The 57,671-nt window shown below is 62.8% G+C and carries 46 protein-coding genes and 1 other RNA gene (2 of these 47 cut by a window edge); 27 read left to right on the forward strand and 20 right to left on the reverse strand.

All coding sequences use genetic code 11. The features are described from left to right. The 4 genes from JV18_RS0100480 to JV18_RS0100495 all read right to left on the reverse strand — a co-directional run. Positions 1 to 361, reverse strand: partial view of an FAD-dependent oxidoreductase gene (locus tag JV18_RS0100480; protein ID WP_052071643.1) — the beginning only. 923 nt of this gene lie to the left of the window's left edge; the window shows 361 of its 1,284 coding nt (coding positions 1–361); it begins with the start codon at positions 359 to 361; its stop codon lies beyond the left edge, outside the window. A 40-nt stretch (positions 362 to 401) separates the two neighbouring features. Then, complete coding sequence (locus JV18_RS0100485; RefSeq protein ID WP_235302692.1) at positions 402 to 2,045, reverse strand: N-acyl-D-amino-acid deacylase family protein; 1,644 nt, start codon at positions 2,043 to 2,045, stop codon at positions 402 to 404. After that, positions 2,045 to 3,478, reverse strand: coding sequence for a serine hydrolase domain-containing protein (locus JV18_RS0100490; protein ID WP_033072938.1), 1,434 nt, complete (start codon positions 3,476 to 3,478; stop codon positions 2,045 to 2,047). The genes JV18_RS0100485 and JV18_RS0100490 overlap by 1 nt, the downstream gene beginning before the upstream one ends. A 306-nt stretch (positions 3,479 to 3,784) precedes the next feature. After that, positions 3,785 to 4,684, reverse strand: coding sequence for a LysR family transcriptional regulator (locus JV18_RS0100495; protein WP_033072939.1), 900 nt, complete (start codon positions 4,682 to 4,684; stop codon positions 3,785 to 3,787). A gap of 163 nt (positions 4,685 to 4,847) precedes the next feature. Between JV18_RS0100495 and JV18_RS0100500 the strand changes: the two genes are divergently transcribed. Then, complete coding sequence (locus JV18_RS0100500; protein ID WP_052071644.1) at positions 4,848 to 7,841, forward strand: TonB-dependent receptor domain-containing protein; 2,994 nt, start codon at positions 4,848 to 4,850, stop codon at positions 7,839 to 7,841. 162 nt (positions 7,842 to 8,003) lie between these two features. On the opposite strand, the gene map is transcribed toward JV18_RS0100500, so the two are convergent. The 3 genes from map to JV18_RS0100515 all read right to left on the reverse strand — a co-directional run bounded on the left by map (position 8,004) and on the right by JV18_RS0100515 (position 10,776). Beyond that, a complete protein-coding gene (map, locus tag JV18_RS0100505; RefSeq protein ID WP_033072940.1) occupies positions 8,004 to 8,771 on the reverse strand; it encodes a type I methionyl aminopeptidase in 768 nt (255 codons plus the stop codon). After that, positions 8,768 to 8,995: a TA system antitoxin ParD family protein gene (locus JV18_RS0100510; RefSeq protein WP_443027754.1), complete on the reverse strand. Its 228-nt coding sequence runs from the start codon at positions 8,993 to 8,995 to the stop codon at positions 8,768 to 8,770. The genes map and JV18_RS0100510 overlap by 4 nt, the downstream gene beginning before the upstream one ends. Positions 8,996 to 9,084: 89 nt before the next feature. After that, positions 9,085 to 10,776, reverse strand: a complete 1,692-nt coding sequence (locus JV18_RS0100515; protein WP_235302693.1) for a DUF885 family protein — start codon at positions 10,774 to 10,776, stop codon at positions 9,085 to 9,087. A gap of 557 nt (positions 10,777 to 11,333) precedes the next feature. Between JV18_RS0100515 and JV18_RS0100520 the strand changes: the two genes are divergently transcribed. The 6 genes from JV18_RS0100520 to JV18_RS0100545 all read left to right on the forward strand — a co-directional run bounded on the left by JV18_RS0100520 (position 11,334) and on the right by JV18_RS0100545 (position 20,927). Beyond that, positions 11,334 to 14,102, forward strand: a complete 2,769-nt coding sequence (locus JV18_RS0100520) for a TonB-dependent receptor plug domain-containing protein (protein WP_160174150.1) — start codon at positions 11,334 to 11,336, stop codon at positions 14,100 to 14,102. A gap of 80 nt (positions 14,103 to 14,182) precedes the next feature. Further along, positions 14,183 to 16,414 (forward strand): S9 family peptidase, encoded by a 2,232-nt coding sequence (locus tag JV18_RS0100525; RefSeq protein WP_033072944.1) that lies wholly within the window; start codon positions 14,183 to 14,185, stop codon positions 16,412 to 16,414. 1 nt (position 16,415) lies between these two features. Beyond that, positions 16,416 to 18,089, forward strand: coding sequence for a DUF885 family protein (locus JV18_RS0100530; RefSeq protein WP_052071645.1), 1,674 nt, complete (start codon positions 16,416 to 16,418; stop codon positions 18,087 to 18,089). A 15-nt stretch (positions 18,090 to 18,104) separates the two neighbouring features. Next, positions 18,105 to 18,584 (forward strand): DUF3830 family protein, encoded by a 480-nt coding sequence (locus JV18_RS0100535; protein WP_033072945.1) that lies wholly within the window; start codon positions 18,105 to 18,107, stop codon positions 18,582 to 18,584. Between the two features lie 11 nt (positions 18,585 to 18,595). After that, positions 18,596 to 19,495 carry a bile acid:sodium symporter family protein gene (locus JV18_RS0100540; protein ID WP_033072946.1) on the forward strand — a complete coding sequence of 300 codons (900 nt, stop codon included), beginning with the start codon at positions 18,596 to 18,598 and terminating at the stop codon, positions 19,493 to 19,495. A gap of 130 nt (positions 19,496 to 19,625) precedes the next feature. Beyond that, complete coding sequence (locus JV18_RS0100545) at positions 19,626 to 20,927, forward strand: NAD(P)/FAD-dependent oxidoreductase (RefSeq protein WP_144243827.1); 1,302 nt, start codon at positions 19,626 to 19,628, stop codon at positions 20,925 to 20,927. Positions 20,928 to 20,934: 7 nt separating this feature from the next. Here JV18_RS0100545 and JV18_RS0100550 read toward each other — a convergent pair whose 3' ends face one another. Continuing rightward, positions 20,935 to 21,405, reverse strand: a complete 471-nt coding sequence (locus tag JV18_RS0100550; RefSeq protein ID WP_033072947.1) for a MarR family winged helix-turn-helix transcriptional regulator — start codon at positions 21,403 to 21,405, stop codon at positions 20,935 to 20,937. A 77-nt stretch (positions 21,406 to 21,482) separates the two neighbouring features. On the opposite strand from JV18_RS0100550, the gene JV18_RS0100555 reads away from it, so the two are divergent. Then, positions 21,483 to 23,270, forward strand: coding sequence for a DUF885 domain-containing protein (locus tag JV18_RS0100555; protein WP_160174151.1), 1,788 nt, complete (start codon positions 21,483 to 21,485; stop codon positions 23,268 to 23,270). A 44-nt stretch (positions 23,271 to 23,314) separates the two neighbouring features. Here the strand turns inward: JV18_RS0100555 and JV18_RS0100560 are convergent, their stop codons facing one another. From JV18_RS0100560 to JV18_RS0100575, 4 genes are all read right to left on the reverse strand, one after another. Further along, positions 23,315 to 24,754, reverse strand: coding sequence for an indolepyruvate oxidoreductase subunit beta family protein (locus JV18_RS0100560; RefSeq protein WP_033072948.1), 1,440 nt, complete (start codon positions 24,752 to 24,754; stop codon positions 23,315 to 23,317). Then, positions 24,754 to 26,877, reverse strand: coding sequence for an indolepyruvate ferredoxin oxidoreductase subunit alpha (locus JV18_RS0100565; protein WP_033072949.1), 2,124 nt, complete (start codon positions 26,875 to 26,877; stop codon positions 24,754 to 24,756). Before JV18_RS0100565 ends, JV18_RS0100560 begins: the two co-directional genes overlap by 1 nt. Positions 26,878 to 26,896: 19 nt before the next feature. Beyond that, complete coding sequence (locus JV18_RS0100570) at positions 26,897 to 27,679, reverse strand: cyclase family protein (RefSeq protein ID WP_200879055.1); 783 nt, start codon at positions 27,677 to 27,679, stop codon at positions 26,897 to 26,899. A gap of 207 nt (positions 27,680 to 27,886) precedes the next feature. Beyond that, positions 27,887 to 28,393 (reverse strand): MarR family winged helix-turn-helix transcriptional regulator, encoded by a 507-nt coding sequence (locus JV18_RS0100575; protein WP_033072950.1) that lies wholly within the window; start codon positions 28,391 to 28,393, stop codon positions 27,887 to 27,889. 515 nt (positions 28,394 to 28,908) lie between these two features. On the opposite strand from JV18_RS0100575, the gene JV18_RS0100580 reads away from it, so the two are divergent. Next, on the forward strand, positions 28,909 to 30,291 hold the full coding sequence (locus JV18_RS0100580; protein WP_235302697.1) for a M24 family metallopeptidase: 1,383 nt from the start codon (positions 28,909 to 28,911) through the stop codon (positions 30,289 to 30,291). A 23-nt stretch (positions 30,292 to 30,314) separates the two neighbouring features. On the opposite strand, the gene mtgA is transcribed toward JV18_RS0100580, so the two are convergent. The 4 genes from mtgA to JV18_RS0100600 form a co-directional block, all read right to left on the reverse strand. Further along, positions 30,315 to 31,022 carry a monofunctional biosynthetic peptidoglycan transglycosylase gene (gene mtgA / locus JV18_RS0100585; RefSeq protein ID WP_033072951.1) on the reverse strand — a complete coding sequence of 236 codons (708 nt, stop codon included), beginning with the start codon at positions 31,020 to 31,022 and terminating at the stop codon, positions 30,315 to 30,317. Positions 31,023 to 31,120: 98 nt separating this feature from the next. Beyond that, complete coding sequence (locus JV18_RS14515) at positions 31,121 to 32,251, reverse strand: hypothetical protein (protein WP_144243828.1); 1,131 nt, start codon at positions 32,249 to 32,251, stop codon at positions 31,121 to 31,123. Between the two features lie 122 nt (positions 32,252 to 32,373). Beyond that, the gene (rpoH, locus tag JV18_RS0100595; RefSeq protein WP_033072952.1) at positions 32,374 to 33,276 is read right to left on the reverse strand and encodes an RNA polymerase sigma factor RpoH; all 903 of its coding nucleotides are present in this window, start codon (positions 33,274 to 33,276) and stop codon (positions 32,374 to 32,376) included. A gap of 80 nt (positions 33,277 to 33,356) precedes the next feature. Beyond that, positions 33,357 to 34,313 carry an RluA family pseudouridine synthase gene (locus tag JV18_RS0100600; protein WP_033072953.1) on the reverse strand — a complete coding sequence of 319 codons (957 nt, stop codon included), beginning with the start codon at positions 34,311 to 34,313 and terminating at the stop codon, positions 33,357 to 33,359. Positions 34,314 to 34,439: 126 nt separating this feature from the next. On the opposite strand from JV18_RS0100600, the gene JV18_RS0100605 reads away from it, so the two are divergent. The 9 genes from JV18_RS0100605 to JV18_RS15350 all read left to right on the forward strand — a co-directional run bounded on the left by JV18_RS0100605 (position 34,440) and on the right by JV18_RS15350 (position 42,356). After that, positions 34,440 to 35,081 (forward strand): histidine phosphotransferase family protein, encoded by a 642-nt coding sequence (locus JV18_RS0100605; protein ID WP_033072954.1) that lies wholly within the window; start codon positions 34,440 to 34,442, stop codon positions 35,079 to 35,081. Between the two features lie 358 nt (positions 35,082 to 35,439). Further along, positions 35,440 to 37,962, forward strand: a complete 2,523-nt coding sequence (locus JV18_RS0100610) for a chemotaxis protein CheA (protein WP_033072955.1) — start codon at positions 35,440 to 35,442, stop codon at positions 37,960 to 37,962. Further along, positions 37,955 to 38,392: a chemotaxis protein CheW gene (locus JV18_RS0100615; RefSeq protein ID WP_033073021.1), complete on the forward strand. Its 438-nt coding sequence runs from the start codon at positions 37,955 to 37,957 to the stop codon at positions 38,390 to 38,392. The genes JV18_RS0100610 and JV18_RS0100615 overlap by 8 nt, the downstream gene beginning before the upstream one ends. Before the next feature lie 66 nt (positions 38,393 to 38,458). Next, positions 38,459 to 38,833 carry a response regulator gene (locus JV18_RS0100620; protein WP_033072956.1) on the forward strand — a complete coding sequence of 125 codons (375 nt, stop codon included), beginning with the start codon at positions 38,459 to 38,461 and terminating at the stop codon, positions 38,831 to 38,833. Positions 38,834 to 38,916: 83 nt separating this feature from the next. Further along, complete coding sequence (cheB, locus tag JV18_RS0100625; RefSeq protein ID WP_235302698.1) at positions 38,917 to 39,960, forward strand: chemotaxis-specific protein-glutamate methyltransferase CheB; 1,044 nt, start codon at positions 38,917 to 38,919, stop codon at positions 39,958 to 39,960. Beyond that, positions 39,960 to 40,814, forward strand: a complete 855-nt coding sequence (locus tag JV18_RS0100630; RefSeq protein ID WP_033072958.1) for a CheR family methyltransferase — start codon at positions 39,960 to 39,962, stop codon at positions 40,812 to 40,814. Before cheB ends, JV18_RS0100630 begins: the two co-directional genes overlap by 1 nt. Positions 40,815 to 40,883: 69 nt before the next feature. After that, the gene (locus JV18_RS0100635) at positions 40,884 to 41,573 is read left to right on the forward strand and encodes an N-acetylmuramoyl-L-alanine amidase (RefSeq protein ID WP_033072959.1); all 690 of its coding nucleotides are present in this window, start codon (positions 40,884 to 40,886) and stop codon (positions 41,571 to 41,573) included. Between the two features lie 161 nt (positions 41,574 to 41,734). After that, positions 41,735 to 42,121, forward strand: an RNA gene (rnpB, locus tag JV18_RS14520) — RNase P RNA component class A. Positions 42,122 to 42,200: 79 nt separating this feature from the next. After that, a complete protein-coding gene (locus JV18_RS15350; RefSeq protein WP_160174152.1) occupies positions 42,201 to 42,356 on the forward strand; it encodes a hypothetical protein in 156 nt (51 codons plus the stop codon). Positions 42,357 to 42,386: 30 nt separating this feature from the next. On the opposite strand, the gene JV18_RS0100640 is transcribed toward JV18_RS15350, so the two are convergent. Both JV18_RS0100640 and JV18_RS0100645 read right to left on the reverse strand, forming a co-directional pair. Beyond that, positions 42,387 to 42,884: a GreA/GreB family elongation factor gene (locus tag JV18_RS0100640; RefSeq protein ID WP_033072960.1), complete on the reverse strand. Its 498-nt coding sequence runs from the start codon at positions 42,882 to 42,884 to the stop codon at positions 42,387 to 42,389. 4 nt (positions 42,885 to 42,888) lie between these two features. Continuing rightward, a complete protein-coding gene (locus JV18_RS0100645; protein ID WP_033072961.1) occupies positions 42,889 to 44,922 on the reverse strand; it encodes a lytic transglycosylase domain-containing protein in 2,034 nt (677 codons plus the stop codon). A gap of 100 nt (positions 44,923 to 45,022) precedes the next feature. On the opposite strand from JV18_RS0100645, the gene dapA reads away from it, so the two are divergent. The 9 genes from dapA to JV18_RS0100690 all read left to right on the forward strand — a co-directional run bounded on the left by dapA (position 45,023) and on the right by JV18_RS0100690 (position 56,666). After that, positions 45,023 to 45,913 carry a 4-hydroxy-tetrahydrodipicolinate synthase gene (gene dapA, locus JV18_RS0100650; protein ID WP_033072962.1) on the forward strand — a complete coding sequence of 297 codons (891 nt, stop codon included), beginning with the start codon at positions 45,023 to 45,025 and terminating at the stop codon, positions 45,911 to 45,913. Positions 45,914 to 45,994: 81 nt separating this feature from the next. Further along, on the forward strand, positions 45,995 to 46,480 hold the full coding sequence (gene smpB, locus JV18_RS0100655) for an SsrA-binding protein SmpB (protein WP_033072963.1): 486 nt from the start codon (positions 45,995 to 45,997) through the stop codon (positions 46,478 to 46,480). Further along, positions 46,477 to 47,106 (forward strand): DUF2062 domain-containing protein, encoded by a 630-nt coding sequence (locus tag JV18_RS0100660; RefSeq protein ID WP_081944630.1) that lies wholly within the window; start codon positions 46,477 to 46,479, stop codon positions 47,104 to 47,106. The genes smpB and JV18_RS0100660 overlap by 4 nt, the downstream gene beginning before the upstream one ends. A gap of 126 nt (positions 47,107 to 47,232) precedes the next feature. Next, entirely contained in the window at positions 47,233 to 49,263 is a 2,031-nt protein-coding gene (locus JV18_RS0100665; protein WP_033072964.1) for a M13 family metallopeptidase, read from the forward strand. A 117-nt stretch (positions 49,264 to 49,380) separates the two neighbouring features. Further along, positions 49,381 to 51,720 (forward strand): hybrid sensor histidine kinase/response regulator, encoded by a 2,340-nt coding sequence (locus JV18_RS0100670; protein ID WP_033073023.1) that lies wholly within the window; start codon positions 49,381 to 49,383, stop codon positions 51,718 to 51,720. Beyond that, positions 51,717 to 52,073, forward strand: a complete 357-nt coding sequence (locus JV18_RS0100675; RefSeq protein ID WP_033072965.1) for a response regulator — start codon at positions 51,717 to 51,719, stop codon at positions 52,071 to 52,073. The genes JV18_RS0100670 and JV18_RS0100675 overlap by 4 nt, the downstream gene beginning before the upstream one ends. A 111-nt stretch (positions 52,074 to 52,184) precedes the next feature. After that, a complete protein-coding gene (recA, locus tag JV18_RS0100680; protein WP_033072966.1) occupies positions 52,185 to 53,261 on the forward strand; it encodes a recombinase RecA in 1,077 nt (358 codons plus the stop codon). A 307-nt stretch (positions 53,262 to 53,568) separates the two neighbouring features. Next, positions 53,569 to 56,223 (forward strand): alanine--tRNA ligase, encoded by a 2,655-nt coding sequence (gene alaS, locus JV18_RS0100685; RefSeq protein ID WP_033072967.1) that lies wholly within the window; start codon positions 53,569 to 53,571, stop codon positions 56,221 to 56,223. Next, complete coding sequence (locus tag JV18_RS0100690; protein ID WP_144243829.1) at positions 56,220 to 56,666, forward strand: hypothetical protein; 447 nt, start codon at positions 56,220 to 56,222, stop codon at positions 56,664 to 56,666. The genes alaS and JV18_RS0100690 overlap by 4 nt, the downstream gene beginning before the upstream one ends. Before the next feature lie 246 nt (positions 56,667 to 56,912). On the opposite strand, the gene JV18_RS0100695 is transcribed toward JV18_RS0100690, so the two are convergent. Further along, positions 56,913 to 57,326 (reverse strand): holin family protein, encoded by a 414-nt coding sequence (locus JV18_RS0100695; RefSeq protein WP_033072969.1) that lies wholly within the window; start codon positions 57,324 to 57,326, stop codon positions 56,913 to 56,915. A 61-nt stretch (positions 57,327 to 57,387) separates the two neighbouring features. After that, positions 57,388 to 57,671: the end of a glycoside hydrolase family 108 protein gene (locus JV18_RS0100700; RefSeq protein ID WP_052071648.1), read on the reverse strand. It continues 286 nt past the right edge of the window; the window shows 284 of its 570 coding nt (coding positions 287–570); its start codon lies beyond the right edge, outside the window; its stop codon occupies positions 57,388 to 57,390.

Below are 57,671 nucleotides of genomic sequence, written 5' to 3' on the forward strand. Positions count from 1 at the left end.
CATTGGTGCAGTTTCGCAGAAAGGCGAGCCCCCAGCGCAGAAAATCGGGGTCGAGCGAGGGACGGATGCGAAAGGCGGGGTCCAGCCCCAATATCATGCCCGGCATCTTGGCGATCAGCCCTGGCTGCGCCAGCGCGTCGGTATAGGCATAGCTTAGCTGCCCGCCATTGGCGAAGGAGGTGCCGCGCCCCGCTTCTTCTGCGCGGTCGACCAGCGCGACCGACAGGCCGCGCCGAGCCAGCGCATAGGCTGTGGTGACGCCGATCACCCCGGCGCCCAGCACCAATATATCGGCGCGCTCGTCCTTGCGGCGCCCTTCCGGCGCGCGCGATGGCCGGTTCGCCGTCAGCGAATGCGTCATAATCTGTCCTGTTCCTGTCCGCCGATACCGCCGCCAGCCGTCAAGGGGCGGGGCAGGCGGCGGGGGGCGGCATCTTGCGAATGGCGGCGCCCGCCGCAATGCCGGTGGGCTTGCCTTCTGCGATCACCTGCTGCCCGTTGACGAACAGCGCGCGCACCCCGGCGGTCAATTCGCGCGGCGCGATATAGTCGGCCTTGGGCCGATACAGCGCCGGATCGAACATCAGCACATCGGCCTTATATCCGGCCTTCAGCCGTCCGCGATCGTTCAGGCCGAAAATATCGGCGGTCGCGCCGGTGCTGCGGTTGATGAACTGGGCGAGGCTGAGCGGCTTTTGTGCGCCAACATATTTCACATATTTCTGCGGAAAAGTCGCGAACATGCGCGGGTGGCCCGGCGACCCGTCCGAACTGGTGACGACCCAGGGCTGCACCATGAAAGCGCGAATATCGGCTTCGGTCATGTTAAAGGATACGAGCTTCCCCGCCGCGTTGCTGACGCGGATGATGCGGATCGCGGCGTCGAGGGGGGCGACGCCCCATGTCGCGGCAATTTCGCTCAACCTCTTCGCCGTCCATTCATGCCCCGGCGCGGTCAAAAGCAGCGAGGATGCGCCGCCGCGCCGCCGCATATTTTCCGTCATCGCTTCCTTGATCCGCGCCAGTTCGGCCGCATCGTCCAGCCGCGCGAGCAGCGCCTCGCGCCCGCCGTCGACCGCCCAGCGTGGCAGCAACGCCGCCTCCAGCCCGGTGCCCGACGCTTCCCATGGATATTGGTCGGCGGTGACTTTCTGGCCCGCCGCGCGCGCCGTCTCGATCTGCGCGATAATCTCGCCCGCCTGTCCATGGACATCGACGCCCAGCGTCTTGATATGCGCGATATGGACGGGGATATCGGCGGCCTTGCCGATGTGAATCGCTTCATCGACCGATTGGGAAACGCCGATGCTATAGCTGGATTCGTCGCGCTGATGCGTGTCGTAAACCCCGCCGCGCGCGCCCGCTTCCTTCGCCAGCGCAACCACTTCCTCGGTCAGGGCAAAGCTTTGCGGGGCATAGAAAAGCCCGGTCGAAAGGCCCATCGCGCCTTCGCACATCGCCTTGGCGACCAGCCCCTTCATCGCTGCGAGTTCGCTGGCATCGGGCGCGCGGGCGTCGTCGCCCAGCACCGCGCGGCGCACGGGGCCAAAGCCGACATAGGCGGCAACATTGGTGCCGAACCCCTTGGCTTCCAGATCGTCGAAAAACGCGCCGGCGTCGGGGGTGCCGCCGCCATCGACCCCGACGAAAATTGTCGTCACCCCCTGCATCAGCCAGGGCAGGTTGAGCCGTTCTTCCGCCCCCTCGCTGTCGATATAGCCGCGCGGGTGGGTGTGCGGGTCGATAAAGCCCGGCGCAACGACCATGCCGGTCGCATCAATGATGCGCGCGCCCTTGGGGGTGGCACGGACCGGCCCGACATAGGCGATGTCGGCGCCCTTGATCACCACATCGCCGATGATCGGCTGGGGCGCGCTGCCATCATAAATGGTGCCGCCGCGAATAACGGTGGTGCTGGCGGCGGCGTTGCGCTTCGCGGGCATGCTTTCGGCAACGGGGGCTGCTGCGATTGCGGCGGGCGCAATCAGCGCTGCGGCGGCGGTTGCCGCCATCAGGCGGGGCAGGGACAGGCAATGCGGCAACATCAGGGGCGATCTTTCTGAACAGGGTGGAGCGCGATTTCACCCGTGGCGCCTCGGCTGATGCTGATGCGCGCCGGGGCGGCCGCACCCGCCGCAACCGGCGCGCGGACATGAAGGCGAAAGCTTTGCGCGGCATAGCTGCCGTCGGCCTGCCGCTCGAACATCAGGGTGCGGCCCGCTTTCCCGGTCAGCGGAGAGGAAATGGTGACGCGCAGCCGCTTGCCTTCGGGCATCAGATGATAGGTTGCGTCCAGCTCGTCCGAACGAAAGATCCCGCTCGGCGCCTTAGGCATTTCTGCTGCTGCTACCGCCGGATTTTCGGTCGCGGCGGATAGCTGGCCCGCGCCGTCCGCCGCGTCCGCCGCACCCGCCACCGCGTCGATCAGCCGTTCCATCCGCTCCACCGCGCTCCAGTCGCCGCGGTTGCACATCAGGGCAAAGGACTGATGTCGCTCAGGAAAACGGACATAATTATGTTTATAGCCTTCGGCGGAACCGCCGTGCTGGACGCGATAGGCGCCCTTATAAGGGCCGATGTGCAGCCCGCCGCCATAGCCCATGTCGCGCGAGCCATCGCGCACCGGCGACCCGTCGCTGAAACGCCCGGGCGTCAACATGATGCGCGCAATTTCGGGGGTCCAGACTTTCCGCTCGATCTCGATATCGCGCTCAAAGCGCGCCAGATCGGCCATGGACAGCATCAGCCCGCCCGACCCGCTAAAGCGCGGAAAACTATTCCTTACATCTAAGTTATTGTTTTCTTTAATGTATCCATGAGCAAAGCTGCCGGGCTCTGGCTCCTTGTCGTTCAGGAAATAGCTATGCTCCATGCCCAACGGCGCGAAAATGGCCTCGCGGGCATAGTCGGCAAAGTCACGCTGTGCGACACTTTCGACAACTTCCGCCAGCAACAGATATCCGCCGTTCGAATAGCTATATTGCGTCCCCGGCATGAACGCCGTGTCGGCCTGTGCATAAAGCAGATCCAGCGCCTGCTGCTTCGACGCCGCCCCGGCATTCTCCATCCCGGCCAGCCGCAGCAGCGACAGCGAATCGCGAATGCCGCCGCTGTGATGCATCAGCATTCCGACGGTCACCGGCACTGCATATTGGGGCATTTGCGGCAGATATTGGCGAATATCATCGTCCAGCGACAATTGCCCCTTGGCGATCAGCGTCGCTGCCGCCAGCGCGGTAAATTGCTTCGACAGCGATGCGGCATAGAAAAGGCTGTTTTCGTCGAGCGGCCTTTGCGCCTTCACATCGGCATAGCCCGCGGCGCGGAACTGCGTCATTTCCCCATGATCGAACACAGCCGCAACGCACCCCGGCGCGAGCGGCTGCCGGGGGTCGCTGATCACCGCCTGCAACGCGTCCTTCGGCATGGCGACAGCTGGCGAAGCGATCAGCGCGAGCGCCGCAGGAGCGGTCAGCAATAGCGCGCGGACAGGGGAATGATGGTTGAACAGGGCCGATATCCTCTCTCACCCAAGGTGGCGCGCGGGCCAGGGCGAAGGATGATCGACCTTGGGGCAGCGCCAATGAAAGGGCGGCGCAAAGCATGTGCCATGCCTCGCCTCGACGCAAATGACGCTTTTTGCCGAGGGTATAGCCATGGAGCATGGCCCGCCCAGCGTCCCCGCTCTCCTCATTGCGACCCCGGCGAACGCCGGGGGAAGCAATCCCCGGCCATCGACCAGGAAACCGCCCGGCTGCAGCTCCTTCCCCCCGTCGTCCTTGCGCTACATCTCTCCCGCCTGCCCCTCGGCAATCACCCCGCGCACTTCTTCGATAAACTGGTCGATCAATTCGGCATGGGCGGGCTGGTCGAGCGTGATTGCGCTCACCGGCGTGCGTATTTCCGGCTCCAGGCGATAGGCCGACAGATCTGCGCCCTTGATCGCCTCGACGGTAAATTCATCGGCGACGGTGATGCCCAGTCCTTCGCGCACCAGTGCAATCGCCGCATAATAGGTATGGGCGGTCACCACCTCGCGCGGGGTCACGTCCAGCCGCGATAATTCATTGGCAAAAATATCCGCCAGCGGCCCGCTGTCGCGCAGCCCCACGAAATCAATCTGGTTCAACAGCGTGACGGGCAGGGGGCGGCCTTCCTCGCCAAAATGCCCGCGCGGGGTCACCAGCATCAGCGCGGCGCTGCCCAGTCGGCTTTGCGTCAGATGCGTCTGACGTACGATATGATAGCCGATGGCGACATCGCATTCGCGTTCATACAGGCTGCGCTCGACATCGCGGCTGTGCAGCGTCGTAATCTCGAACGACACATCGGGTTGCTTTTCGCGAAAACGCGCAATCGCGCGCGGTCCGACGGCAAGGCCGATGGAAGGCAGTGCGGCGACGCGCAAATGCCCGCCGCGCCGGTTGCCCAGGTTGCGCGCGGTGCGCGACAGGCGGCCAAGCTGGGCATAGACACTCGATACCTCGATGAACAGTTCATGCGCGGGCTCGGTCGGCACCAGCCGCCCTTTCTCGCGGCGGAACAGCGCATAGCCCAGCTGATCCTCGGCATGGCGCAGCACCTTGCTCACCGACGGCTGCGACACATTCAGCGCCCGCGCCGCCTCGGTCACCGACCCATGCTCATACACAGCGTGAAAAACCTCAATATGCCGCAACCGCATCAATTTCTCCTGATTTCAAGGCGCGCCTATAGACCAAGGCTATGGGGTGTGGAACTTCGAATATTGGACGCGTAGCGACGCTTCCCTGATCAAAAGTGACAGATTTAAGTCCGATGCCATTTGGCAATCGGAACAATCCTAAAAATGGGAAAAGGGGCTTTTCATGAATTTCCGACCTCAAAATCGCCGCGTCAAGGCGGCCTTGCTCATGTCTGCCAGCCTGATGGCAGTGCCGGTCGCCCATGCACAGGCGAGCGCTGCCCCGGTGGCCGATGATTATGACGATGCCGAAATCGTCGTCGTGGGCTCACAGATCAAAAATTCGGCGGTTGCGGGTCAACTTCCCGTCTCGGTCATCGGCAAGGATGACATGGACGCGATTGCGGCGACTTCGGGGTCGGATCTCATCGCGGCGTTGCCTTCGAACGGCACGATGAATTTCAACGGCACCGACACGGTCTCGGGCGGCGTTCACTCGGCGCGCGGCGACATCTCCTCGGTGAACCTCCGCAGCATCGGCACCGGCAATACGCTGGTTCTCCTCAACGGCCGCCGGCTTGTGCAGCACCCCGGTAACCAGACCGAGGATTCGGTGCCGGTCGCCACGGTGAATATGAACGCGCTGCCCGTCACCGGCATTGAACGCGTCGAAGTGCTCCACGACGGCGCGTCGGCCATCTATGGCTCGGACGCGGTCGCAGGCGTGATCAACACCGTGCTCGACACCCGCTTTGAAGGGATACAGGTCGGCGGCGAAATCGGCTTTGCGGAAAATACCAGCAAGGTGAAGCTGCGCGGTGAATTTCAGGGCGGCTGGACTTTCAACGACAATCGCACCAACATTTCGCTGGCGCTCAGCTATTATCAGGCATCGCGCGTATGGGCGCATGAACTGGACTATGCCGGGACCAGCGACCGCCGCCCCTTTGTCGAAGGCACCGAGTTTGAAGGCGACCTGGGCTTCGACAACCGGTCGAGCAGCGCGCCCTGGGGGCAGTTTACCGCGTCGCAGCAGGTGGCGGGCCTCACCAGTTCGGCGGGCGTGTTCCATATCCAGCCTGACAGTGTCGCCGGGTGCCGCGCCGCGCTTGGCACCGGATTGTGTATCGACGACGGCAGCCTCGACCGTGACCTGCGCTTCGATATCAATCGTTCGCGCACCATGGGTCCGGGGGTAAAGCGCGGCAACGCGTTCCTGTTCCTCAACCATGATTTCGGCGGCGTGCAATTCTATGGCGAAGCAGGCTATTACCGAGCGCGAACCGACGAATATCGTGGCGAATCCTCGATTCTCAGCTCGGCGCAGTTCAACATCTCCAAGGATGCGTATTGGAACCCGCTTGGCGCGGTCGGCAATCCGAACCGCATCGACGGCGTGGCTATTCCCGCCGAAGGCCTGGACGTTCTCCTGACCAATTACCGGGTGGTGGATGCTGGGCTGCGGCATATTCGCGTCGACAATGACTCGTTCCGCTTTCTTGGCGGCCTGCGTGGCGATTTCGGCGACTGGAGCTGGGACGGCGCGGCGCTTTATTCGGAAGCCACGACCAAGGATGTCACCTTCGATCGGGTCAGCAATAGCCTGTTTCACCAAGCCCTGAACCGCACCGACGCCAGCGGATATAATCCCTTCAACGGCGGCGATCCTGCCAATCCGAACTGGGGTGACACGACCGCCAATTCCCAAGCGACGATCGACAGCTTCCTTGTCGATGTGGAACGCTTCGGCAAAACCACGCTCGCGCTCGCCGACTTCAAAGTGTCGAACGGAAATCTGATCACCCTTCCGGCCGGCGACATCGGCGCGGCTATGGGCGTTGAATGGCGCCGCCAAAGCTATCTGGAGGATTTCGACGATCGGCTCGACGGCACGATTAACTATGTCGACGCGCTGACCGGCGATATCGTCAACCCGTCCGACGTGATGGGCTCCAGCGTTGCCGCCGATTCCAGCGGATCGCGCAACGTGTATTCGGCCTTTGCCGAACTTGCCGTTCCGCTTGTCAGCCGTGACATGGGCATTCCGCTCATTCGCAAGCTCGACATGCAGATTGCGGGCCGCTTCGAACATTATTCGGACGTTGGCAGCGTGTTCCGGCCCAAGGTTGCGCTTTCCTGGTATCCCATCGACGCGCTTCAGTTCCGCGGTTCTTATGCTGAAGGCTTCCGCGCGCCGAACCTCGAACAGCTTAACAATGAAGTCACCACCCGCGTCAGCACGGTGATCGACTATTATCGCTGCCAGGCGAGCGTCAACAAGGGCGACCTGCCCAATCTCGGCGCCTGTGCGGGCAATGATCGGGTCGAGGAACTGCGCTTCGGCAATGTCGATCTAAAGCCTGAAACCAATGCCAGCTATTCGGTGGGCGCGGTTCTTACTCCGGCGCGCCGCCTGACGCTGACGGTCGATTATTGGCACATCAAACAGCGTAATCTGGTCGGCATTTTCGGCGCCGAGAATGTCGCCGCGCTCGACTATGTATCGCGCCTCAATGGGCAGGGCGGGCTTCCGGGTATTCACCGCGCCGACCCGACTGCCGATGACATTGCCTTTTATCAGGGCAGCGGCCTCGATCCCATTGGCGAAATCCTGCAGATTGAGGATGTGTTCACCAATCTTGATACCCGCACCAGCGCGGGCATCGACCTTGGGCTTTATTATTCGATCCCCAGCACGCCGCTGGGCCGGTTCAATATCAAGCTCAACGCCTCCTATCTCGACAAGGCCTATCAGGGCATGTCGGATCAGGCGAAGCTCATCCGCGACACGCTGGGCGATGTCGTGCCCCTCGAAGCGATTGGCGACTTGATCGAACGCGATGGCCGTCCGAAATGGCAGGCGTCGGGAACGCTCAGCTGGTCGCACGATGGCTGGGGCGCCGGTCTCTTCGGCCGCTATGTCGGCAAATATTATGACACCGGCATCGTTCAGGACGAAACCGCCGCCAACTGGAAGGTGCGCGACGCTTTCACCATGAACTTCTATGTTCAGAAGCGGTTCGAAGACGGCCCGCTCGAAGGATCGCGCATCCGCTTCGGCGTTCGCAACCTCCTCGATGCCAAGCCGCCGTTCATCGATGCGACCTATGGCTATGATGCAAAGCTGCACAGCGCCGAAGGCCGCTTCTTCTACACCTCGGTCCAGGCCAGCTTCTAACAAGAAGCCCCGCGCCCCTTCGTTCCCCCTGCCGTCCAGCAAGGGGGCGCGGGCCTGGACAAAAGATCGCCGGAAAAGAGCGTGCCTCTTTTCCGGCGATCTTCATTTGGGCAAAAGGGCAGGCGAGGACGACCGCATGTCGCGCGTCTCCCCTTTTTTGGCTCAACGCATGGCTCGCTCGTCGCCGCGCAGTGTCAGGACGCGCACACCATCGGCGGTGACCGCGACCGTATGTTCAAATTGCGCCGATAATTTGCCGTCGGCCGTCACGACCGTCCACTCATCGTCCAGTGTCCGCACGGCGCGCCGACCCGCGTTCAGCATGGGCTCGATAGTAAAGGTCATCCCTTCGCGCAGGATCAGGCCCGTGCCGGGACGCCCATGATGCAATATGTCGGGCGGCTCGTGCATTTGGCGGCCGATCCCGTGTCCGCAATATTCACGCACCACCGAATAGCCATGGCGCTTTGCGTGACGCTCGACAGCAAAGCCGATATCGCCCAGCCGCGCGCCGGGACGGACCGCCGCTATGCCTTTCCACATGGCGTCATAACAGGTCTCGACCAGCCGCCGCGCGGCGGGCGCGACCCGGCCGACCAGATAGGTTTTGCTGGAATCGGCGATGAAGCCGCCTTTTTCCAGCGTGATGTCGAAATTGACGATATCGCCATCGGCCAGAATATCGGTCCGCGATGGTACGCCATGGCACACGACGCTATTGGGCGAAGCGTTCAGGCTATAGGCATAGCCATATTGGCCCTTGCTTGCGGGCCGTGCCGCCAATTGGTCGACGATCAACGTCTCGACCAGATCATTAACCTCCATCGTTGACCGCCCTGTCAGCGACAGCGTATCGAGATGTTCGAAAACCGATGCGAGCAGCCGCCCGGCCTCTGCCATCACTTCGATCTCGGCGGGGGACTTGATCAAGGAACGGCTCCCGCCACCACGCTTGGCGTCGTCAAGCTCTCCGCCGCCTTGCTTTCCATGGCCTCACGCAGCGCGCGCGCCGTGATTTCGGAATAGCTTTGCTCGGGCGCCAGCTCGCCCATCATCCCGATCCTGATCCAATAGGCCGCCTGCGCGTTGATTGACCGTCCCGAAATTTTGCAAGCGCGGCGAAGCTGGTCGTGCAGCGCATCGTCGATGTTCACGATCCCCAATTTTCCCTCCTATATGCGAATCATATATGATCCGTATATAAAGGTGGGACGGGATATAACCATCCCTTTGGGGACAGCGCCTATCCCGCGATCACGTCCGACAGCGGGACGTGGCGCCACAGCCTGCCTATCTCATCATCTTGCCCCGTCAGATCATAGCGAAGCAGCGAAACGGGCAGGCGGCCCGTGTTCATCAGATAATCGTGAAAATCCTTCAGTGAGAAATTTTCGCCCAGCTGGCGTTTGCGATCGACCAGCAGTTTTTGAAGCTGCATCGCGCCAATCGTGTAGGTCATGCCATATCCTGGCGGACGGCGGATATAGATGCCCGCATCGACTCGCGCGACATTGTCATCCAGATAGGGCGTCCAGCCTTTCCAGAAGCGCATCGTCTCCTCGACCCCCATCTCATTGCGCTGCATCTTCACATCGCCAATGGTGCGCGCCGCACGGAAAATGCCGAAGATATAGATTAGCTCGCGTGTGCGGGGCCGGTCGTCGAACAGGCCGAGTTGCAGCGCGGTCTCTTCCAGGTAGAAGCCCCAGCCTTCGGTGCGGCCGCTGTCGCTGATATGACGGCGAATGGGATGGGCGACGCGCGCGCGGGTCATGCCGTCGAAACGGTGTCCCGGAAAAGTCGCGTGTAAATGGTCGGGCGAGGCGTCGCGAAACTGCACCTGTTCCCAGAACATAGGCCCTTCGGGGCGCACGATCCACGGCGCATTATATCCCACTTCCTGATAGGTTTCGGGAATATAATTGGGGATGGTGATAATCTCTTCATCGCGCAGCCATTTGCGGATTTTGGCGTCGGTTGCGGCAAGCTGCGCCTCATATTCCTCCGCCGATGTGGGCAGCGGCAGTTCAGGCAGCTTGCGGTTGCGGTGCCGCTCGGTCGTATAATTGGCCCAGTGCCGCTCCAGCTCGCGCTCGGCCAAGGTGACGATCTGGTCGGAATCATAGGGCATCAGGCGAACCTGCCGCAAAAACCAGTCATAGGCGGGCTTGCCGACCCCGGCATCATCGGTCATCGCCGGGCGCGCCGCCGCCAGCCAATCGCGAAAGCCTGCAATCGCCGCTTCGGCCGCAACAATATCGCCGACCAGTTCGGGCTGTTGCACTTCCGCGCGCCCGCGCAGATCGGCGAACCAGCCGACCAGCCCCGCAGGCTCGACCGCGCGATAGGGCATGCCATGCCCCACCCCGTCGCCGTTCGACAGGCTGTGCAGCGCCAGATCGGCATAATCGGCGGCGACAGCATCCAGATTGACCCGCGCCTGCGTCAGATAGGCTGGAATGGCGCGCAGCTGGGCGCGTAGCTCCGCCAGCGCATCCCCCTCCAGCGGCAGCTCCTTATAGGCCAGCCGCTGCAGCTCATCGACATATAGGCCGGGGTCGCGCGCCCAGGGTTTTGTGACATTCAGTGTGAAGTCCATCAGGTCCATCTGCGCGCGCACCGCCAGATAATCGACCTGCTGATGCCGGTCCCACCGCGCGACGGCGAAGCGAGGCAATTCCGCCTGAAAGCGGCGCAGCCGTTCGCGGCGTTCGTCGACGGTCGCAGGACTGTAATCGGCCATCACCCCCGCGCCGGCCTTTTTCCGCCACGCTTCATATTGCTCAAATAGGGCGGTGAAGGTCTTATAATCCGCTCTTCCGTCCGGCGGGGCGCCGGTGGCGGCAATGGGCGTACCGTGATCCGCTGTGCCGCTGGATGAGCCTGATGACGCCGTCACCGCTGCCGCCGGAGTCATGGCGATGGCACCTAACATTAATGCCGCAACGGAGTTCATCGCTATTTTCTTCATCCTGATCCTCCCCCACCTTTCTTTGCATGCGTGGACCGTTACAATCGAAAGGAATATAATCATAAACATGTGAATATGGTCATGATGATGGTGCTTCCTCTATCGGTCAAGCGCAATATGGCGGATCGCAAGGGTCAGGAAGGAGGGTAGCGCCCGAATCGGCCCGGGGGCAATCAGGAGCATCTTATGGTAGGAAATTACGCAGATCGCTGTCTGAAATATTATAATCTCTTAACAGAATTTCACTTCATGATTGCGAAATGATTTTCGCCTTGCGGTCCGGCTTGGCAGTGGGCAGGGCAGAATAAATGACAATTTTCACATTTTTTCATGACAGCTCATTGACGGGCATTCCAGATTATGATCAAAATCACGCAACTGTTCACGCATATGGTGGCTGAGGGAGTCGCCAAGCGTGCCTGTTGCCAAAATATTCCAGGTGGGGAGTCAGCAAGATGAATATCAAGCGGGTCGCAACATTTCGAAATGGCCTAAAGGGTGGATCAGCATTTTTTCTGTCGATGGCGGCAATGGGCACGGCGGCAGCGCAGGATGTCGCACCCGCTGAGGAGGCCGGTGCCATCGTCGTGACGGGCTCGCGCATCCCGCGCCCCGATGTGGAATCGAACAGCCCCGTCAATGTGGTGGGCGAGGAAGAAATAAAGCTCGCCGCCACCAATGAAACCGAACAGCTTTTGAACGCGCTGCCTCAGGCCGTGTCGGGCTCGGGGGCGCAGTCGAACACCGGCAATGGCTCGGCGACGGTCAATCTGCGCGGCCTTGGCACCGTGCGCACGCTGGTGCTGCAAAATGGCCGCCGCATCGTCGGCGCCTCGCAGGATGGCGTGGTCGATCTCAACATGATCCCGCCCTCGCTCGTCGCGCGCGTCGAAGTCGTCACCGGCGGCGCGTCGGCGGTTTACGGCTCGGACGCGATGGCCGGCGTCGTCAACTTCGTGATGAAGGATGATTTCGAAGGCCTCGAAGTCGGCGGCTCCTACGGCATCAGCGACGAAGGCGATGCCGAGCGTTACAATCTTGAACTTACCGCGGGCGGCAATTTCGCCGATGGCCGCGGCAACCTCGTCTTCCACGGCAGCTATTATGACCGCGCGCAGGTGAAGGGCGCCGCGCGCGATCACGCCACCGTCTATCTCAATGACGCGATCGTCGACGGCAAGCCGGTGCTCGTCCCCTCGGGCAATGGCGTCACGCCGCAGGGCACGATCTTCGGCCCCGGCCTTGTCGGCCTGACCGATCCCAATGGCGACACCATCGGCACGGCGGGCATTTTCTTCGCGCCCGAGGGCTGGCGCGCCTATCGCCCCAGCGACGGCTTCAACGACCGTCCCTACACCAATTTGCAAATGCCGATGCAGCGCTGGTCGGGCTCGCTTCTGGGTCATTATGATGTGACCGACAATGTCCGCGCCTTCTGGGAAGGCTCCTATGTGCACAGCAAGATTAATTCGACGCTGGGCGCGGTACCGATGAGCAGCTCGGGCTTCATCCCCGGCTTCCAGCTCGACATTCGCAATCCCTATCTCGACCCAACGCTGCGCGATTTCCTCAGCAGCAATCTCGACAGCGACGGCGATTCGATGGTGCCGGTCAACATCAACCGCCGCCTGCTCGATGGCGGGTCACGTACCAGCGACCAGACGCGCGATTTCTGGCGCTTCGTCGTCGGTTTGAAGGGCGATCTTACCGACCGGCTGAACTGGGAAGTCTTCTACAATCAAGGCCAGACCAAGGTCACGGACGTCCAGGGCGGCGGCGTTCTCATTGATAATTTCGCCAATGGCTTTGTCACCAATCCCTCCGATCCGTATAAATGCGCCGCCGCCGATCCCAAATGCGTGGTGCTCAATCCCTTCGGGCTGAACTCGCTCACGCCCGAAATGATCGACTATATCTATACCGATCTCACCAACATCACGACGATCAAGCAAAAGCAGGTCGGGGCCAGCGTAACCGGCTCGCTCTTCACCCTGCCGGCGGGCGATGTCGGCATTTCGCTTGGCGCGGAATATCGCAAGGAAAGCTCGGCCTTCGATCCCGATCAGCTTTATGTGATGGGCAAGGCGCTGTCGCGTTCGGCGGGGCTCAGCCCGACGGCGGGTTCCTTCGACGTGTCGGAACTTTACGGCGAAATCTATGTGCCGCTGCTCGCCGACATGCCGGGCGTGGAAATGCTCGCTTTCGAAGGGGGCGCGCGCTTCTCCGACTATTCGACCGCCGGTTCGGTCTGGTCGTACAAGCTCGGCGGTGAATATTCGCCCTTCCGCGGCCTGAAATTCCGCGGCCTGTACCAGCGCGCGGTGCGTGCGCCCAATGTGGTCGAGCTTTATTCGGGCGCGACCAATACGGCACCCGATGCCGTCGATTTCTGTAACGCCGGGCCCGATCGCACGGCTGCGGAGCGCGACTTCTGCGTCAATTCGCTCGGCATTCCGGCCGCGGTGATCGACGTCTTCCAGCAGGAAAATCGCCAGATCCGCGCGATCACCGGCGGCAATCCCGATCTTCAGGAGGAAACCTCGGACACTTGGTCGGTCGGCGCGGTGCTGCGCCCCGAATTCCTGCCCGGTTTCCAGCTCACGGTCGATTATTATAATATCAAGATCGAGGATGCGATCGGCTCGTTCGGCGGCGGCCTTCAGTCGGTGATCACCGCCTGCAACGCCGATATGTCGCTCGACAATATCTTCTGCCAGCCGTTGCGCAAGCGCACGCCCGACGGCCAGCTTTACGACGTGCCGCTGCTCAACGCCAATATCGCCAAGATGGAAGCGTCGGGCATCGACTATCGCATCGACTATCGCCATGATCTCGGCGGCAGCAGCCTCGGCTATTATCTCGCCGGCACCTATTTGATCGACGCGATTTCGCAGGGCAGCCCGATCGTCAATCCGGTGAATTGCGCGGGCTATATCGGCGGCGGCAGCTGCTCGACCGCCAATCCCAAATGGCGCTTCACCCAGCGTCTGACCTGGGACATGGAAACACTCCAACTCTCGCTGCGGCATCGCTTCATCGGTTCAGCGAAGGATGGCCGCATCGCGGGCGCCAAGGCTTCGGGGGCGCCGATTCCCTTGCTCGCCGTCCCCGAAACCGGCGACGTCCATTATTTCGACCTCAGCGCGAATCTGGACGTAACCGACAACAGCAGCATCTATGCCTCGGTCGACAATCTCTTCGACCGCGACCCGCCCTTCTATCTGTACGAGCGGGAAACCTATGACGCGATCGGCCGCCGTTTCACCATCGGCTTCCGCGCACATTTCTAAGTGGTCAGGGGCTGGCCCGGGCGACATGATGTCGCTTGGGCCGGTCGGCCCTTTAAAATATGATGTAATGGGTGAGAAATATGCTGAATTTTCGTGGGATTGGGGTTGCGGTTTTGGGGGCGGCCTTATTATCGACCGCCGCGCTGGCGCAGGATCGACCCTGGCCGCATGCGCCGGTCCATGGCGGGGCCGAAACGGCGGGCACCTCGCTCTCGATTGATCAGCTTTATCGCTATAAAAGCCTGATCGGCACCTCTCCCGAGGCTTATAGCTGGGCGCCCGGCGGCGACCGTTTCCTCTTTCTGTGGAATGATGCGGGCTATAGTTTCCGCGACATCTGGTCCTATTCGGTCCGCACCGGCAAGAAAGAACGGCTGACCTTCCTCGGACAGGATAGCAAGCCGGAGGCAGAGGAAAAGGGCATCGCCCAGGCGATCTTCCTCGGTGGCGACCGCGTCGCCTTCACGCTTGGCGGTCAATTGCACATCCGCGAGGCCGACGGCACGATCAACAAGGTGGAAAGTGACAAGCGCGCGGTGCGCAAACTCACGCTCTCGCCCGATGGCAAGCATCTCGCCTTCGTTTCCGGCCATCCGGTCGACAGCCGCAACCGCGTGACGCTGGGCGGCGACCTCTGGGTCCGCGATGTGGCGGCCAAGGGGGCCGGCAGCACGCGGCGCATCGTCGGCTATGACGATCCCAAAATCTATGTGAACAGCTTTCAATGGTCGGACGACGGCAGCGCCATCGCCTTTGAACAGGCCGATGACCGCGCCATGCCCGAACGCGATATTTTCTATTATACGCGCGACGGGCTTCAGAATAACCGCGTGATCCGCGCCTTTCCCGGCGATGAAACGACAAAGGCGACGGTGGGCAAGGTCGATCTCGCCTCGGGCGACATCCGCTATTTCGACCGGCCCGATGCCAAGCATCATGTCTGGGACTATGGCCTGTCAAGCGATGGCGAGCGGCTCTTCATCAGCGGTTCCGACATGGAGGCGAAGGAGCATCGCATCTATGTCTATGACACGGCGACCGGCGCGCGCGAAACCTTCTATCAGCTTCGCGAGCCCAAGCATTTGCGCCCCGACTGGAAAGTCGCCTGGGCGCCCGGCGATGACGGGCTGATCATCCTCACCGACCGCGATGGCTGGCTGCATCTTTATCATCAGCGGGCGGCAGGCGAAGTCCCGCGTGCGATCACCAGCGGCCAATGGGAAATTGCCTCTTTCGACGTCGATAAAAAAGGGCGGCAGATTTATTTCACCGCCAATAAATCGCATCTCGCCGACCGCCAGATTTACCGCGTGCCCGTTGCGGGTGGCGCGGTGGAACGGGTGAGCGCGCCCGCCGCAGGCACGCATGAGCCCGTCTATTCACCCGATTTTCGGCATATCGCCGATTGGTATAGCAATGACGACATGCCGCCCGAGCTTTTCCTTGTCGATACGGGCAAGCCGGGGCAGGCCAAACAGCTCACCAAATCGCCCCAGCCCGATTTCTACAAACAGACGTGGGCGAATATCGGCTATGTCGAATTTCCGAGCCATGTCGATGGCACCAATCTGGTTGCGCGGCTCAGCCTTCCCGCCAATTATGATCCGGCGAAACGCTATCCGGTCATCGTCGGATCGGTCTATTCGGACGCGGTTCGCAACCAATGGGGCGGGCGCCGCGCGCATCCGACCTGGGGCCTCGACCAATATTTTGTCGGGCAGGGCTATATTGTCCTGAACGTCAACATCCGCGGCTCATGGGGGCAGGGACGCGAGCATAATCAAAGCCAGTATCACAGCTATGGCGAAACCGACATCAACGACCTGGAAAGCGGCGTCCGTTTCCTGATCGACAAGGGCTATGCCGATCCGAAACGCATCGGCATCTGGGGGTCGAGCTATGGCGGGCTGATGACGATCATGTCACTTTCCAAAAAGCCCGGCCTCTATGCTGCGGGCATTGCCGGGGCGCCCGCTACCAATGTCTGGCACGCCTATCCGGGGCAGATGTGGATCATGGGTCCGCCCGAAGGTGCCGACATGCCCGCGCGCTATGAAGCGCAATCGGCACTTTATCAGGCGCATGGCATCAAGGATCCGCTGATGATCATCCATGGCACGCGCGATCCGGTGGTGCTTTATTCGGATACGCTGGCGCTCGTCGATCATATGATCGAGCGCGAACAGATGTTCGAACTGGTCACCATCCCCGGCGGCAATCATGCCTGGGCCAGTGACACGCTGCCGCAGGCGCGCTTCGCCTTCAAGAAAATGGTCGATTACTTTAATCGCAATGTCAGGGATCGGAAATAAGATGCTGCGTTCCTTGGCTTCTCTTGTGATGGGCGGTGCCGGTCTGCTCGCGGCGCAAGGCGCGGCGGCAGAGGAAGCGGTGCAACAGCTTGGCGCCGAATTTTGGGAATGGCGCGCCGCGACGCAGCCCGCGACCAGCGACGATATTCCCCGCATCCTGCGCCCCGATGGCTGGACGCCCGACTGGACGCCCAAGGCTGTTGGGGCGCAGAAACAGCGACTTGCAGCCTTTGAGGCGCGGTGGAAAGCGCTCGCGGGGCGTCCTCGCAGCGTCAGCGAGTCGGTCGATTACCGTCTTGTGGGCTCGGCGCTCGCCCGGGTGCGCTGGGAAATGGACCATGTCGCTGCGTGGCAGCGCCAGCCCCATTTCTATGTCGCCCAGACGCTCAACCCGATTTTCGAAGTGCTGCTCCCGCCGCCCCCCGTCGAAAGTGCGCGGATCGACGATGTCATCCGCCACCTCAACAATGCGCCCGCCATTCTCGCGGCAGGCCGCGCCAATCTCACCGACATGCGCGGTCCTTTCGTCAAGGCGGCGCTCCACCAGATTGGAGCGGTTCCTGTCAGCGTAAACGGCATGATCGAAGGGTTGAAACCCTATGCGAGCGCGCGGCAGCGGAAACTTCTGGCCGTCGCTGGAACCCGGGCTTTGGCGGCCTTCGCGGATTTTGAGACTCATCTCCAATCACGTTCCGTGGCACTTTCGCAAACAACCGCGGTCGGGCGGGAGAGTTATATTTTCTTTCTGCGTAACGTCGCGCTTTATCCCTATTCGCCCGAGGAATTGCTGGTCATGGGCCGCCAGGAATGGGCGCGGTCGGTGCTGTTCGAGGAGCTGGAGCGGAACCGGAATGCCGGGGTTCCCGAACTGCCGATTGCTGCCTCGATCGAGGATGTCATCGCTAAACTCGACGCCGACGAGCGCAAGGTGCGCCAGTTTCTGCGCGACAAGAAGCTGCTCACCATCCCCGACTGGGCTGGCCATTATAAAGCCCAGCCTTTTCCCGCCTATCTGGCGCCGATCGGCTGGCTGGGGCGGACGTTCGACCTCACCGACCGCGCGCGCGTCGGGCAGGATGCGACCGTTTATCTTCCCGAACCCTCGCCCTCGCTCGGCTATTTCAACCTGTCGATCACGCGCGACCCGCGTCCAATCATCGTCCATGAAGGGGTGCCGGGCCATTATTTCCAGCTTGCGCTGGGGTGGAAGCACCCCAATCCCCTGCGCCGCCATTATTATGACAGCGGCGCCAATGAAGGCACCGGCTTCTATGCCGAGGAAATGATGCTGCAGGCCGGGCTGTGGGCCGACGACCCCAAATCGCGCGAGATCATCTATAATTTCGCGCGCGCGCGCGCCTTGCGGGTCGAGGTCGATGTAAAGCTCGCCCTTGGCGAATTCAGCATCGACGAAGCCGCCGATTATCTCGAGGCCATGGTGCCGATGGACCGCGCGACCGCCGAAGAGGAAGCCGTCTTCTTCGCCGCCGCCCCGGGACAGGCGATCAGTTATCAGATCGGCAAGATGCAGACGGCGGAATTTCTGGCCGAAGCGCGCGTGCGCGAAGGCGCGAAATTCAACCTGCAGCGCTTCCACGATTATCTCTGGCAAAATGGCAATGTGCCCATTGCGCTCCAGAAGGAAGAATATCTCGCCACGGTTGCGGGCCAGTAGGGAAGAGGGAAGAAGATGCGACTTATTCGACTGATCGAGCCGCAATCGGGGCTTTCGGCCCGGTGCCAGCTTCTCGAAGACAAGGCGCCCGCCTCGTCGGCTTTCCTCTGGGACCTTGCAACCCGCAAGGCCTCGTTCGAGGCGATGCACGCCATCTGGACCGGGCCCGAAATCTCGGTTCCCATGCCGGCCTCGACTTTGCCGCAAGGCATGGCGACCCCCGCCATCCCCGCGGAAAATGCGACGGCTTATCCCGATGTGGGCGATATCGTTCTCGCCTATCTTGCGGCGGGCAGCACCAAGGGACTGCCGCCGGGCGAATTTTACGACATCGGCCTTTTCTATGGGCCGGGCGGGCGCCTCCTGATGCCTTTCGGCTGGCTTCAGGCCAATGTCGCGGCGCGCATCCTTGATGAGGATCTGGAGAAGGCGCAGGCCGATTGCCGGACCATTCGCCGCAACGGCGCCTGCACCCTGTCGCTTGAAACGGCATAGGGGCGGGCGGCGTGAGCTATGACCAACTGATGGCGCTGCTGGGTGACTGGCTGCTTCCCGGCTCGCTCGTCGCGATTATGGCTTCGATGGGCCTGTCGCTGACCCCCGATGATTTCCGCCAGGTGTTCCGCAACAAGAGGGCGTTGATTTTCGGCGTCTGCTCGATGCTTGTCGTGCCGCCGCTGATCGGCATTTCTCTTGCTCTCACCGTGGCACCGACGGCGGCGCTGGCGGTCGGCTTCGTGCTGCTCGCCACGACACCGGGCGGCATGCTCTCCAACCTGTTTACCGACATGGCGAAGGGCGATCTTGCGCTTTCCATGTCGCTGACCTTGCTGGTCAGTATGCTCTATATCTTTCTCGTCCCCTTTTACGCCCATTTCGCGTTGCTGCATTTCATGGGGCTGGAAACCGAAGTGCGCGTGCCGCTGGGCGCCTTTTTCTGGAATATTTTCTCGATCACGCTGCTGCCCGCCACCATCGGCTTCCTGATCCGTATGGCGCGGCCGCGTCTTGCCATCGCTGCCAAACGTCATCTGAAGCGGCTTGCGACCATCGTGCTGTTCAGCTCCTTTGGCGTGATCCTCTTTGACCAGCTACCTGTGCTTCGCGAAAATCTGGGAGCGCTGCTCTGGATCACCGTCGCGCTCAATCTGATCATGGTGGTGGTCGTCACCTCGATCGCCCGCTTTGCCGGTTTTTCGAAGCGCGAGAATATAGCCATCGGGGTCGAACATCTGATGCGGCAAGAAGGGACGGCCATCTTCATCGCCGTTTCCATCGTCGGCAATAATGAAATGTCGCTGCCGATGATCATGAACACGCCGATAGCGCTTTGTTTTGTCATCGCTTTTGTTGCCTGGGCCCGGCCGAGATCGGCGCGGGGGGATCCGGTGGGTGCGCGCATCTGACCCCGTAAAATTGATATAAATCCGGAAAAATACCGGAAAATTGCAGGAAGTTCGATCATATGATGTTGTCCCGAGCAACGGGCTTCACCGGGATGATGCGCGGCGCCTTTTCGTCGGCACGGGTGCGGTGATGTTGCATTCCTCTTTTGCCGCCGCCGAGGCGCGGCCCGCGATTACCCCGCCGCTGTGGACCGAAACCGCCGCGCCAGCACCGCGCCTTGCCTCGCTGAAAGGCGATGTCGAAACCGATATATTGGTGATCGGCGGCGGCATTGCGGGGCTGACCACGGCGCTGCATCTGGCCGAGGCGGGGGCCGATGTGCTGCTGCTCGAACGCGGTCAGCCCGGCGACGGAGCGACCGGGCAGAGCGGCGGCCTCGTCGCGCCCGATTATATCCGCCATTCGCCGGAAACGATCCGCAGCGTGCTGGGCGGCGAAGCGGGCGAACGGATGACGCGGATGATCGGTCGGTCGGCGCGCCAGACCTTTGACCTGATCGAGCGCCACGCCATCGAATGCGAGGCGCGGCAGGACGGATTTTACACCCCGGCGCATACGGGCGCCCTGGTGGAAGCGCAGCGCGGTATCGCCAATCAATGGCGCGCGCGCGGTTACAAGGTCGGCTTTGTCGAAGGCGCCGATGCGCGCCGTCGCTTTGGTTCCGACCGATATTGCGGCGCGCTTCATTTCGAGGAGGGCGGCAGCCTCAATCCGCTCGGCTATGCGCGCGGCCTTGCGCGCGCGGCGGCGGAAAAGGGTGCGCGCATCTGTGTCGAAACCCCGGTCGATGCCCTGACGCGAACGGGCGGGCGCTGGGTCGCGCGCACCGCGCGCGGCAGTGTCACCGCACGGCGACTGGTGCTGGCGGCCAATGGCGGCAATGCCGCGCTTCACCCGGCACTGCGCCGGACCGCCCTGCCGCTTAATGTGTTCCAGTTCGCCAGCGCGCCGCTACCCGAAGCGGTGCGGCGCGAGATATTGCCGCGCGGCGGCGGCTTTACCGACAAACGCCCCTATCTTTTTACCGCGCGGATCGACCCCGCGGGTCATATGGTGTCGGCCTTTCCCATGTCCTTTCTCGTGCGCGGGGCAGCGCGCTGTCACCGCGAGGCGAAACGGCGGCTCGCGCAGCATTTTGCCAGCTTGAACCAAGCCGAGATTAATTATCTGTGGCACGGCGTCGCCTGGGTAAACACCTCTTTTCTGCCCGAAATTTACGATCTGGGAGAGGATGCGCTGGCGATACAGGCGTGCAATGGAAGGGGTATCGCCACCAACACCGCCATCGGCATCGAAGTCGCGGCGGCGCTGGCCAGCGGTGACGACAAACTATTGTCGGTTCGTCCGCGCGCGCCCGTTCCCATTCGCTTTCATGCGGGCGCGACGCTGCTGCCCCAATGGTTGATGACGCTTGCCTATCTGTCGAACTGAAAGGCGGTCAGGGCACCAGCGGATCGAGATTGTCATAGAGGCGGTGGAGCAGGGCAATCGCCTGTTCAAAATCGCCTTCCGAAAAATCGGCGACAAGATGGTCGTAGACCGGCGCGGCGGCCGTGCGCGCTTCGGCCAGCTTGGCCCGGCCCGCCGGGGCGAGCGTGACGAGCGTGACGCGCGTGTCCGCCCCGCTTTTCGCAACCTCGACCAACCCCGCAGCGGTCATGCGCTGAATGATGCGGGTCATCGTCGACAGATTGATCACCGCGGCATCGGCAATGTCGCGCGCGCCACGCGGCGATTTTTCGCCGAGGATCATCAGCACGCGCCAGGACGGAATATCCAGCCCGATGGCGCGCAGCCGCGCGTCGATGATGATGTTATAGCGGCTGACGAGCCGGTTGAGCAGGTAAAAGGGATAGCGTTCGACGCGAAAGGCGTCCGATCCCGGATTTCCAGACTGAATGGCGTCCATGAACGCCGCTTTAGACCATGCGGCGCGCGTTGCAATGCACGCCGTATCCACAGGGTCCTTGCCGGGGGGAGTTGATCATGCCGCATACAGGAGCTTATCTATCGCGCTGCCTTTGCCTCGCGGCGATCACCGCGCTGGCTCTGCCCGGCGCGCTGCCGATCACGGCGGCAATGGCCGCCCCGGCAAGCGCCGTGGAGCCTCTAAGCCCGGCAGACGGGCTGGCGGCGATCATCGCCGATTATGAGCGTTTTTCCGCTGACTATCCGATGGAAGCGGGCCGCTCCGACCCCGCCTTTGCGCGCGACCGCTGGCCCGATGAAAGCCCGCCCGCCATGGCAAGGCGCCGCGCCGCGCTGGACGCATTTGCCGCGCGGCTCGATGCGCTTGATCCTGCGGGCCTGACGGCGGAGGCGCGGATCAACCGCGATTATCTGCGCGCGCTGATCGGGTGGCGGATCGAGGGGATCGACCTTGACGAGCGCCGCTTTGCCTTTGTCGCGCATGAAGGTTTTTACAACACACCCTATGCCGTGGCGCGGAGCCTGAGGATCGAGAGCGCGAGCGAGGCGCGCGCCTGGGTCGAGCGCATGGGCGGCATCACGGCCTATTTCGCGCAGCAGCGCGCCAATCTGGAACGCGGCATCGCCACCGGCTGGACGCACCCCGATGTCGTGATCGACGTCGCCGTCGCGGTGCTCGACAAGCAGATCGCCCGCGCCCCCGCGGACGATCCGATGGTCGAACCGCTCGCCCCCTATCCCGCAGAGGCCGCCCGGGCCGCCGCGCTGATCGAGCGCGAGATCCGGCCCGTGCAGCGCGCCCTGCGCGCCTATATCGACGGGTCTTATCGCGCCCATGCGCGCGACGCGCTGGGCATAGCGGCGGTTCCCGGCGGACGCGCCTATTATGATTTTCTGCTGCGCTATTACACCACCACCGACTTGTCGGCGGAGGAAATCCACCGCATGGGCCTGTCCGAAGTTGCGCGCATCCGCGCCGAGATGGACAAGGTGATCGCCTCCACCGGATTTGACGGCAGTTTTGCCGACTGGCTCCATTTTCTGCGGAGCGATCCGCGCTTTTACGCGACAAGCCGCGAAGGACTGATCGAAAAATATGCCGCCGCGACAAAGCGCATCGACGGTGTGTTGCCCCGCTATTTTTCGGTGCTGCCGCGCCAGCCCTTCACCATCATTCCCGTCCCGCGCGAGCTGGAGGAAGGCTATACGACGGCACGCGGCGGCGGGGGCGGCGATTTCGCCAAGGGCTTTGCCGGAACCTTCGTCGTCAACACCTCGCATCTCGACCAGCGGCCGCTGTATGAAGTGCCCGCGCTCAGCCTGCATGAAGCCGCGCCGGGGCATCATACCCATGCGGCGCTCAATCGCGAGAATGGGCAGCTTCCCTCCTTCCGCCGCGCAGGCGACCTGCTCGCCTTTCGCGAAGGCTGGGCGCTTTATGCCGAACGGCTGGGGCATGAAATGGGCGTGTACCGCGATGCCTTTGAAAAATTCGGCAGTCTTTCGACCGAAATGTGGCGCGCCTGCCGCATGGTGGTCGATACCGGTATTCATGTCATGGGGTGGAGCTATGACCGGGCGCGGCGCTGTTTTTCCGACAATACGGCGCTTGCCGACGTCAATATCGACACCGAACTCGCCCGCTATATCGGCGCGCCGGGCGGGGCGGTCGCCTATAAGGTCGGCGAGCTCAAAATCGTCGAAATGCGCCGGCGGGCCGAAGCCGCGCTGGGCGATGGCTTTGACATCCGCGCCTTTCACGACCTGATATTGGCGCAGGGCCAATTGCCGATGACCTTGCTGGAACAGAAAATCGACCGCTGGATCGCCGCCGGCGGACGATAGGGGCGACATCGAGCCACCCTGCGGCCGGACCCACCTACGAGGGATCAGGACGCGAGCGCCAGCTCCAGCGTCTTGCCATCCTCATCTTCCAGCGCGGTTTCGCGCAGGCGGCGCAAGGTGGCGGCGTCACCGCCCCCGGTGCGATAGCGTTCGACGATGCGGCTATAGTTGCGCAGGCCGCGCTCGAATGTGTCGCCATATCCCTTGATAAGCCGCTGGCATTTAACCAGTTCCAGCGCGGTGTCGGCGGGTGCCGAACGGATGAGCGACAGCCAGTCCTCAATGCGTTGCTGCTCCAGGCTGTAACGCAGCGTCCCGCGGCGCCAGCGCCGCCATCCGGCGAGGAGCGACAGGGTCAGATACCAGCGCAGGCTGGTCGTTTCGACATGGCGTCCCTTGGCAAAAAGCGGCTTCAGGCGGCGCGCCAATGACTTGCTCGCCAGAATGCGGCGGCCCAGCGCGGCGGGCAGCGTTTCGCAAATCTCCTCGAGCCGGGGGTGCATATATTCGGTGAGCTGGACGATCTGGTCCTCGCGCGCCTTCACCTCGTCGCGCACCCGGGCAAAGCGGCTGGCGCGCAGTTTCAGCGCCGCGACGCGGATCGTATCCTCATAGCTCATCCACAGCGCAAGGTGGCGCGCCGCTTCGGTCATCAAGGTCGCATCGCCCTTCAGCGTGTCGAGCCGGTCAAGATAGAGGGCGGCATAATCGGCGTCCTGATAGTCGATCAGGCGGCGCACGCCTTCGATGGCAAAGCGATGCGCCGGGGCAGGAAGCGTCGCCTCGATCCGGGCGAGCAAGGCGCGTCCCGCCGCGGTGGTGGGGGCAGGGACCGGCGACGGCGTTTCTGATGCCGCGGGTTCGGGCGTCCCGGTGGCGGCGTCGAAGCCCGAGGTAAAGCCGCGCAAATTGGCGTCCACCGCCTTGCCCCCGCCCCGGATCGCCGCTTCAAAGGCTTCGCGGGGGAAGGGGAGCGCGCCGCTTCCCGCCAGCGCGCCAAAGAGAATCGAGCTGATGACGCTTCCCGCGCGTTCGGCGGCAGCTTCCATGTCAAAGGCGATGAAGCGGCGCGCGCGTTCGGCGGCGGCGCTCAGGATGCGCTCGCCGCTCGCGCGCCCGTCGCCCATCGCCGATTTTTCGTCAATCGCATAGACGCGGTGGGTCGATCCGATCAGCAGACTGTCCTTCGACACAAAACCGCGCAGGATCGCGCGGCCCGCTTCCATCAATTCGGATGCCAGCACCACGTCGACATTGCCGGGAACGGGCATGAGCGCGAGCACCGGCGGCTTTGCGGCGCCTTTCGGAAACAGCTCGACATAATAGACGGTGGCGCCGGTGCGCTGGGCGACGCCGGGGACCGAGGTGGCTTGCGCAATATAGCCATTGGCGGCGCCAAGCTGGACGATCCAGTCGGCGAGCACACCGCCGCCCTGACCGCCGAGGCCCAGGATGGCGATGCTGATGCGTTCTGTTCCGTTCATCAATAACCTCGTGCGGCAAGCTTGCGGTCGGCGCGGCGCTGCAGCGCGCCGATCACCCAGGATCGCAACCGGTGGCGCAGCCGGTCGCGGGAGTCGGGGTTGCTGATGACCCGCGCCTTGTAGAAGGACGGGCAGAGGATCGCCGCATGGCTGACCTCTCCGCACACGCCGCAGCCGACGCAGCTGTTCTCGACATGGGCGACCGGGTCCTGACGCAAGGGATCGGGATTGTCGCGGATCGTCAGCGAAGGACAGCCGGACAGGCGGATACAGCTATGATCGCCGGTGCAGGTGTCGGGATCGACGCCAAAGCGTTCGCGCACCACGCGCTTGCCGGCCTTCATCGCCCTGGCAATCTGCGGCTTGATCCGCCGTTGCCGGTTGAGCTGGCATTCGGACTGGGCGACGATCACCTTTGGCCCTTTTTCCGGCGCGGTCAGCGCCTCGCGAATGGCATCGCGCATTCCGGCCACATCATAGGTGCGCGTCATCGTGCGCGCCCAGCCGATGCCGATGCCGCGCACGGCGCGTTCGATCGGATTATTCGTCTTGCGATGCGGGGGGCGGGCGCGCGAGGAGGGGATATCCTGTCCCCCGGTCGCGGCCGAATAGCCATTGTCGACGATAATCGTCAGATTATCATCCTTGTTGAACACCGCATTGCCGATGCCCGACGTCAGCCCATTGTGCCAGAAACCGCCGTCGCCCATGATCGCGACCGCGCGTTTTCCTTCGGGCTTGAATGCCGAAGCGCCCGCGGTGCCCAGCCCATAGCCCATCGTCGTATTGCCGATGTGAAAGGGCGGCAGGATGGAGAAGAGATGACAGCCAATATCGGCGGAGACATGAAGCTCACCGACTTCGCGCTGCACCAGCTTCATCGCCGAAAAAATGGGGCGTTCGGGGCAGCCGGTGCAAAAGCCCGCCGGACGCTGGGGAATGGCGGCGGGGGAGATGGCGGGCAGGGCGGGCGCCTCTTCGGCGGGTGCGCGGTCCGGCGCATGAGCGCGCAGGAATTTGGCGACACCATCCTTGATCACCCCCGCGGTATATTCGCCCGCGCGCGGCAGCACATCCTTGCCGATGATGCGCGTATCAAGGTCGGCGCGGCGGATGAGCGTGTTGAGCTCATGCTCGATAAATTCGGGCTGGCCTTCCTCAACCACCAGAACCGCGCGCTTGCCCGCACAGAAATCGCGCACCTCGTCGGGGATCAGCGGATAGGTGACGTTCATGACATAGATGGGCAGCGCGGCATCGCCGAAAGCGTCGGAAAGGCCAAGGAGTTCGAGCGCCCGGTTGAGCGAATTGAACAGCCCGCCCTGAACGATGATGCCAATCTCGTCCTGCTCGGTGCCGAAATATTCGTTGAGCCGCTGCTCGCGAACAAAGTCGATCCCCGCCGGCCAGCGCTTTTCGATCTTTTCGACTTCGTGCAGGAAATTGGCGGGGGGCAGGACGATGCGGCTGGTGTCGCGCGTTGGGCTGGCGGCGGCCTGGGCCACTGTCATCGGCGGGCGGCGATTGTCGCGCGCGGTGAAGCTGCCCGTTACATGGCAGGCGCGCACGCGCAGTTCGAGCATGACGGGGGTGTTCGATGCCTCCGACAGTTCAAAACCTTTTTCGACCATGTCGACGATCAGCGGCAGGCTGGGGCGCGGGTCGAGCAGCCACATTTGCGATTTCATGGCAAAGGCATGGGTGCGCTCCTGCATGATCGAGGAGCCTTCGCCATAATCCTCGCCCAATATGATCAGCGCGCCGCCCGTCACACCACCCGACGCGACGTTCGACAGCGCGTCAGAGGCGACATTGGTGCCGACCACCGACTTCCACGCGACCGCGCCGCGCAGCGGATAGTTGACCGACGCCGCCAGCATCGCCGCCGCCGTCGCTTCGCTCGCCGAGCTTTCGAAATGAACGCCAAGTTCGGCCATCATCTCGCTCGCATCGGAAAAGACATCCATCAGATGGCTGATCGGTGAGCCTTGATAACCGCCGACATAGGCAACCCCCGACTGAAGCAGCGCCTTGGTCACGGCGAGAATGCCCTCGCCGTGAAAAAGCTCGCCTTCGCCGGCTTTCAACCGCTCGACTTCGGCCTTGAACGAACGTTCCGCCATGATCCGTCTTGACCCGCGCTCAGTCGGCGACGAGCGCGAGCACGCGCAGCGGGCTTCCCGATCCGCCCTTAATTTTCAGCGGGGTGGCAATGATTATGCTGCCGGTGGGCGGAAGCTGGTCCAGATTTTCGAGGCATTGCAGCCCATAGCGTCCGGCCCCATGGAAAAGGGCGTGGGCCGGGAAAGCAGGCTCGAGCAGATGCGCCTGGCCCGCATCGGTGCCGATGGTCTCCACCCCCAGGCCGTGTGCCTCGCGCTCGTTGACCAGAAAGGCGACGGCTTCCGCTGACGGCCCCGGCGTATGGGCACCATCTTCGCGGCGATTGGTGTAGGCGTCCCCTTCACGCTTCGACCAGTCGGTACGCAGCATCACCCAGGCACGCGGCGGAATGCGCCCATGGTCTTCTTCCCACGCCTCGATATCGGCAACGGTCAGCAGATAGTCAGGGTCCGCCGCCGATTTTTCCGAAATGTCGATCACCACCGCAGGCGCGATAAAATCGGCCGGGGGCACCGTATCGACCGAATTATTGGGCCGGTCCTTGCCGGTGATCCAGTGGACGGGCGCATCGAAATGGGTGCCCGTATGTTCGCTGACGGTGAAATTATTCCAGTACCAGGCGACGCCGCGCTCGTCATAGCGCGAGATTTCTTCCTGGCTGAAACCCGCGCACTGGTTGAATTCGGGCGGCAGAACGAGAGTCGGTGTGTCGCTCGACAAGGTTTGCGTAAGGTCGATCGTGCGAATGGCACCCGATGCCACACCGGCGGCAAATTGCTGTAAAATTGCAGTCGTCATCATTCCTCTCCCTTGATCCATGGAGAGGCTGCCGCAAAAAACTTGCATATGCAACTAAATTCGCGGGTGGACTGAGAGCAACACCTCGCAGTGATCGCTGGACCCCTCCACGGCACTGCATTTCATCTGGCCTTTCCCATTCCATCCGGCGGGCACGCCGCCCGGAAAGGCGAGGCTCCTTGCCGAGATGGACGGGTTAGGCGCGCCGGGCTATTCGATGGGCAATTTGCTGAGATTAGCGCTGATTTTCTGCAGGGTACGGAGCAGATGCGCGATGTCGCGATTGCTGATGCCGTCCATGGCGCGCGAGAATTGCCGGCCGACAATAGGCGTGAGCTTGCGAAGCGTCTGCTGGCCCGCAGGTGTCAGCGTAACCTCGGTAACCCGATTATCTTCCGCATTGGGCTCCGTCGTCACCAGTCCCTGTTCGAGCATACGGTCGATAATCCGGCTGATAGTCGATCTTTTGGTCAAGGCGGCCTCGGCAATCGTGCCGATGCTTGCCGGCTGGCGTTCCCGCAATACCGTCATGACGCGATAGATAGGTTTTGATACGCCATGCTTATGGAGAACCTTGTCCATATCTTCATGATATTTGAAATCAGCATGTGCCATTTGATAAAAGGGTGAATCTTCGAGACGAAAACTCGGGCTGCTCGGATCATAATCGCCGCGACTTTCCATCTGTTCCTCCGCTTTTTTCGATGATTTCTTCATTGGCCCTATGCTCATGTTTTCCTCAATTATATCATTCAGGCAAGCCGCGCGTGAGAGGGCGGGGCTGATTTGCCCCCGAACTAGCCGAAAACACATGTATTTGCACTTAGTTATCGCCGATTCCTCCCTGCTTGGCACAAATTTCTGAGGAGCAATCGCCCTCGGCAGGCTTCGCCCCGCTGTTAAGGAGCGTCCTTGCGCGGACCGGTAGCGGGAATGGCTTCGCCGTAGGGCTCTGCCGCGGTTCCTTTCATGAACGGATGAGGCGGGGGAGCGGTGGCCCCGGATCACGTCCGGGGCGAGGATGGCCCTGCGACGATAGCGGAGGCAGCCAACTGCACGAATAAGAGAGCGGATCGGCTCATGCCGCGGACTGCCGAGCGCTGCCAGCGGGCGGGCGAGGAGGCTGAAAAATTCCTGCAAAGGCGCCGAAACGAGGCGGCCATATCATCCTGACTAGTATTTGACGTAAATCATATGAATATGGTCATTAAAGATTCGGTCAGCAAAGATTGATGAAGGGAGCAAAGGCGATGGGGGAAGTGGGCGTTGCGATGAACCGGAAATATGCGATTCGGCGCCGCTGGATCATGGGCGCGCTGGGGCTGGCGATGGCCGCCGCGGGCTTCGTCGCGAGCCAGGCGAAAGCGGGCGAAGCGCGGCAGCGGTGGGAGCAGCTTTGCCAGATAAGGCAGGACAAGCTCGACCTGATCCTGCCCGATGCGATGCGGGAAAATGAGATCGACATGTGGATCGTCGCGGGACGCGAGGGGCATGACGACCCCAATGCCGCGATGCTGGGCGGCGGATATATTGGCGATGTCGGCTTTTATATTTTTCACGATTCGGGCGCCGGCCGCATCGAGCGCATCGCGCTGGGTATTGGCGGCGCGGCCTTTCACCAATGTCCGCTTTATGATGTGACCGGCAGGGCGGAGCAATTGCGGGCTCTGGTGGAGGCGCGGAATCCGCGCCATATTGCGGTCAATATCGCGCAGCATATCGGCACGGCCGACGGGCTGAGCCATGGCCAATATGAGGCGCTGCGTGAGGCGCTTGGTCCCGACCTGTCGGCGCGGCTGGTGCCTGCGGAGAAGCTGGTTTCCGATTTTCGCTCGCGCCATAGCGCGACCGAAATTGCTGCCTTTGCCAAGGCGGGCGAATATGCGCGCCGGATCGCCGAGCGCGCGCTTTCGAGCGAGGTCATCGAGCCTGGCCGCACCACCATCGGCGAGGTTGCGTGGTGGATGATGGAAGAGCTGCACCGCGAGGGGCTGGGCAACAGCTTTGGCCTTCCCAGCGTCTATATATTGGGGCCGGGCGAGAGGGGGCCGGTATCGGGCGATCATATCATTCAACGCGGCGATCTGATCACGCTCGATTGGGGCGTCAGCTATCTTCTGTCCTATACCGATATGAAGCGCATGGCCTATGTTCTGAAGCCGGGGGAGAATGCGCCTCCGCCGGGAGTTCAGCGGGCCTTTGATCAGGCGCGTGCGATCCGGGAGATGATCCGCGCGGTGATCCGGCCGGGGGTGCGGGCGGGGGATGCGCTTGCCGAGGTGAACGCGCGTGTTGCCGCCACACCGGGATTGGTGCTTGGCCGCTATGACGACCCTAGCGCGGACCCGCGCGTTTCGGACGTGGTGATCGGCAGCCACTCGGTTGGCGATTGGGGGCATGGATCGGGTCCCTCAATGGCCGATTTCAACCCGCTGCGCATGAGCTATGTCTTGCAGTCGACCAATTTCCTGTCAGTCGAACTGTTCCTCTATACGCCGGTTGCGGAATGGGGCGGGCGGAAAATCAAGATTCCGCTGGAAGATAATGGCGTGGTGACGCCGCGCGGGCTGGAATGGGTCTATCCCGCGAACAACCGGATATTGCTGGTGAAATAGGGGCGGGAGCGGCGCCTTTCGGGTCAGGAATAGATACAGGCGTCGAGCCCGTCGCGGCGGACGATGCCGATCCGCGCCTGAATGCTGTTCCCGTAACGGCGGGTAAAGCCCGAGGGGCTGACCGCTGCGCGCTTTTTGGGAAGCGGAAGGACGGCGGCGATCCGGGCTGCTTCGGCGGGAGAGAGGCGGTCCGCGCCATGGTTGAAATAGCGCTGCGCCCCGGCTTCGACGCCATAGGTGCCGATGCCGGTTTCGGCGATATTGAGATAGACCTCCATGATGCGGCGCTTGCCCCATAATTTTTCGATGAGGAAGGTGAACCAGAGTTCGGGGACTTTCCGGACGTAGCGCGTCCAGCCGCTTCCTTGCCAGAGAAAGGCGTTTTTCGCCGTCTGCTGGCTGATCGTCGATCCGCCGCGCAGCCGTTTGCCCTTTACATTGCGTTCGATCGCCTGCTCGATCGCCTCGCGGTCAAAGCCCGCATGGGTGCAGAATTTGCTGTCTTCGGCGGCGATCGCCGCGCGCACCATATTGCGGTCGATATGCGAAAGGCTGGTCCAATCCTTTGTGAAACCATGGGGATCGGCGAGCATGGTGACGGTTACCGGCGGCGGGACGACGCGGTAGAGAAGCACCCACGCCGCGGAGAGCGCCATGATCCAGAGCAGCCATTTGACCGGGCGCAGAAACCAGGGAAGGCGGCGGCGCCGTTTTTGGGATGGTGAAGCCATGGCTATGCCATAGCCGCTTGCCGACGCGCGGCAAGCGGCTGATTGGCGAAAAAAGCGCCGGACCCGGACAAAAGCCGGAGCGCCGCGCGCGTGGCGGCTTAGTTGCCGGGCTTTTTCCCGCTCCTGGCCGTGCTGGTTGTGCGCGCCGTAGCGGGCTTGGACGCTGGCTTTTTAGGCGCGCTTTTGCTTGCCGCCGTTTTTGTGGCAGCGGCCTTGGCCGGGCTTGCCTTGGTCGGCGCAGCCTTGGCGGCAGCCGGTTTGGCGGTCGCCGCTTTGGCTGTCGCAGCCTTGGCCGCCGGCTTTTTGCTGGCCGCTGGCTTGGCGGCGGCGCTGCTCGTGCGGGCGGGGCCTGTAGCGGCCGTCTTGGCCTTGACAGGCGCGCTTGCTGCCGCCTTGGCACCGGCCGTTTTGGGCGCCGCGGCTTTGGGCGCGGTTACCTTGCTGGCTGCCCCCTTGGCGGGGGTCGCCGCCTTGGCCGTTTTGGCCGCGCCGCCGACCGCCTTGCTCGCGGTCGATTTGGTCGCACTGGCCTTTTTGGCGGCGGCAGGCGCGGCAGCTTTTGAAGTGGTCTTGGCCGTCTTGGCGACATCGTCGCTGGCGGATTCGACCGCATCGCTCACCTTGGCGCTGACATCCTTGGCGGCATCGCTTGCCTTGGCGGCGGCATCCTTGGCCGCGTCGGCTGCGTCGGACGCGAGCGAGCGCATCTTGGCCTCCGCCTCGTCATCCTTGCCGCTCATCACCAGCCACGCCATGGCGCCCGATGCAAGCAGCGCCAGCAGCGTGAGCCAATAGCCCATATGCCACTCGACATTAATCATGGTGAGTGCCGCGCGGTCCATTCCGCCCGTTCCCCCGCTTTTGGCGGCTTCGGCCAGAATGGCGTCCTTGCTGTAGCGCATGGTGCCCATGAAAATGAGGATCAGCGCCGCGGCGGATGTGCCGAGCACATATTTGGCACTCTCTCGCCCACGCGTGAAGAGGAAGAACAACCCTCCGGCGATAGCCAGCAGGGCAAGGACAAGCAGAATGTTGAGACCGGCGCCGTCGCCCGCCCCGCTGGCGCGGCCCATGGTCGATATATTGCCAAAAGCGAGGCCGAAGCCGGTCGCTTCGGCGACCTTTTGTTGAGAACAGCTGACCGTCATCCAGGGCAGCAGAAAAGCGAGTAACGCAATTGCCTTGGGTATTCGTATCCACTTCCACATGGCGAGTTCCCCCTCGATCAATTTCGACGAGAGGCTAACCGATCATGCTTCTGTGTCAATCGCGTAGCGTTAACCCTGGTTTCGGAACCGTTGGCAGCGCCGCGAAGCCATGCTCAACCGAGAAAGCAGCCGGCCGCGGCGCGTCAACCGGCCAAAAGGCGGCGTTCGCCTGCCAGATTCAGCATGGCCTTTTGCAGCTTTTCGAACGCGCGCACTTCGATCTGGCGCACACGCTCGCGGCTGACGTCGTAAACCTGGCTAAGATCCTCCAGCGTCTTAGGGTCATCGGTCAGCCGACGTTCGGTGAGGATGTGCCGTTCGCGCTCGTTAAGTGTTTCCAGCGCCTCGGTCAGCAATTCGTGCCGAACCTGGCGCTCCTGCGCTTCGGCGACGCGCTCGTCCTGCAGGGGACCGTCATCGTCGAGCAGATCCTGCCACTGGCTGTCGCCATCCTCGCCCATGGGGACGTTGAGCGACGTATCGCCGCCCATCGCCATGCGGCGATTCATGCTGATCACCTCATCTTCGGTGACGCCCAAATCCTTGGCGATTTTGGCGACATTTTCGGGGCTGAGGTCGCCATCCTCAAAGGCTTCAAGATTATTCTTCATCCGACGAAGGTTGAAGAAGAGCTTTTTCTGCGCCGCAGTGGTGCCCATTTTGACAAGGCTCCACGAACGCAGGATAAATTCCTGGATCGAGGCACGAATCCACCACATCGCATAGGTGGCGAGGCGGAAGCCGCGTTCGGGGTCGAATTTCTTGACCCCCTGCATCAGGCCGATATTGCCCTCTGAAATCAGCTCGCTGACCGGCAGGCCATAGCCGCGATAGCCCATGGCGATTTTGGCGACGAGACGCAGGTGCGAAGTGACGAGCTGCGCCGCTGCTTCACTGTCGCCATGTTCCTGAAAACGTTTGGCGAGCATATATTCCTGCTCGGGCGTGAGCAGAGGGAATTTCCGAATTTCGGCCAGATAGCGGTTCAGGCTGGCTTCGCCGCCAAGCGCGGGCACTACGGCCGGAACATTGCTTTTATTAGCCATTGGAGAGCGTCTTCCCTATAAGTTGAAGATCATTTTGCCGAGGTTGCGTCCGTCGGTCAAAATAGATTTTCATTCAAAATTTAAATGCGCAGTTCATTGATCAGTTCCCGCATGTCGGCGGGCAATTCACTGTCGAGCGCGATCTTTTTACCGTTCACTGGATGAATAAAAGCCAAATGGGCGGCGTGCAATGCCTGGCGCGCAAATCCTCGCGCTTTCAGCACGTCCGACAGCGGTTTGCGGGCGCGGCCATAGACGGGATCGCCCAGCAGCGGATGACCGATATGCGCCATATGGACGCGCACCTGATGCGTCCGCCCCGTTTCGAGCCGGCATTCGACGACGCTGGCGAAGGACAAGGGTTCGAGTGTGCGATAATGGGTGATGGCATGTTTGCCGCGTCCGGGGGCAACGACCGCCATTTTCTTGCGATTGGTGGACGAGCGGCCCAGCGCGGCGTCGACCGTGCCGCTTGCGGGCATCGGACGGCCGGTGGCGATGGCGATATAGCGGCGGTCGATGCTGTGCGCGGCAAATTGCCTGGCGAGCCCTTCATGCGCCTTGTCGTGTTTGGCGGCGACGATCAGCCCGCTTGTGTCCTTGTCGATGCGGTGGACGATGCCGGGACGCGCCACGCCGCCAATTCCCGAAAGCTGACCCCGGCAATGATGAAGCAGGGCGTTGACCATCGTGCCGTCGAGATTGCCCGCGGCCGGATGGACCACCATGCCCGCAGGCTTGTCGACGACGATCAGATGCTCATCCTCATAGGCGATGACGAGATCGAGATCCTGCGCGATATTATGCGCGGGCGCCGGGGCGGGGAGGCGGAGGGAGAGGGTGGCGGGCGCGGTGGCCTTGATCGCCGGGTCCCAGAGAATAGCGCCGCTGTCGTCGGTGACGCGGCCGCCCTTGATCAGATTTTTGAGCCTTTCACGCGAAAGATCGGGCAGGGCGTCGGCCAGCGCGCGGTCGAGCCGCAGTCCGGCGGCGCTGCCGTCCAGCGCGATGGTCAAAATCTGGTCGTCCCCCTGCATCGTGGGAAATGTGGGCGACGACGCGCGCATTTCAAGGGCATCGCCGCTTGCACTTCGGGGGATGCCTGCCCTAGTAGCGCTTCTGCGCCGGACCTTTTCCGATCATAGCGCTGGGGACCTTCATTCATGACTGACGATCGCGTCGATTTTGCCTCCATGATGGCTTCGCGCCTCTGCCACGATTTGCTGAGCCCCGTGGGCGCCTTTGCCAATGGGTTGGAACTGCTGGCCGACGAACAGGACCCGGAGATGCGTGCCCGCTGCGTCGAATTGCTGGAACAAAGCGCACGGACATCGGCAGCGAAGCTGAAGTTTTTTCGCCTCGCGTTCGGATCGGCCGGCGGTTTTGGCGAAGCGGTGCCGCCGACGGAGGCCAAGGCGGCGATTGAGGGGATTATGGCCGACCGGCCGATCACGCTCAACTGGATGCTCGGCGATGAGGCGCTGCCCAAGCCGGCGGTGAAGATCATCCTCAACCTCGCGCTGATCCTGGTCGATGCGCTGGTGCGGGGCGGGCGGCTCGATGTGGGGTGCGAGCGGCAGGCGGACGGGGCGATTGAAATCGCGCTTCATGCCGAGGCCGAACGCATTTTGGTCGATGCCAATGTCGAGCGCATATTGGCGGAAGGCGAAGGGGCGGCCGACATGACGTCGCGCACCGCAACCGCCGTGCTGGTCCAGGCGGTCGCCAGGCAAAATCGCGGCACGGTGATGCTGGCGCGCGAAACCCCGACCTCCCTGCTGGTGGGAGCGGTGCTGCGCCCCTGATCGCAGGAGCTTTTTGAGGACCCGGACCGGAGATTGGCTTCGCCGGGCTCGCAATGACGTGCGTCGGGGATGAGTTTTTGGGCGAAAGTTGACGAAAGTGTCACGCAGCATAGGGCAAGCGTGCGGATGGGCGCCCCATTTCACGCATTATTATCAATGATTTAACTTGCATCGACTTGATTTTCACCGGGGTTTCCGCGCGGGAAAGCTGAAGGGGTAGCGCGCTGCGGCGGTCCCTTGGCGGTGGATGCCGCCCCGAGGGGGGCAGTTTTCCTCCTTTTTTGACAAGGCGGTAAAAGTCTTTTTAACCATTATCGGTCAGGGTGACGGCTCGATATCGAGGCGTGCCAGGACCGCAATGGACGATCTGCTGAACGATTTTCTCGCTGAAACAACCGAAATCCTCGCAGAGGCTGGCGGGGCGATTGTGGCGTGGGAAGCCGATCCGGCGGATCGGACGCAGTTGGACGCGATTTTCCGCCTGTTGCACACGATCAAGGGCAGTTCGGGCTTTTTGCCACTGCCGCGCGTCACCGCCCTGTCGCATGCTGCCGAAGATGCGCTGGATCAGGTGCGGCGCGGCGCGCGAACCGCAACCCCCGCGCTGGTGAGCGCAATATTGGGAATTGTCGACCGACTGAACAGCCTGTGCGATGCGCTCGGCGATCAGGGCAGCGAACCGGCGGGCGATGACCGCGCGGTAATCGCGGCGCTGGATACGGCCGATGCTGCCGACGCTGCGGCGGAAGCGCCGCCATCGCTGGCACAGCCGGAGGAGCCGCAGGCGATGCCCGGCGATGCGGCCCCGGTAGAAGTCGCGGGCATTCCGCTGCGCCGCGAAGATGATCTAGCGGGCGAGACGCAAAGCTGGCGCTCGATCCGCGTGCCGCTGCAATTGCTCGATTCGGTGATGACCGGGGTGACCGACATCGTGCTCGCGCGCAATGAATTTGCCCGGATGCTGCGCGAATCGGGCGTTGATCCGGCGATAATCGGGGCGTTCGATCGCTTGTCCGATTCGATCGCGGCGATGCGCCAGTCGGTCAGCCATATGCGGATGCAGCGCATCGACAAATTATTCGCGCCCCTGCCGCGCATCGTGCGCGATCTGGCGCGCGATCTGGGAAAGAAGGTTCATTTCGAAACGACCGGCGGCGAGGTCGAGCTGGACCGCGAAATGATGGAGAATATCCGCGACCCGCTGATCCACATCATCCGCAATGCCATCGACCATGGGGTGGAGCCGCTGGAAGACCGGGTGAAGGCGGGAAAGAATATCACCGCGACCCTGTCGGTGTCGGCGCGCCAGTCGGGCAATCAGATTGAAATTGCGGTGCGCGACGACGGGCGCGGCCTGTCCCCCGATAAAATTGTCGCCAAGGCCGTGGGTGCGCAATTGATCAGCGCTGCAGAGGCGCGTCAGCTGAGCATGGAAGACAAGCTCGACCTGATTTTCCGCCCCGGATTTTCCACCGCATCGCGCGTTACCGAAGTGTCGGGGCGCGGGGTCGGCATGGATATTGTCAAAGCCAATATCGAGAAGATCGGCGGCGTCGTCGAATTGCAGAATGACGAAGGATGCGGGCTGGCCCTGATCCTGCGCGTGCCGATGACGCTGACGATCATATCGGGGCTGATGCTGCGCGCGGGCGGATATGATTTTGCGGTGCCAAGAGGCGCAGTGCGCGAAATTTTGCTGGAAAACAGCGATACGGTGCGGATCGACCGGGTCGGCGGCGGCGAAGTCGCGACCATTCGCGGCGAACGCTATCCCTTGTTGCGGCTCGAAACGGTGCTGGGATGCGGCGATACGCCCGGTCCCGATGTCGATGCGGACGAAGAAGAGGAAGACCGGGCCATCGTCGTGGTGCGGCCAAGCCAGGGACAAAGCTATGCGTTGAGCGTGGCGGCGATCCATGATCAGGAGGAGCTGGTGATCAAGCCTGCTGCGCCGATGATCATGGCGACGGGGCTTTATGCCGGAACCACCCTGCCGGATCATGGCCGCCCGGTGCTGTTGCTGGATGTTCAGGGATTGATCGGCGCGGCCGGGATCGACGCCAGCGAGGCGGGGCGCAACGCGCTTCGCGAAGCGGACGCGGTCGCCGATAGCGGCGAGGATCTGGACCGGGCGCAATTGCTGTTGTTCGAAGAAGAAGGCTGCGCCCTGCGCGGCGTACGCCTGTCGGTCGTCGAGCGCGTCGAAGATATAGCCGCCGATGCATTTTTCATGACCGGGGGCCGGGTCGCGGTTCGGATTGGCGAGGATATATTGCCCGTCCATGCCGCGAAAAAGCCCGAGGGGCCGGCGAACGTCAAACTGCTGCGGCTTTATGACGGCCGCTCAGCGCTTTGCTATCCCATTGCCACCATCCGCGATATCGTGCGCCTTCCGCTGGATATGCAGCCCGCGCCGACGCCGGGAACCATTGCGGGGGTCACGCTGGTTTCGGGCGAGCCGGTGGAGTTGATCGATCCCCATTGGCTGATGGCGCAGCATGTGCAGCCGATCCGCGAGGGCGCCGCCGGACAGCCGCTTTGCCAGCTGCTTGACGATGATGATGGCTGGGGCGAGCATTTCCTCGCGCCGCTGCTTCGCGCCGCAGGCTATCGGGTGGAGCGCATCCGGCCCGAAACCGGGGAAAGCGCGACCGCCGCTGAACGAGCCGCCGCCGCGCCGCGGCCCGATATTCTCCTGTCGCTGACCGATGAAGGAAGCGATGCGGCGCGCGATGCCCCCGGCCCGGATGTGCCGGTGATCCGCTTGCGCAGCAGCGCGCTGCCGGCAGGACCCGAGGATCAGAGCGTCTATCGTTATGACCGCGCCGCCCTGTTCGAAGCGCTGGGTCGCCATGTCGGGCGAGGGCGCGGTCATGGATAAGCTGTATCTGATCGCGCGGATCGCCGATACGCGCGTTGCGCTGCGCTCGCGGGCCATTCATTCGGTCGTGTCGGTTGGCACCCCGGTGCCGGTTCCCGGCGCCCCGCCGCATGTCGCCGGGCTGTTCGCCCTGCGGAGCCGGGTCTTTACGCTGATTGACCCGCATGTCGTGGTCGGGCTGCCGCCAATCAATATATCACCGGGCCAGCGGGTCGTTTTGGTGGAGGTGGCGGGTCATGGCTATGCCTTGCTGGCCGATGCCGTCGAAGACGTCTGTTTCATCGACGCCGAAGAAACGCGAATCGCCAGCCGATTGTCGGACGGCTGGGCCCAGGTGGCCGATGCCATGATCGAACATGATGGCGCGTCGCTGCTGGTGGTCGATCCATCGGGCTTTGTCGCACTGCCGGCCATGCGAGTCGCAGGATAGTTTCATTAACGGGGTGAACACTCATTTGCTTTAGTGGCAGGTGATCCAGGGGGTCGGAGTAAAGAAATGTCGAAAAGCTGCTTGGTCGTCGATGACAGCAAGGTCATTCGCAAGGTCGCGCGTCACATATTGGAAAGCATGTCCTTTGCCGTGGAGGAAGCGGCCGACGGACAGGAGGCCCTGAGCTTTTGTCAGGCGCACAGGCCCGATGTCATCCTGCTCGACTGGAATATGCCCGTCATGAGCGGAATGGAATTTCTGGGCGCTTTCAATGACTTGGACTATGGACGAGACGAACGCCCGCGAGTCGTTTTCTGCACCACCGAAAACAGCATGGACCATATTCGTGCGGCAATCGAAGCCGGGGCGGACGAATATGTGATGAAGCCGTTCGATCGCGAAACGCTCGAAGGAAAGTTGCAACTCGTCGGCGTCGCCTGAGGCCCGCCATGTCCGTTGTCCAATCAAGAATTCCTGAATCAAGCCCGGCGCCTTCCCCCGGCAGCGGGCGTGCGGTGCGCGTCATGCTGGTCGACGACAGTCTGGTCGTCCGCAGCATTTTGGAAAGGATCGTCCAGCAAAGACCCGAACTGGAAGTATGCGCCTCGGTCCCCTCTGCCCAGGAGGCGCTGGCCTATCTCGACCGCGAGCCGGTCGATGTCATCATCCTCGATATTGAAATGCCCGGAATGACGGGCATGGATGCGCTGCCCCATATCGTCGATCGGGCGGCCAATGCGCGCGTGCTGATCCTTTCATCCAATTGCGTGGAAGGTGGACCGGCGGCGATTGAGGCGCTTTCGCTTGGCGCGAGCGATACGCTGGCCAAGCCGGGGCGCGGCAGCTTTGCCGGGCGTTTTGCCGAAACGCTGACCGAGCGCATCCTGTCGCTGGGGCAACGCCCGCAACCCCTGCCGCTGCGCTCGCGCCCCGCTGCGGGGAAGGCCGCCACCCCGGTCGCAATGGCCGCTGCCGAACATCAGCGGCTCGATTGCATCGCCATCGCCGCTTCGACCGGAGGCATCCCGGCCTTTGCGACATTTCTGGCCAATCTCGACCCCCGCACCACTGCCCCGATCCTGTTGACGCAGCATCTGCCCGCGGCCTTCATGGAATATTATGCGCGTCAGATCGCGACGCTGACGACGCGCAAAGTCTGTGTGGCGGAATCCGGAATGGCGGTGGAGCCCAATCATATCTACCTGGCGCCGGGCGATGCCCATCTGATGGTGGTGGTCAATGGCCGCCGCCGCGAAATTGCGCTCGACCGGCGGCCGGTCGATAATGGCTGCTGCCCCTCCGCCGACCCGATGCTGGCGTCGGTCGCCGAAGCCTACGGCAGCGGAGGCGTCGCGCTGATCCTGTCGGGCATGGGCCGCGACGGCGCGCGCGGCGCGGCGCGGGTCAAGCAGGTGGGGGGCGCGGTGTTCGCGCAGGCGCCCGAAACCTGTGTCATCTGGGGAATGCCGGGCGCCGTCGCCAAGGAAGGCATTGCGAACGCGACGCTGAACCCCGATGCCATCGCCTTGTTGCTGCGAAGTTTCCAGAGCAGGCGGCCCCGCCCGTGATGGGAGGACATGGCAGCGGCTCGGCCTATCGCATTTTGATGAAAGTGCTTGAATCCTGCACCGGGCAGACGCTGGCGCCGGGGCGGCTGTGGCGGATCGAAATGTCGCTGGGGCCGATCATGCAGCGGCACGGAATCGCCGATCTCGATACGCTGGTGGCCGAACTGGTGCGCGCCGAAAACCGGCGATTGCTCGATGCGACGATCGGCGCAATGCTGAATAATGAAACCTTCTTTTATCGCGAGCGCAGCCTGTTCGACGATATTGGCGGGCCAGCGCTCGACCATTTGCGCGCGGTGAAGGAATCGCAACGCCGCCTGACCATCTGGCATTGTGGTGTATCGACCGGGCAGGAAGCCTATTCCATGGCGATGCTGCTGGCGGAGCAGGGGGAAAAATGGGCGGGATGGCAGGTCGACATCGTCGGCACCGACGTCAGCTCGCAGGCCATCGCGCGCGCGCGGGTCGGGCTGTACAGCCAATTTGAAATCCAGCGCGGCCTGCCGATCAAGCAGATGGTGCGCTGGTTCGACCAGACCGAGGGCGGATGGCTGGCCAAGGCGGACTTGCGCCGCCGCGTCCATTTTTCGGTGCAGAATATGCTGACCGACCGGCCGCCCCTGTCGGAGCCGGCCGATTTGATTTTCTGCCGCAATCTGCTGCTATATTTTGCGCCGCCGATGCGCCGGGAGGCGTTTCGGAAATTGCGGGCGTTGGCGCCGCCGCACAGCCTGCTGGTGCTGGGTGCTGGCGAAACGGTGATCGGGCAGACCGAGGATTTCGTCGCGAGCACACGCTTCCGGGGCTTTTACGAGCCTGCGTCCACTGACGCTCGATGTTCGGCGGCGGCCTGAGCTTGCTTTTTCGCAGGGGCTGGCCCAAGCGTGACCGGGTCGGAACGTTTGGAGACGGGCGATAACGGAATGAGCGATTATATCGAACGCTGGTCCCCCAATTGCGATGAGCGCAGCCTGCCCGTTTCGATGATTGTCCTTCATTATACGGGGATGAAAAGCGGGGCCGAGGCCATCGACCGGCTCGCCGACCCCGAGGCGAAGGTATCGGCGCATTATGTCGTGAGCGAAGACGGGCAGATCACCCAAATGGTGCCCGAGGACAAGCGCGCCTGGCACGCCGGACGCTCGCACTGGCGCGGGATCAGCGACGTCAATTCGGCGAGCGTCGGGATCGAGATCGTCAATCCGGGGCATGAGCATGGCTATGTGCCCTTTCCCGGTCCGCAAGTCGCGTCGGTTGTGCGGCTGGTTCATATGATCAAGGACCGCTATGCGATCACGCGCGGCAATGTCGTGGGCCATTCGGATATTGCGCCCGCGCGCAAGCAGGACCCCGGTGAGCTTTTTCCGTGGGACGAGCTGGCGCGGCGGCGGCTGGCCCTGCCGCGCCCGACCAAAAATCTGACCGATCCCCTGTGGACCGATGCGGGCTTTCTGCTCGCGCTCGAACGCTTTGGCTATGACGTTACCGATGGTTTTGCCGCGACCGTGGCTTTCCAGCGCCGTTTCCGGCCCGAGCTGATCGACGGGACGATCGACGGCGAATGCCGGGCGATTTTGCTCGCGCTGCTCCTGCCCCAGCCGCAGGGCAGTTGAGCGGGGCTGACTCTCTTCCGACATTTACTTCATAGCTGCGCCGTCGTCGTGGATCCCGGATCAAGTCCGGGATGACGAGATTGCGCAAATAAACGTCCGCGGCCCTACCTCGCCTTACAATCGCTCGCCATCCCTCTTCATCGGCGCTATACTCGCACCAGCCAGAGGGTCGGGCGATCGCCGCTTTCGCAAGAAAGGGGAGGAAAGTCCGGGCTCCACGGAAACCACGGTGCCGGATAATGTCCGGCGGCCTTGTGCAAGCAAGGTCAGGGAAAGTGCCACAGAGACAAGGTCGCCAGGGCTTCGGTCCGGCGAAAGGTGAAAGGGTGCGGTAAGAGCGCACCGCGCGGCTGGCAACAGGCGCGGCCAGGCAAACCCCACCGGGAGCAAGGTCGAATAGGGATGGCACGGGCTTCGCCCAGGGCTGGTTCCGGCCCCGCCGTCCGGGTTGACTGCTTGAGCCTGCGGGTAACCGCAGGCCTAGAGGAATGATCGCCCATTCCCTGCAAAGGGGTGGACAGAACCCGGCTTACAGACCCTCTGGCACCGCTCTCCCCCTCGACAAGCGGAACCGCGCCGGTTCCGGCAACGTTATGTGGTGAAGAGTTTCGCAAAAGGAGACGCGATATGAAAGTCGTCGACGAACATGTTGAAGTCACGGATGAAGAAGCGACATCCGCGGTCAAGGGCCATGGCGTGCGCTATGTACTCGCCTTTTCCCTGCTGGCGGCGGTGATCATCCTGTCGGCGATCTGGATCGTGCCCGCGCTGCTTCAGCCCTGAAGGTCTGACCCAAAACGCCTGCGGACACCCTCAGCTTGACGGCGCGTCCGGATAGGTGATGGCGATGACTTCCCATTCCTTGGGTCCGGCGGGTAGCACCACGGTGCGAAGGTCGCCGATCGCGGCACCGCGCAGCGCGCGGGCGAGCGGGCTGTTCCAGCCGATCCGGCCTTCCCCGGCGTCTGCCTCATCATCGCCAACCAGCGTGACATGGCGGCGCGCATCCTCCTCATCGGCGAGTTCGACGCTGGCGCCGAACCAGATGCGGCTCTTGTCGGGCTGGGCCGCGGGATCGACAACGCGCGCGGCCTTCATTCGCCGCGCCAGAAACCCTAAACGCCGGTCGATTTCGCGCAGCCTTTTGCGGCCATAGATATAATCGCCATTTTCGCTGCGATCGCCATTGCCCGCCGCCCAGCTGATCACCTCGACCAGCCTGGGGCGTTCGTCGCCGAGCAGCGCGTCATATTCGGCGCGCAGCGCGGCGAAGCCCGCCGGGCTGATGATATTGGCCTTGGCCCCTGGCATATGTTTATCCGGGCGTGGTCTTGCCGAGATAAAAGCTGAGCGGCGTGGCCGGCAGGCGCCGGGTGCCGCTGTGCAGCGTGTCGTAAACCACCGCATTTTCGAGCACGCGCTGGACATAATTTTTCGTCTCGAAAATCGGGATCGCCTCGATCCAGTCGAGAATGTCGACGCTGCCGGTGCGCGGGTCGCCATTGGCGCGCAGCCATTTGTTCACATTGCCCGGCCCGGCATTATAGGCGGCGACGGCAAGCGGATAGCTGCCGCCATAATAGCGCAGCATCTGCTGAAAATAGGTCGAGCCCAGCGTCATATTATAATTGGTGTCGCTGGTGAGTGCCGAGGCGTCATAGCCCAGCCCCAGCTTGCCCGCGACTTCGCGCGCGGTGCCGGGCATAAGCTGCATCATGCCGCGCGCGCCCGCATGGCTGATCGCTTCGCGGTCGAACTGGCTTTCCTGCCGCGCGATGGCGTGGATGAAGGTCCAATTATCCTCATGCCCCGCAGGAACACGCACGGTGGGAAAGCCCGCGACTTCGACGGCGTCGAGGCTGTTCGCCTGTGCGCTGCGCCCGATCATCACGCCCAGGTCGGGGCGACCGATAGCCGAGGCAAGCTGGCCCGCCAGCACATGATCGGCGGGCGTCTTGGCCTTTTGCGTGAGCGCGCGCAAAAATTGGGATTGTTCGCGCCACGCGCCAATTTCGCCCAGAACGCGCGCCGCGCGGACGAGCCGGTCATCCTCAAAGGCGCGCTTTTCCTGTTCGCTGACGGCAATGGCGGGGGTTGTCCGCGGCTTTGGCTGGGGACGGTTCAGCCTTTCCAGCGACAATTGTCCGTAAAACTGGTCATAATGTTCGCCCGCATCGGCAAATTCACGCTCGGCGCCGCTGCGGTCGCCCGCAGCAAGCAGCGCGCGGCCCGCCCAATAATAGCCCTTGGTCCGCGTCTGCGCCGAACGCGCGGCGTCGCCATAAGCTCGGAATAATTTGGCGGCTTCCCTGGGGCGGCGCAAATCCTTGAGCGCGATCTGACCTGCCAGCCAGGCGAGCGAGGTATAATCGTCGCGCACGCCAAGCGGGGCATCGCGCACCGCCATATCGGCGGGCAGCGCATCGTCGAGTTTGCTCGCGATGTTATAGGCGGTTGATTTGTCGCCGCCGCTGTCCGCTTGCCGCGCATTGGTGAGGAGGGTTTCGAGCCATTCCTCGGCATTGAGCGGCGGGGCCTTGAGATTGCGCGGCGCCATCAGCAGCGCGCGGGCTTCGCCGACGCGGCCCGACCGGCGCAGCCACGTCGCCTTTGCGGTGATGTAGCCTGCATCGGTGCGCGTCAGCGTGGGATCGGCGGCCTCGACCGCGGCGGCCTGCATCGCGGCATCGACCGCGCCCGACCGCATGGCGAGGCGGGCGGAGAAAACCGGCCGCTTGGCGGGCGAGGTGAAGCCGAGCTGGCGTGCAGCGGCAGCGGTATTGTTCGACCACAGCAGCTTGTCCATCCGCGCATCATGGTCCGCCGATGTCAGCGCGCCGGGAAAAAGGCTGAGAATCTGGCTGACTTCGGCCTCGTCGAGCGCGCCGCCGGTCCAGGCGCGGCGCACCGCGGCATTGGCTTCATCACGCTGGCCGCGCGCGTTGAGCGCGACCGCATAGCGCAATTCCCCGCTGGGCGTGGTCGGCGGATAGGCAGCAAAATAGGCGAGGGTGCGCGCCGGGTCGAAACTGCCGAGCGCAATCGCCTTTTCAGCACGCGCGCGCATCTTGCTGGCGTCGGGCCAGTCGCGATTGGCGAGGAGGAAACGCGACAGTTGGTCGAACGACGCATTGTCATTCTGCGTCAGGCGGCGCCATTCCATCACCGCATCGGCCACCGAACTGGAGGCGGGCGGCGGCGATACGCTGGTGGAGGCGAGCCCCATCTGGGCGCGATACCAGGCCATTTGTTCGGGGGTAAGCTCGCTTGCAAGGGCCGGGAAAGGCAGCAAAAGGGCGGCCGCAAGAGCCAGGCGAGAAATGGGGGGGAGCGAGATCATGGCAGGCATGATAGGGGCAAACTCCTTGCAGGCAGCTTAATAGGCGTCCATGAGCGGGCGCGTCGCCTGATCCTATCGGGGGCGGCCAGAAGTTGTAAAGGAGTGCAGCATGTTTTCGGGGTCGATTCCTGCCTTGGTAACGCCATTTCGCGACGGAGCCTTCGATGCCTCCGCCTTTGCGCGTTTCGTCAAATGGCAGATCGACGAGGGATCATCGGCACTGGTCCCCTGCGGCACCACGGGGGAAAGCCCGACTTTGGGCTTTGGTGAGCATTATCAAGTCATTGACGCCTGTCTGGAGGCCGCTGAGGGGCGGGTTCCAGTGATCGCCGGTTGCGGGTCCAACGACACGGCGACGGCGATTCGCCATATGCGCCATGCCGAGGCGGCAGGTGCGGCGGCGGCGCTTATCGTCGCGCCCTACTATAACCGGCCGACGCAGGAAGGAATCATCGCCCATTATCAGGCGTTGGCCGATGCGAGCGACCTGCCGATCGTCGTCTATAATGTGCCGGGGCGCACCGTGACCGACATCCAGCCGGAAACCCTGGTTCGCCTTGCCGACATCCCCTCTATCGTCGCCATCAAGGATGCGAGCGGCGATCTGGGGCGCGTGACCCAGCATCGTTTGGGCGCGGGCACAGATTTTTGCCAGCTTAGCGGCAATGACGATCTGTGGCTGGCCCATGCCGTGCTGGGCGGCGTCGGCTGTATTTCGGTGACCGCCAATGTCGCCCCGCGCCTGTGTGCCGATTTTGCCGCTGCCTGCGCCGCGGACGATTGGGATCATGCCCAGGCGATGCACGAACGGCTGTTTTCGCTGCACCGCGCAATGTTCAGCGACGCTTCACCCGGCCCGGCCAAATATGCGCTGACGCGCATCCACGACTGGTTTCCGGGCGATGTGCGCTCGCCGATCCTGCCCGCCTCTGCCAAGGCGCGGGAGGTGGTCGACACCGCCCTTGCCGCAGCGGGCCTTGCCGCAGCGGGCGTCAAATAGCATCAGGTCCGTCACCGCGCACCGGAGAGATTCCCGGAAGCGGTGCGTTTGAGATCGCAGAAGGTTTATTCCAGGTTTTTCATGGCTCGTCCGCAATCCGCTGCTGAATTCGACAAAAAGAAGGTCGTCGCCGAAAACCGGCGCGCACGTTTCGACTTTGCCGTCGAGCAAGTGTTCGAGGCGGGCATCGCCCTGCAGGGGACGGAGGTCAAATCCCTGCGCTTTGGCGAAGGGACCATCGCTGAAAGCTATGCCGAGGTAACGGGGGGCGAGGTCTGGCTGATCAACGCCAATATTCCCGAGTTCAGCCATGGAAACCGCTTCAACCACGAACCCCGGCGTCCGCGCAAATTGTTGCTGACCGCGCGCGAGATCAACAAGCTGCACGCCGCCGTCATGCGTCAGGGCATGACGCTGGTGCCGCTGAGTGTCTATTTCAACAGCCGGGGGCGGGCCAAGGTCGAATTGGCGCTGGCCAAAGGCAAGAAGGCGCATGACAAGCGCGAATCGATCAAGGAACGCGACTGGAAGCGCGACAAGCAGCGCTTGCTGAAGGAGCGGGGATGACGGGCGGTGCGCCTCGCAAGCCCGGGCAGCGGGACAAGGCAGCGGTGATGAACTGGATCCGCCGCCATTCGCCCACGCGCGAGGAATTGCTGGCGAGCCGCTTTATCCGGCCCTTTGCTCACCGGGTGGCGCACAGCCATTTGTGGCGGTTTACCCGGACGTCGGTGCCGCGCGGCACGGCGCTGGGATTGTTCGTCGGCATTTTCTTCCTGATTCCGGGCATTCAGATATTGGGCGTCGCGCTGCTCGCGCTGCCGTGCCGGGCCAATATCCCGATTGGCGCGGCCATGACCTTTTTGTCCAACCCGGTAACAACCCCCTTCATCATTGCTGCATCGGTATGGCTGGGCGATCGCATGTTCGGCCTTCACGCCAATGTGGCGACCTTTTCGGCGATGATCGAAAGCGGGGCGAGCATCGGCCAATGGGCGCGTTGGCTTGTGTCCGATGCGGCGCCTGCGCTGATCGCGGGATTATTCGTCATTTCGGTGGTTTCAGCTGCGGTCGGCTATGTGCTGGCGGCCTTGTTTTGGGACAATTGGATCCGGCTGCGCTGGCGGAAGAAAATGCGTCGCCGCCGCGACGAACGACTTGACGTTTCGACGAGCGACACATCGGCTGGTTGAACCGGGCCAAGCGCGGCCTATAGCTTTTCCCATTGCAATATTGCGCCTTCGCCCAATGGAGAAGGCGGGTTTGATGATTCAAGACTGGGGAAGAGCATGACGCCTATCAAGAAAAGTTCGCGCCTGATGGCCACAGCCGCACTTGCCGCGCTGATGCTGGGAAGCACCGCCGCCGGAGCGCGCGACAACGCTGTGCCCGCGAGCCAGCAGCAGCCCGCCTTGGCGCCTGAACTCGGCAGCTTTGGCTTTGACACGAGCGGCATGGACCGGAGCGTCCATCCCGGCGATGATTTCTATGCCTTTGCCAATGGCGTCTGGGCAAAGAACACGCCGATTCCGGCCGACAAATCCAATTATGGCATGTTTACCGCGCTCGCCGACCTGTCGCAGACGCGCACGCGCGAAATTTTGGACAATGCCAAGGGCGATCAGGGCAGCATGATCGGCCGCGCTTATACGTCCTTTCTGGATCAGGCGACGGTCGAGGCCAAGGGGCTCGCGCCGATCCAGCCCTGGCTCGCCAAGGTGCGCGCTGCCGACAAGGCCAATCTCGCCAGCCTGCTCGCCGAGGCCGACCGCAATGGCATCCAGCATTTCTTCGGCGGCTATGTCGGGCAGGATGATAAGAATCCCGACAGCTATATCTATACCATGTTTCAGGGCGGCATCGGCATGCCCGACCGCGATTTTTACCTGAAGGACAATGAGCGCAACGCCAAGTTGCAGGCGGCTTATCTCACGCATTTGCAGAATGTGCTGACGCTGGCGGGTGAGGCCAATGCGGCGGCGCGCGCCAAGGCGATCTATGATTTCGAAAAGCAGATTGCCGCGGTTCACTGGGACAAGAATGACAGCAGCGACGCGACCAAAACCTATAACAAGATGCATGTCGCCGATCTGGTGAAAGCGGCGCCGGGGTTCGACTGGGCGGGCTTTTTGCGCGGCATTGGCGTCAAGGAAGACACGCTGCTGGTATCGCAGCCGAGCGCCTTTACCGGCGAGGCGAAGCTGCTGGCCGAAGCGCCGGTAGGGGTGATCCGCGACCTGCTCATCGTGCGCAGTCTCGACAGCTTTGCCGATGTGCTGCCCGATGCGGTGGCGAAAGAGAATTTCGCCTTTTACGGCACGGCGCTGTCGGGCACGCCCGAAATGCAGGAGCGGTGGAAGCGCGCGGTCGATTTCACCACCGGCAATCTGGGCGATGCGGTCGGCAAGGATTATGTCGCCAAATATTATCCGCCTGAAACCAAGGCGGAAATGGACAAGCTGGTCAAAAATGTCCTCGCCGCCATGGGGCGCCGCATCGACGCGCTGACGTGGATGCAGCCCGAAACCAAGGCGAAGGCGCAGCAGAAGCTCGCCAATTTCACCACCAAGATCGGCTATCCCGACAAGTGGAAGGATTATGGCGCGCTCGAAATCCGCAGCGACGACCTGTTCGGCAATACGCTGCGTTCGCGCCAGTTCGCGCATGACGATAATATCAGCCGCCTGGGCGGACCGATCCGCCGCTGGGAATGGCTCATGACCCCGATGACGGTCAACGCCTATGCCAATTTCGGGATGAACGAGATTGTCTTTCCCGCCGCGATTCTCCAGCCGCCCTTCTTTGACCCCCATGCCGATCCTGCGATCAACTATGGTGGCATCGGCGCGGTGATCGGCCATGAAATCAGCCATCATTTCGACGATCAGGGCGCGAAATATGACCAGAATGGCCGGCTTGCTGACTGGTGGACCGAAGCGGATGTGAAAGCGTTCGAGGCGGCGAGCGAGGCGCTGATCGCGCAATATAACGTCTATGAAGTGCTGCCGGGCGAGCATCTCGACGGCAAGTTCACACTGGGCGAGAATATCGGCGACCTCGCCGGGCTGACCATCGCCTATGACGCCTATAAGGCGTCGCTGGGCGGCAAGGAAGCGCCGGTGATCGACGGGATGACCGGCGATCAGCGCTTCTTCCTCGGCTGGGCGCAGGTGTGGCGGCGCAATTATCGCGAGCAGAATCTGTCGCAGCGCATCACGACTGACCCCCATTCGCCCTCGATCCAGCGGACTTGGGTCTCGCGCAACCTCGACCCTTGGTATAAGGCCTTTGGCGTGACGTCGGAGCGCGAACTCTATCTCGCCCCGAAGGATCGCGTCCGTATCTGGTAACGCCCAAGGGAAAGAGTTGCATTGACCGCGCAAAGCCTGCCTTCCGCTGAGCATGATATCGGTAGGGGGGCGGGCCCGGCAGCCTCCGTCGGTGCGCCGCATCTGTCGCGCGCCGATATGGCGCTGGTGGCGGGACTGGCGTTTTTTTCGCTGCTGCTGCTGTTCTGGCTGACGCGCGACCCGTTGCTGACCGGCGGGTTTTTCGCCGGTCTTGCGGTCGCGGGCGCCGGCGTGCTTCTGGTGCGGCGCCTTTTTCCGCCCGGCACGCAGGGGGAGGCGGCGGCGCCCGACTGGACGATGCTGCGCCAGGCGGTCGATCATGACGATATCGCCATTGCCGTTACCGACCGTGCCGGACGGCTGGTGTGCGCCAATGATTTGTTCGCGAGCTGGGTGGGCGGGTTTATCACCCCGCCGGGCCTGCCGCTGGAAGGGCGCGGCGCGGATCTGTTGAAAGATGCCGGGCGCGCGGCCTGGCGCGACGGGGAAGGCCGCGTCGACGAGGCGCGGCTGGGCACGCTCAAGCTGCGCGCGCACATATTGCGCGCGGGCCAGGGCGATGATTATCTCGTCTGGCGTTTTTCAGCAGTGGAACGGCGCGACCCGGCAGCTGAGATCATGCGTCATCTGGAAGGGGCGATGGGCACGCTGCTGGGGCAGGCGGGTGTCATGGCGGCGCTCGTCAGCGCCGAAGGGCGCCTGAGGGTCGCCAATCAGGCGTTTCTGCTGCGCGCGCTGGGCGAAGGCGATGCCGCCCATTATGCCGGGCGCGACGTCGCCGCGATGCTGCGCATCGATGAGGCCGGCGGGCTTTATTTTGCGCGCGAAGGCGACCGGGCGACGCCGCTGCGCATGGTGCAGATTCCCTTGGTTCCCGGCGACGACCATGCCCCGCTGGCGATCGCGCTGCTGGACGAGGAAATGGGGCCGACCGATCGCGGCACTGCCCAGGCCTATGTCGAAACCTTGCTGTCGCTGCTGCCCTTTGGCTTGGCGATGGTCGATCGCGATGGCCGATTCCTTTATATGAACCGCGCCTTCACGCGCGCAGCGGGGGTGAGCGAAGGTCCGATGCCGCGCTATCCCGGCGATCTGGTGGTGCCCGAAGACAAGGGGCCGCTGGCGGACATGATCCGGCGTCACAGCAGCGGGCAACAGGTGGGCGGCGATTTGTCGATCCGCCTTGCCGGACTTGCCGATGATCCGGTCTTGATGCGGGTCGTGGGCGTGCGCGGGCTGGGCGAGGCGGCGGTGCTGCTGAGTCTGAAGGATTCGAGCGAGGAATCGCGGCTGAAGCGTCAGGTGGCGCAGCAATCGAAAATGCAGGCGGTGGGACAGCTTGCGGGCGGAGTTGCCCATGATTTCAATAATATACTGACCGCTGTTCTGGGAAGCTGTGACCTAATGCTGATGCGTCATACTCCCGGCGACAGCGATTATGACGATATTCAGCAGATTCGCAGCAACGCCAATCGCGCCGCGAGCCTGACGCGCCAGCTTCTCGCCTTTTCGCGGCAGCAGACCTTGCGTCCGCAGATATTGCAGCTGCCCGATGTCATTTCCGAAGTGTCGCATCTGCTCAAGCGCCTGATCGGCGAAAGGGTGGAGTTGCAGGTGCGCCACGGACGCGGCCTTGGCCCCGTGCGCGCGGATCCCGGCCAGCTGGAACAGGTGATCATCAATCTGGCGGTCAATGCTCGCGATGCGATGGCGGGCGACGGGACGCTGACCATCGAAACCTATCCGGTTTCGGCGTCGGAGGTGCGGCAATTGGGCAATGAATTCATGCCGCCCGCCGATTATAGCGCGCTGAAGGTGAGCGATACCGGCTGCGGCATCGCTGCCGATGTGCTGCCCAAGATTTTCGAACCCTTTTTCACTACCAAGGATGTCGGCAAGGGAACGGGGCTTGGCCTGTCGACCGTCTATGGCATCATCAAACAGTCGGCGGGCTATATTTTCGCCGACAGCAAGGCGGGCGAAGGAACGAGTTTTACCATCTATCTGCCCGTTCACCACGCCGCGGACGAGCCCGCGGCCAGCCCGCCGCCCAAGGCGCGCAAGAGCCAATGGGGAAGCGGAACCATTTTGCTGGTCGAGGATGAGGATATGGTGCGCACCGTGGCGGAACGCGCGCTGACCCGCGCGGGTTATAGCGTCGTCACCGCCTCGCAGGGCGAGGAAGGGCTGGAGCGTTTTGAAAAGATGGAGAAGGTCGATTTGATCATCAGCGATGTCGTGATGCCGACGATGGACGGCCCGACAATGGTGAAAGCGCTGCGCGGCCGCCGTGCAGACCTGCCGGTACTTTTCATGTCGGGCTATGCCGAAGAGCAGCTGCGCCAGTCGATCAACATCGACGATGTGGCCTTTCTGCCCAAACCTTTCTCCGTGGTGCAATTGACCGAGGCGGCTTCGGCGGCGCTCGAAGAGGCGAGGTTGAGAAAGTCGGTATGAGCGGCGACCCCCGTTTCCTGATCGTCGAAGATGATGTACTCATTTCGATGATGCTGGTCGATATGTTCGAGGCATTGGACATGCCCGAACCCGCGCAGGCCGTCAGCCCCGCCCAGGCGATCGAGATTATCGGCGGCGAGGAAAGGCTGGCGGGCGCGCTGATCGACATTAATCTGGGCGAGGAAAAGGGATGGGCGGTGGCCGACGCACTGGCGGCCCGCGATATCCCCTTTGCCTTCACCAGCGGCGGCGGCGACGTTATTCCGGCCGAACATGCGCATCGCAAACTGGTGACCAAACCTTTTCGAGTCGACGATATCCGGCAGATATTGCAGGATTTTCTCCTTCCCTGACGGTGTGGCGGCGCAACATTGTTCTCCCCTTGTTCTTTGCGAACAAATACGGTACATGGGGTTCAGCGTTGCGATAGGACTGCCATCGCTCTAGAGCAGGAAGGGACGGTCATGGCCGGACAATTGTCACTCGTCGACTTGGGGAAATCAGTGAACGGAACAGACAGGCAGAAGGCGCTCGACGCCGCGCTGGCGCAGATTGATCGTGCTTTCGGCAAGGGGTCGGCGATGAAGCTCGGTTCCAAGGAAGCCATGCAGGTCGAAGCCGTATCGACGGGCTCGCTGGGGCTCGATATTGCGCTGGGCGTCGGCGGGCTGCCGCGGGGCCGCGTGATCGAAATCTATGGGCCGGAAAGCTCCGGGAAAACGACGCTCGCGCTGCACTGCATTGCCGAGGCGCAAAAGACCGGCGGGACGGCGGCCTTTGTCGACGCTGAACATGCGCTCGACCCCGTTTATGCGCGCAAATTGGGCGTGGATATCGACGAGTTGATCGTGTCGCAGCCCGATACCGGGGAGCAGGCGCTGGAAATCGTAGATACGCTGGTGCGTTCCAACGCCATCGACGTGCTGGTGGTCGATTCGGTCGCCGCGCTGGTGCCGCGCGCGGAAATTGAAGGCGAAATGGGCGACAGCCATGTCGGGCTTCAGGCGCGACTGATGTCGCAGAGCCTACGCAAGCTGACCGGCTCGATCAGCCGTTCGCGCTGCATGGTGATTTTCATCAACCAGCTGCGCATGAAAATCGGCGTGATGTATGGCAACCCCGAAACCACGACGGGTGGCAATGCGCTGAAATTCTATGCGTCGGTGCGCCTCGATATTCGCCGGACGGGTCAGATCAAGGATCGCGACGAAATCGTCGGCAATACGACGCGCGTGAAGGTGGTGAAGAACAAGGTCGCACCGCCGTTCAAGCAGGTCGAGTTCGACATCATGTATGGTCAGGGTATTTCGAAGATCGGCGAGATCCTCGACCTAGGGGTCAAGGCCGGGCTGGTTGAAAAAGCGGGCGCCTGGTTCAGCTATGATTCGGTTCGTATCGGACAGGGGCGCGAAAATGCGAAAAACTTCCTGCTCGAAAATCCCGAACTGCGCGAGCGGCTGGAAGCTGCCATTCGGGGCCGGACCGAAGCGGTGGCCGAAGAAATGATGGCCGGGCCGGATAACGACAGCGACGAGGATTAAGTCACAGCTTTCCGGCCGGTTTTCCCTTGGGGAGGCCGGCCGGCTAACGGCGGCGGGTTCCTTGCCCCTTGATACTGCGGATATGTCCACAGGATCGGCCCGCCCGCCGTTCTTGCCTTTTTGCTGACCTTGGTGCGCTTTCTGCATGTCGGCAGGCGTCTGACGGGCGGCTTCGGGGGCGTGTTTTCGAAATTTTGCGGGGCGCGGGGCCTCGATGGCAGGCAGGGCCCGCTAAACGGGAGGGGCAATGGCGATTATCGACGTTTCCCGACTTGTCGCATGGGGGGAAAGCCCCTAATTCGCGCGCATGACCTCGACCAATGACATTCGCCGTTCCTTCCTCGATTATTTTGCCGGGGAGGGGCATCATGTGGAAGCATCGGCGCCGCTGGTGCCGCATAATGACCCGACGCTGATGTTCGTTAACGCGGGCATGGTGCCGTTCAAAAATGTCTTCACCGGTCTGGAAAAGCGCCCCTATGACCGCGCGGTATCGTCACAGAAATGCGTGCGAGCGGGCGGCAAGCATAATGACCTCGACAATGTCGGCTTCACCGCGCGCCACCACACATTTTTTGAAATGCTGGGGAATTTTTCCTTTGGCGATTATTTCAAGGAACAGGCGATCCACCATGCCTGGACGCTGATCACCGGCACCTGGGGCCTGCCTCCCGAAAAGCTGACCGCGACCGTCTATCATACCGATGACGAGGCGTTCGATCTGTGGCGCAAGATTTCGGGCCTGCCCGAAGAGCGGATAATTCGCATTCCGACGAGCGACAATTTCTGGTCGATGGGCGACACGGGACCGTGCGGGCCGTGCAGCGAAATCTTTTATGACCATGGCGATCATATCCCCGGCGGCCCCCCGGGATCGCCCGATGAGGATGGCGACCGCTTCGTCGAAATCTGGAATCTGGTGTTCATGCAATATGAGCAGCAGGCCGATGGCGTGCGCAGCGACCTGCCGCACCCCAGCATCGATACCGGCATGGGGCTGGAGCGTATCGCGGCGGTGATGCAGGGCGTCCACGACAATTATGACACCGACACCTTCAAGGCGCTGATCGCTGCCTCGGTCGATCTGACCGGCGTGCCCGCCGATGCGGCGCGCAAAGCGAGCCACCGCGTGATTGCCGACCATCTGCGCGCGGCGAGCTTTTTGATTGCCGACGGGGTGCTGCCGTCGAACGAAGGGCGCGGCTATGTGCTGCGCCGGATCATGCGCCGCGCGATGCGGCACGCGCATCTGCTGGGGGCGCAGGACCCGCTGATGTACCGGCTGCTTCCCGCGCTGACGACCGAAATGGGGGCGGCCTATCCTGAGTTGATCCGCGCCCAGCCGCTGATTGCCGAAACGTTGGAGCGCGAGGAAAGCAAATTCCGCCAGACGCTCGACAAGGGGCTGCGCCTGCTCGACGAAGCGACGGGCGGGATGGACAAAGGCGCGGTGTTGCCCGGCGATGTCGCCTTCAAACTCTATGACACTTACGGCTTCCCTTATGATCTGACCGAAGACGCGCTGCGTGCGCAGGGCATTGGCGTTGACCGCGAAGGCTTTGACGCGGCGATGGCGCAGCAAAAGGCGGCGGCGCGTGCGGCGTGGAAGGGCAGCGGCGAAAAGGCGTCGGATGAAATCTGGTTCGACCTCGCCGAAGCCAAGGGCAGCACCGAATTCACCGGCTATAGCTCGACCGAGGGCGAGGGCGAAGTGATCGCCATCGTCAAGGATGGCGCGAATGTCGGGGCAGCGGAGAGCGGCGACAAGGTGGTGATCCTGACCAACCAGACGCCCTTTTACGGCGAGAGCGGCGGCCAGATGGGCGATGCCGGGACGATCAGTACCGCAAGTGGGCTGAAAGCCGTTGTGGCCGATACGGGCAAGCCGCTGGGCCGGTTGCACACGCATCAGGCGACCATCGAAAGCGGGCGCGTCGCGATCGGCGATACGGTGCATCTGAGCGTCGACGCTGAGCGCCGCGACCGGATTCGCGCCAATCACAGCGCGACGCACCTCCTGCATGCCGCGCTCCGCAAGAAGCTCGGAGAGCATGTGACGCAGAAGGGCAGCCTAGTGGCGGCCGACCGTTTCCGCTTTGACTTTTCGCACCCCAAGGCGCTGACGGGCGAGGAAATCGCCGCGATCGAGGCTGAGGTGAACGCGCATATCCGGACGAATGAGCCGGTAACGACCCGGCTGATGACCCCCGACGATGCGATTGCGGCGGGGGCGATGGCGCTGTTTGGCGAGAAATATGGTGATGAAGTGCGCGTGCTGAGCATGGGCCGCGCCGATGACGCCAGCTATTCGGTGGAGCTGTGCGGCGGCACGCATGTGCAGGCGCTGGGCGATATCGCCCTGTTCAAGATCATCAGCGAAAGCGCGGTGTCGTCGGGCGTACGGCGGATCGAGGCGCTGAGCGGCGAGGCGGCGCGGCAATGGCTGCTGGCGCGCGACGAGGCGCTGAAGACTGTTGCGGCGACGCTGAAAACCTCGCCCGAAGAGGTGCCCGCGCGCGTGGCGGCGATGGCCGATGCGCTGAAGAAAGCCGAGCGCGAACTGGCCGAGGCGAAAAAGACGCTCGCGCTGAGCGGCGGTGGGGGCGGCGGCGGCGGCGCGAGCGGCGGCCCGGCGATTGAAGAGATTGGCGGCACCAAATTTCTGGCGCAGGTCGTCGAAGGGCTGGACCCCAAGGGGCTGCGCGGCGCGGTCGACGATATGAAGCAACAGGTTGGCAGCGGCGTCGCGATGCTCGTCGCGGTCAATGATGGCCGCGCCTCGGTCGCGGTCGGCGTCGCGGGTGATGCCAGCGCCAATGCGGTCGATCTGGTCAAGCTCGCCGTGGCGGCGCTGGGCGGACAGGGCGGCGGCGGCCGTCCCGACATGGCGCAGGGCGGCGGCCCCGATGGCAGCGCGGGCGACGCAGCGGTCGCGGCGGTCAAGGCGGCGCTGGCGGCGTGACGATGCGCGCCGCGCTGACAGCCATGCCCTTGCTGTTGCTCGCGGCCTGTTCGGGCGGGGGCGATGATCCGGCGACCTCTGCCGAGGGCTGGGAGATTGCGCCGGGCACTTATGGCAATGTTGTCATGGCTGATAGCAGCGATTCCTATCAGGGCGTCGAGCTGCGCCTGCCCGAAGGGAGCGAGAGCGAGACGGTCGAAATGGTCCGCTGCGATGGCTGGTGTGGACAGGTCGAGCGCCAGCCCGTGCGGCGCGGGCTGAACGGGCTTTCTTTCGCTTTTCATATCGGCGAGCGGACCGTCGATGTCGCGCTGACCCCCCATGGTCCCGACCGGATCGAACTCACCGCCGATTGGGGCGAGGGGGTGACGTCGCAGCCGCTGCTGCTGCTGGAGCAGCCCGTGGGACTGGCGGCGGCGCATGGCAAGCCGCCTGCTGAATAAGCGCCCCGGGGCCGAAGTTTCAGGCTGTTCGGGGTTATTATCATTGGGATTAACTTTTGTCCCGGCGAGGGCCGGGTTCGGACAGGGCAGAGCTAGGGTGCGTGCACCCCGGTTATCGCCGGGGTGCATCTGTCACATCGGGGAGAGTAAAGGGGGCAAGCTGGGTCGGGATTGGCCGCTTGCTGGAGATTGCTTCGCCCGGCGTTGCCGGGCTCGCAATGACGTTTGTGACAAAGCCTTTAACTTCTATCCGCCTGCGCCTTTTGCTTTTCCCCAGGCGCGTGCGGCGGTGTAGCCGAGATAGCCGGTGCCGAAGAGCGCGTAGAGGGGTTCGGGGATGCCCGAAAGATAGGCGTTCATCCCCTCGGCAATGGCGCGCGCCATATCGGGGCGCGCGGCGGCGATCAGGCCCATGGGGATGGCCCAGAGCAAAAGCGCATACATGACATAGAGGAAGCTGGGGCGTGCGCGGCTGGTCCACGGATCCTGGCTGTCCGCTTCGGCGATGATCGCGCTCATGCGGGTGCGGATTGTTTCCATTTCCTGGCTGCTTTCCAGTTTCAGCAATTCGAGCTTGGCACGGTCGCGCGCTTCGGGGTCGGGAATGATCTTGTCGATCAGCCGGGCGATGGGGCCGATCAGCCCGTCGATGATGCTCATAACTGGCCTCCTTTTGCGTCAAAGTTCAGTAAAGTTCAGCCCAATGGCGGGCGCAAATGCGTCAATCATCGGCGAGGCGGTTCGCGAGCCAGCCGTAGAGAAAGGCTTCCTGACTGGGGCGCCGTTCGGCGAGCGCGATATAGCGTTCGCCCTGAAGCGCCTCCATCGCGCGCAGCAGCACCGTTTCGCCGCGCCGACCGCGCACGCGCAGAAAGGCATCGAGCGCCGACAGCGTGCGCGGGCCAATATGACGGTCGAGCGCAATATCGGGATAATCGCGCGCCGCGCGATTGAGCGCGTTGAGCGCGCGCTGCAAAAAGCCGGTGGCCGTCGCGGTGCCCATGT

Source organism: Sphingopyxis sp. MWB1, from assembly GCF_000763945.1.
In the GTDB taxonomy this organism is placed as follows: Bacteria; Pseudomonadota; Alphaproteobacteria; order Sphingomonadales; family Sphingomonadaceae; genus Sphingopyxis.

Bases quoted from the DNA above. Each gene is read 5' to 3' on its own strand.
- JV18_RS0100485 (WP_235302692.1), bottom strand. From the start codon at position 2,045: ATGTTGCCGCATTGCCTGTCCCTGCCCCGCCTGATGGCGGCAACCGCC.
- JV18_RS0100495 (WP_033072939.1), bottom strand. From the start codon at position 4,684: ATGCGGTTGCGGCATATTGAGGTTTTTCACGCTGTGTATGAGCATGGG.
- JV18_RS0100500 (WP_052071644.1), top strand. From the start codon at position 4,848: ATGAATTTCCGACCTCAAAATCGCCGCGTCAAGGCGGCCTTGCTCATG.
- JV18_RS0100515 (WP_235302693.1), bottom strand. From the start codon at position 10,776: ATGTTAGGTGCCATCGCCATGACTCCGGCGGCAGCGGTGACGGCGTCA.
- JV18_RS0100520 (WP_160174150.1), top strand. From the start codon at position 11,334: ATGGCGGCAATGGGCACGGCGGCAGCGCAGGATGTCGCACCCGCTGAG.
- JV18_RS0100525 (WP_033072944.1), top strand. From the start codon at position 14,183: ATGCTGAATTTTCGTGGGATTGGGGTTGCGGTTTTGGGGGCGGCCTTA.
- JV18_RS0100530 (WP_052071645.1), top strand. From the start codon at position 16,416: ATGCTGCGTTCCTTGGCTTCTCTTGTGATGGGCGGTGCCGGTCTGCTC.
- JV18_RS0100535 (WP_033072945.1), top strand. From the start codon at position 18,105: ATGCGACTTATTCGACTGATCGAGCCGCAATCGGGGCTTTCGGCCCGG.
- JV18_RS0100545 (WP_144243827.1), top strand. From the start codon at position 19,626: ATGTTGCATTCCTCTTTTGCCGCCGCCGAGGCGCGGCCCGCGATTACC.
- JV18_RS0100550 (WP_033072947.1), bottom strand. From the start codon at position 21,405: ATGGACGCCATTCAGTCTGGAAATCCGGGATCGGACGCCTTTCGCGTC.
- JV18_RS0100555 (WP_160174151.1), top strand. From the start codon at position 21,483: ATGCCGCATACAGGAGCTTATCTATCGCGCTGCCTTTGCCTCGCGGCG.
- JV18_RS0100560 (WP_033072948.1), bottom strand. From the start codon at position 24,754: ATGAACGGAACAGAACGCATCAGCATCGCCATCCTGGGCCTCGGCGGT.
- JV18_RS0100565 (WP_033072949.1), bottom strand. From the start codon at position 26,877: ATGGCGGAACGTTCGTTCAAGGCCGAAGTCGAGCGGTTGAAAGCCGGC.
- JV18_RS0100570 (WP_200879055.1), bottom strand. From the start codon at position 27,679: ATGATGACGACTGCAATTTTACAGCAATTTGCCGCCGGTGTGGCATCG.
- JV18_RS0100575 (WP_033072950.1), bottom strand. From the start codon at position 28,393: ATGAAGAAATCATCGAAAAAAGCGGAGGAACAGATGGAAAGTCGCGGC.
- JV18_RS0100580 (WP_235302697.1), top strand. From the start codon at position 28,909: ATGAAGGGAGCAAAGGCGATGGGGGAAGTGGGCGTTGCGATGAACCGG.
- mtgA (WP_033072951.1), bottom strand. From the start codon at position 31,022: ATGGCTTCACCATCCCAAAAACGGCGCCGCCGCCTTCCCTGGTTTCTG.
- rpoH (WP_033072952.1), bottom strand. From the start codon at position 33,276: ATGGCTAATAAAAGCAATGTTCCGGCCGTAGTGCCCGCGCTTGGCGGC.
- JV18_RS0100600 (WP_033072953.1), bottom strand. From the start codon at position 34,313: ATGCAGGGGGACGACCAGATTTTGACCATCGCGCTGGACGGCAGCGCC.
- JV18_RS0100605 (WP_033072954.1), top strand. From the start codon at position 34,440: ATGACTGACGATCGCGTCGATTTTGCCTCCATGATGGCTTCGCGCCTC.
- JV18_RS0100610 (WP_033072955.1), top strand. From the start codon at position 35,440: ATGGACGATCTGCTGAACGATTTTCTCGCTGAAACAACCGAAATCCTC.
- JV18_RS0100615 (WP_033073021.1), top strand. From the start codon at position 37,955: ATGGATAAGCTGTATCTGATCGCGCGGATCGCCGATACGCGCGTTGCG.
- JV18_RS0100620 (WP_033072956.1), top strand. From the start codon at position 38,459: ATGTCGAAAAGCTGCTTGGTCGTCGATGACAGCAAGGTCATTCGCAAG.
- cheB (WP_235302698.1), top strand. From the start codon at position 38,917: ATGCTGGTCGACGACAGTCTGGTCGTCCGCAGCATTTTGGAAAGGATC.
- JV18_RS0100630 (WP_033072958.1), top strand. From the start codon at position 39,960: ATGGGAGGACATGGCAGCGGCTCGGCCTATCGCATTTTGATGAAAGTG.
- JV18_RS0100635 (WP_033072959.1), top strand. From the start codon at position 40,884: ATGAGCGATTATATCGAACGCTGGTCCCCCAATTGCGATGAGCGCAGC.
- JV18_RS15350 (WP_160174152.1), top strand. From the start codon at position 42,201: ATGAAAGTCGTCGACGAACATGTTGAAGTCACGGATGAAGAAGCGACA.
- JV18_RS0100640 (WP_033072960.1), bottom strand. From the start codon at position 42,884: ATGCCAGGGGCCAAGGCCAATATCATCAGCCCGGCGGGCTTCGCCGCG.
- JV18_RS0100645 (WP_033072961.1), bottom strand. From the start codon at position 44,922: ATGCCTGCCATGATCTCGCTCCCCCCCATTTCTCGCCTGGCTCTTGCG.
- dapA (WP_033072962.1), top strand. From the start codon at position 45,023: ATGTTTTCGGGGTCGATTCCTGCCTTGGTAACGCCATTTCGCGACGGA.
- smpB (WP_033072963.1), top strand. From the start codon at position 45,995: ATGGCTCGTCCGCAATCCGCTGCTGAATTCGACAAAAAGAAGGTCGTC.
- JV18_RS0100660 (WP_081944630.1), top strand. From the start codon at position 46,477: ATGACGGGCGGTGCGCCTCGCAAGCCCGGGCAGCGGGACAAGGCAGCG.
- JV18_RS0100665 (WP_033072964.1), top strand. From the start codon at position 47,233: ATGGCCACAGCCGCACTTGCCGCGCTGATGCTGGGAAGCACCGCCGCC.
- JV18_RS0100670 (WP_033073023.1), top strand. From the start codon at position 49,381: ATGGCGCTGGTGGCGGGACTGGCGTTTTTTTCGCTGCTGCTGCTGTTC.
- JV18_RS0100675 (WP_033072965.1), top strand. From the start codon at position 51,717: ATGAGCGGCGACCCCCGTTTCCTGATCGTCGAAGATGATGTACTCATT.
- recA (WP_033072966.1), top strand. From the start codon at position 52,185: ATGGCCGGACAATTGTCACTCGTCGACTTGGGGAAATCAGTGAACGGA.
- alaS (WP_033072967.1), top strand. From the start codon at position 53,569: ATGACCTCGACCAATGACATTCGCCGTTCCTTCCTCGATTATTTTGCC.
- JV18_RS0100695 (WP_033072969.1), bottom strand. From the start codon at position 57,326: ATGAGCATCATCGACGGGCTGATCGGCCCCATCGCCCGGCTGATCGAC.